We start from the raw sequence: 46,351 nt of genomic DNA on the forward strand, positions 1-46,351 counted from the left end.
TATAAAAGCTGGCAACCTGGGTTTAAGCTTCATACATAAGCTCACTATTACTCCAATTAATAATGGAACCCAGATTATCGGGTCTCCCAAAGTTATTGCCCCTATGCGTAAAGAAGCATGATCAAACGGATACAGTAAGGAAATTTCATGTCCCAAATAATCTAAGAATAAATGCCCTATCAACACAGCTAAAAAACAAGCTCCCCAAAGACGTTTGAAACTCACTTCTTTATATATACGCTTGGCAATGAAAGCAACACCTAGACATAGAAAGGGTAAAACGAGAATTGAATGTGACCACGGATTAGTCGCTCGCCCACCGAAAAGGTCTGGCAATATACCACAAAGAGCACCGAAACTTAATGTTGTAATTATTTCTTTCCATGTTTGTCTTGGGAGACAACACCATATGATAGACACTCCAAATATTACATGTGAAAATATATGAAAGAACAAGTACATATTAACATCCAAATTTGTTATTCCTTTCTGAGAAGGTCATGAAATGATCGAGCTTCTATGGTCATGAACTCTATGCCGATCTGTGCATCTTATGATAGACAGACCCTTGAGCAAGCTGTATTCCGAAGGCTCAATATTTCCATTTTATCCCTTGTATTTATATCTGGATGTACTTCCTCGCACACTAGCAGGGGAAAATCAAGACCACTATTCCCTTATTCGGGAGTCTCATGTTAAACAAATCTCGGAGCAAATCCTTATTACCTTTCCGAGGTGAAAGAAGGTTAATCGGTGCCAAATTCAAGTATGTCTTCACCCCTGCAGCCTGAGACGGATGAGCAGGCGGTTCCAGCGCATACGCTTCTGGAATTGCCCCTCTCCTATATCCGGTTTCTGATGGGGATGTTCATTTCCAGATTGGGGGATTCCCTGTTTTCTTTCGCCATTCCCTGGATCTCCTACAAATTAACCCAATCCAGTATCGTGATGGGGTCCATGTATGCGGTGAGCGTTCTGCCGATCGTCTTGTTCGGGCCGGTTGTGGGCAGTATGGTCGACCGGTGGGAACGAAAAAAGCTGATGATCTTTACCGATAGCTCCAGAGCGCTGCTCGTCGGGCTGATCCCTCTGCTGCATCTTGCTGGAGTTCTGCAGCTGTGGCATCTTTACGCGATTTCCTTCGTGCTCACCATACTTTCACTGATGTTCGACGTTTCCATAGTTGCCATTATCCCTTCGCTGGCACCCAAACAATTAACGCGGGCTAATGCCTCCTACCAGTTGAGCAATCAAATCGCGGACCTGGCTGGACCGCTGCTTGCTGGCGTGATTATCGTAGCCGTCGGGGGATTCAACACGCTGTGGATCGATGCCGTATCATTCTCGGGAACACTCGTCGTTTTGATGCTTATGCCAAGCTTCAGCAAGCCCAAGTCGATGGCCAGTCTGTCGCAGATTTTCAAAGACATCGGAGAAGGGTTCAAATGGCTCATCCGTTCCAAAATCAATCTCTCCTTCTCCTTCCAGGCGATGATTGGTAACTTCGGCTACAGCGCGGCTTTCGGCGTGTTGATGTTCTACCTGCTGAACACTCTCCATCTGAATACCTCGCAGAGCAGCATTAACTATACCCTGTTAGGATTTGGAGGCATCATCGGCAGCATTCTGGCCGTTCCGCTGGAGAGTCGGTTCCGCAGGGGCATATTGATCCCGGTGCTGCTGGGGATCGGAACGGTCGGTTTTCTTTTTGCTTCGGTCAGTCATTTCTGGCTTGCCCCAGGGATCGCATTTTTCGCGGTCACGGTCTGCAACGTCGCCTGGAATACGATTGTCACCTCCGTACGCCAAGAGACCATTCCATCCGATATGATCGGACGCGTGCTTGGCTTCTCCAGAATGCTGACCCGTTTGGCCATGCCCTTGGGAGCGATGTCCGGAGCTGCCCTGTCAGAATGGACCGATCCACGCGCGGTATTCGCTGTAGCAGCAGGCGCCAAAATCCTGGAGGTAGTCATCGCACTCATCACACCGATTCGAAAGCTTTGAGCATTTACCGTGCATCAAAAAGGCTCACCCGTTTCAACCACGGATGAGCCTGTCAATCAACTATATTAAGCCACGGCAGCAGTGACCTGCCTTTTTCAAACCTAACAACTACTGCAACCTTATAAATTTGCACCCAATCATCATTCTTCCTTGGCACTCTTCCCGCTAAGCTTATGACTTACTGAAATTAGCGCCGGAATAAATACGGGCAGCATAATAAGGCTGAGAATCAGCAGACCCAATATGACCGAGATAGCTACCTCAATCAGAGTCAGTACTCCTGACGGCATAAGTGCGGCGAACGTGCCGCTCAGAATAATTGCCGCCGAGATGACAACTCCCCCCATATGACGGGCAGCATCAACCAGCGCATTATTGGATGCTTCGCCATTCTCCCGGTAACGCATCATCAGGAAGATACTGTAGTCCACTCCAAGAGCAACAATCATAATAAAGCTGAAGAATGGAACATTCCATCCTAAGTTATCCACATCCAGAATCCTGGTTCCAATAAATTCACTGAGTCCAAGCGAAGTTCCGTAAGCAAGCAGAAGTGAGGCGACAATAAATACCGGCTGCCAAAATGACCGTGTGATCAGGATAAGCACAAGACCGATGCCAACCAGCATAATTACCGCTGTACGCGCAAAGTCACCGCTTGCCATGTCCTGCAGATCGGCATTCTGAGAGGATTTCCCGCCAATAGCAACCTTAGCGTCGCCAAGATCCGTGCCTTCCAGGGCTCCGCTCACTTGCTTGTTCAGATCCCCAACAATATCCATAGCCTCCTTGGTGTATGGATTCACCTTTAGGATGACCATTAACCGTGCCGTTGTTCGGTCATTGGACATGTACATATCTACGGATTTCTGGAAATCTTCCCCCTGCAAAACATCCTGCGGGATATAGAATTTCTTGGCTGCTTCTGAACCGCTTAGACTCGCAAGATACTCCTGTGCATCTGCAAGTCCACTGCTGACCTTATCAAGTCCAGAGGTGCTTTCACTAAGTCCGGACTTCAGCGTTGTCATTTTCCCTTCCAGATCAGTCAGGCCGTTAAGCAGCTGCTGCTGTCCATTATTTACGCTGGTTAGGCCAGTCTCTAGCTCTTTGGTTTTGCCTGCAATTTGTGCGGAACCAGCTGCCCCTTCCTTCAAACCGCTCTCCAGCTTGGTAGCTCCGCTGCCCAATTGGGCTATACCTTTCTCCAATTGACCTAACCCGCCTTGAACCTGCTGCAATGAGGTATTGGCTTGTTTGAAGGAAGACATGGCCGTTGTATACTGAGGAATCAGTTGATTTAATTTCGCTGACAGCTCCCCAAGCTGCGTCTTGCCGGATGCTGCAATGGCCAGGGTTGTCTGCACGTTCTGATCGCTGGCCATTTCCGGGTGTTCTTTGACAAAGCTGGACATGGTGGCCTCAATCTGCTCGTATCCAGCCTTAGCCCCTTCAATCGACTGCCCGATCGTTGTGAAATATTGGGTGAATGGACTTAAGCCAGATTCAAGCTGGTTATAGCCTTGTACCAAATGCCCTGTCGCTTTTGACAAGGTATCCAACTTAGTCTCCACCGTTGCCAGACCGGATTTCAGATTCTTGGCACCATCTGCACCGCTGTTGATTCCCTGCGTTACTTGATTCATCGCTGTTTGCAGCTCGGCCGCACCTTGCTTCATTGCGCTGGTCCCATCAATCAGCTTCTGTACATCCGCCAAGCTGCTGGAATCCGTACCGTTCAATTGTTCCTCCGCAGAGGACAGTCCCCCATTTATCTTGTCAATGCCTGTTGCCGCTTCATCCAGTCCACTGTTTAACTCGCCAGTCTGGTCGCTGATGTACAGCTCATCAATTTTCTTCCCCGTTGGCCGGGTTACCGTATACACGCTTGCTACTCCGTCCACCTTGGAAATTTTGTCAGCCAATTCATCCAGCGCCTGCAGACTTTCGCTGTTGTCCAGGGTGTGGTCTGATTTAACAACAACCGTTGCAGGGGAAGAGAATCCCGGGGAGAAATGATCCTCAATCACGTTGATGCCCTGCTTGGAGGCATAAGAATCGTCAACTTCAAGCAAATCATTATAGCTGAGAACATCACTGTACTTCATTACAAAAGGAACACAGAGCACAGCCACAATAACAAGGGCGGCGAAAGGGCGGCGCACAGCATGTTTGGCTAAGAGTCCCCACGTGCGGCTGTCGCCATGGCCTTCAAAGCGTTTGGACGGCCAGAACATTTTTTTGCCCAGCAATGCCATGAAAAAGGGATTCAACGTATTCAGTACCAGAATCAGAACCGCTACACCAATCGCGACAGCAGAGCTGGATCGATATATTTTGAATTCTGCCAGAATCAGAGCCATGAATCCGATAAACACAGCTAGTCCGCTATAGAGGACGGTTCGTCCGGCAGATTTATAAGTATCCTTGATTGCAGCATTTACATCACTCTGGCGGCTGAGCTCTTCCTTGAACCGGGTGAACAGCAGGATGTTGTAGTCGGTGCCGATTCCGAACAAGATCACGACCAGAAAGACCTGGGTGAAGTTAGAGAATGGATAATTAAAGTGGTCAACAAGCTGCGCTATAATTCCCATGGAAACAAGGTAGGAGACTCCGACTGTAGTCAGGGACACCAGCGGTACAATGGGAGAGCGGAAGACAAGGATTAGCACGACCAGAATAAATACGATGGCAATGACTTCCGTTTTCTTAATGCCCTCCTGCGTAGATTGCACAAAATCTTCAAGAACCAGATCGTTGCCAGTCAAATAAGATTTAACCCCTTCAATGTGGACAATCGGGTTCAGTTTGTCGGCAACTTCGGTGATGGTACCACTGGTTTTGTCTACAGAGATCTGCGTCAAGATCGTCGACTGATCTTCTGAGACCAATTGATCCTTTGTCTCTTCACTATCCAGATGGGAGACGATCTTCTGTATTCCGAGCTCTTTCTCCTTATTTTTAAGCTGCTCGACGACGGCATTGATCTGTTTTTCTTGATTTGCCGTTAATGGCTTGGCACTCCCGCTGTTAAATACGGCGATAATATCATATTTTTCAGTCCCGCTATCATCCATTTGATTGAGCATGGATTTAGCAATTTCACTTTGAGTAGTTGCTGGAACTGATGCCTGTCCTTTCTCCCGAACCAGGACATCCATGTCCGGCATAAGCAGCGTGATTACCACAGTAACTATTATCCATGCCAACAACCAAATGCTTCTTCCGTTTGCTAATTTCTTCATTTACAGGCCTCCAGGTTAGTTTGAAAAATGAATTGTCGTCCGGTATAGGAATGAAAATTCATTCCGATTAATCTGCAAGTATTTTTGGTTTCTGATATCAGCAGCCGCATTCTGCCATATTCAAGGCAGAATGCCGGCTCTTATACTATCCAGTGAATTCAAGCAGCCTTGCCTCTTCTCTTCAGCAGAAAAACGGCAATAGCAATAACTGCTAATACTCCTGCTGATGAAACCAATACGATGTTCTTGATATTTGGAGCGTAAAATTCAACTTGAATCGGCTCGGGGTTCAACAGGTTAAGGTTCCAGGTTAAGGTTTTTCCTTCTACCCGATCAGCATTCTGCATTCCAAAACTGTCCGTCGGCAAATTAAGAACCACATTTAAGGATAGCTGCTTTAACACTAGCTGCTTCAGTAGCGTTGGAAGCTCTACCGAACGAATTTTTTGCGTAAGCCCAGGATCGAATCCATCAAGATCAAGCTGCCCGGTAAAAGCATATTTTGTGTACCAGAAATGCTTCTGCTCCTCCAGCTTCAGCTTCATTCCATCCAATTGACCAACTTCTGATTTCATCGAATCGACCGACGTATAGGTTTTCTTCATTTCATACTTTACTGTTTGTCCCTCTTGCGTAGTGCTGTATTGAATGCCCAGCTCATCAAGTCTGGTCTCAAGCGCACTTCTCCAGTCTTCACCTATAAATGAGTCTAGTCGCTTATCCGCGCTCACAGTCATTTGAAAATCTATGCTCCCATCCTTATGGACCGTAGCCTGCAGCGTTCCTTTGGCACAACCGGAAAGCAGGAAGAACACTAGAAGCAATGGCATTAGCAAAAGTTTACTTCGTCTCTTTCTCAGCTAAATTCTCCTTTCACCACAATGGAATGATTATCTTAAATCAGCGGCTTCAATTTCCGGAATGAATTTTCATTCCTAATTATACTCATCTCTTCCCACTTTACAAGTATGAAAATACTAAGCTCGATCCATCCCACAGCTCCATCATATGACTCTAATGGCATTCCAGCAGCTTTCTTCAAGCCCTTGAAGAAGCTCGGGAGTTTCCGTTAATACTCCGTCTTTAATCAACTTGAACGTCAGTACAAAGGCTCCATATACAATTGCAATCAATGCATCTGTTATAAAATCTTTAATGACTCCCGCCTGTTTGCCGTTCTCCAGGACTTGGCGAACTGTACCGAGCAGCTCTTCAAACATTTTCTTGCTCTTGTCGTCCAAATAATAAGCACTGCTATGGGATTCAATAAAAAGCAGCGCATTCACATCATAATCCGCATACTGAATCAGACGCTGAAAAACATAGTGGAATTGCTCACGAATATCTGGCGTGGAATGAATCGCCTCAAATTTCAAGGTCTCCGTAAATTCCTCCACACAATGCTGAAATAAACCATTTACCAGCGATTCTTTATTCTCAAAATAGCGGTAGATCGTACCTGCACCTACCTCCGCGCTTTCTGCAATCATCGGTACGGTTGTTCCGTCATATCCTCTTTCAGCGAATAGCACTAATGCTGCCTTCATAATATCTTCTCGTTTATTCGAGGCCACTTTAATCACCTTTACTATTAATTAGTTTAAATGAAGTGAATCATATCATTCTTAATTGGAATGAATTTNTTTATATCCATTTCACAAATGGTTTCAAGTCCAATGCTTACCGTATTCAATCACAAAAATAATAAAAGGCTCACCCGTTTCAACCGCGGATGAGCCTGGCGACCAACTGTATTAAACCCTGATACAAGTCCCGTTCTTATTGACTGCGCTTTTTATATCTGCCATAGGTTATAATGGTCAGCACCATACCCACAAGCCCCATACCAGTTAAAATCCCTTGCGAGAAATCCATCAGATTACTTCCGTTTGAATGGATAATTCGACTTGCTGTTAGCGAAAGAAAAGAGGATACAAAGAGTATTCCTAAACTCTGTTGTTGTTTTTCATCCATTATTCCCACTCCTTAAATTTTATAAGCCTTCATCGCCTTACGCAGCTCCTTGATGCTTGGGCGCTTCCCGTACATCAGGACGCCTGTGCGGTAGATCTTGGCGGCAAGCCAGCCCATTCCGAAGCAGGTGACCAGCAGGATCAGCAGCGACACGGCGATTTCCCAGAAGGCGACGTCGCCGACGCCGATGCGCAGCAGCATGCTGAGCGGAGAAGTGAACGGCACATAGCTCGCAACTTTGACGAGCATCGTGTTAGGGGCCGAAATGCTGAACAGCGGCACATAGAAGTTCACGAAGCCGAGCATCATGATTGGCATAACCGCCTGGCCGAGATCCTCGGTGCGGCTCACGATCGAGCCAACGGCGGCATACATCAGCGCGTACAGGAAGTAGCCGAGAATATACAGGATCAGACCGTATACGAGCAAGCTGACGCTGAGTTGGCCGAGGTCGAGATTGAAATCCTTCAGCACATCCGCGTTATGAGGCAGCAGCAGGTTGGCAGCCACAGCCGCTGCTATGATCACGATCTGTATAAGGCCGACCAGGAAAATACCGATCACCTTGCCGAACATCTGCGCCAGCGGAGCGGCGCTCGTAATCAGAATCTCCATGATCCGGGAGCTCTTCTCCGAAGTGACTTCGGCCGAAATCATATTGCCGGTCATCATGATCGACATGAAGAAGAGAATCAGCAGACAGTACACGAGCACATAGTTGATGATCGGATGCGACCCATCGGCCGCTTCCCCTCCGTTGGCATTAATCTTCTCCATGCCGAGGCTGATTGGAGCGTTCATCGCGGCGATCTGCTCCGCCGTCAGCTTGTCTCCGGCGATGAGCTGCGCGTTGATCTGCTGGAGAGCGGTCTGCAGGAAGCTCTGCGCCTTGGAGCCGCTGCCCGAGGAATGATAGACAGGCGACGAGAGTCCGGCTCCACCCTGCTCCGTGAAGGTCAGATAGCCGTCCGTCTGTCCGTCCTGCATCGCCTTCTTCAGACCGGCGTCGTCAGCGCTCGGATACACCGTGATCTTCGCGCCTGTATCCGATTGCTGCGCATAAGTCTGAAGCAGTTGGACCGCGTGGCTTCCATTCTCCGCTACGACGCCGATGGACAAGCCCGAGCCGTTCGAATCGTCACCCTGAAACACTTTGATCAGATAGGGGATGTTCATCCCGATGCTTAGCAGTATAACAAGAATCAGCGTTGTTATCAGAAAAGATTTCGTTCTAACCTTATTCTTGAACGTGAACCCGATAATCGTCCCCATTTTATTCATGAGATTCACCCACCGCCTTGATAAAGATTTGGTTAAGCGTCGGCTCCTTGATTTCGAAATGCTCGACCTCGCCCTGCTCCAGCGCCTTCCGCAGCACAAGCTGGGCCGCCGAGACATCGGCGATTCGCACCGTATATCCGCTCTCCTTCCGCTCCACGGCGGTTACGCCGGGGATGCCGCCGAGATCGGCCACTTCTCCCGAAGTCCGCAGGAATACCTCTTCTCTCGGATAGCCTTTCTTGATATCGCGGATATCGCCCTGCACGACCGTGTTCGACCGGTCCAGAATGGTGATATGCCGGCACAGCTCCTCCACATGCTCCATCCGGTGGGTGGAGAACAGAATGCTCGTTCCCTGATCGCGCAGCTCCTTGACCGTATCCTTAAGCAGCTCGACATTGACGGGGTCAAGACCGCTAAAGGCTTCATCCAGAATCAGAATTTGCGGCTTGTGGACCACAGCGGCGATAAAGCCCATTTTCTGCTGATTGCCCTTGGACAGTTCCTCGATCTTCTTGTTGTAGTACTCGGGCACTTCAAAGCGGTCCAGCCAGTAGCGCAGGCTCTGGTCGGCATCGGCCGCGGACATGCCGCGCAGGCGGGCCAGATAGACGATCTGTTCGCTGACCTTCACCTTCGGATACAGCCCTCTCTCCTCGGGCAGATAACCCATAATCGACTGAAGCTCGCTGCTGAACGGTTTGCCGTTATAACGGATCGAGCCTCCATCGGGATAAATCAGGCCAAGCACCATTCGCATTGTCGTCGTCTTGCCCGCGCCGTTGGCCCCGAGCAGTCCGTAAATCTCACCCTGCTCCACGCCAAGGCTGATTCCGTTCACCGCCGTTTTGTCGCCGTACTGCTTCACAACACCTTCCAGTTTCAATGCTTCCATCGTCCTTGTCTCCTCTCCTTACGCGTCCATGTCCTTCGGGGTGTATCCCTTGATCCAAAGCTCCAAGCTTTCTTCCAAATCCAGACTGCGGCTTCTGATTACCTTTACGTTCAAGTCGGCCAGGCGTTTCTCCAAATCCGGAAGCCGGGACGTCAAAAGAGAAGCGGTACCCGGAGCCCCCATGACGGGCCGGAAGGCATCCGGCAGCTCGGCAGCGATTCCCTGGAGTTCCTCCTCGTCATGGGCGGAGATCCAGACCTCGGTCCACGCCCCAAGGAGAGCGTCCTTCTCCATGATCCCGAGCAGCCTGCCCTGATGCAGCAGGGCGATATAATCGGCCAGCCGCCGCACCTCCTCCACAATATGGGTGGAGATCAGAATCGCGGCCTGCCTTTCGTTCATGTAGCTCTGCAGAATCTCGATCATCGCTTTCCAGGCGAAGGGATCGAGGCCGGAGGAAGGCTCGTCGAGGAGCAGGAGCTTCGGGCCTGCGGCAAGGGCGGCGGCGATTTCGAACTTGCGGCGCTCGCCCTTGGACATCTTCCCAAGCTTCTGTCCTCTCGGCACCTCGAACGTATGCATCAGCTTCTCGAAATAGCCTTGGTCCCACTGCGGATACCATCGGCTCCGGAACCAGGCGGCCTCTTCCGGCCCCCAGTAGTCCTCCTGCCGGATCGGATGCTCCGCCACATAAGCGATCGTCTGCCGGACCGACAGCGGCAGCTCGCCTTCGAAGCTCTGGCCGAACCAACGGATCTCGCCTTCGTCCGGATGCGTCAGCTTCAACAGCATCTGCAGAAGCGTGCTTTTGCCGGAGCCGTTCTGTCCCACCAGCGCGGTAATATAGCCCTCCTGCACCTCCAGATGAAGCGGGCCTACCGTCTTGGTTCGCCGCTTCTTGGTTACGTTCCTTAGCTCCGCCGCCATCTGCGCCATCAGCTCTCACCCTCCGATTTCCGTCCTCCGTATTTGCGCTTCACAATATCCCGAAAGAGCGCGACCAGTTCGGCCTCATTGTACTGCACCGACCATCCGGTCTCCGCCGCCGCTTCCAGCGCTTTCTGTACCGTCTCCAGCTTGAATCCCTCCCTTGCCCCGTCTCCGACATGGGAGACGAACGTTCCGGTGCCTTGCCGGGTCCGAAGCAGCCCCTCGTTCTCCAGGTCCTGATAGACCCGGCGAACTGTAATGACGCTGCACTTCAGATCCCCCGCGAACTCCCGGATGGACGGAAGCAGCGTACCCTCCGCGATGTTCCCGCTGATGATGAGGGACCTCAGCTGCGTCTCAATCTGGTGATACAGCGGCTCCGCGCTGCTCTCATCGATCTGAACCGGTATTCGCATTTTTCCGTTCACCGCCTTCCCTATATCCGCGAAAATCATACGAGGTCTCGGCTCTTGAGCCGGTAGACCGTCAGCCTGGAGAACAGCCACAGGGAGAGGCCTCCGCCGAGCAGAGCGCCCCACATCAGAGGCGACAGGAAGCCATGCGATTTTGCATTCGATACCGTGTACAGCAGCAGGTTGCCCCCGGCCAGACGGATCAACAGCGCAACGCCGAGCGCCGCCATCATCATCAGCAGCACGAGCCAGAAATAGGCCTTGCCGCTGACGGCATACTCGAAATAAAGGTAGAGCCCGGTCAGCACGATTCCGTACCCTGTCCAGGTCAGAGCGAAGACGAGATACGAAGGAAGGGATAGCGCCTCGCGCAAGTGAACACCGACACCGTACAAAATACCGAAGAACAGCAGACCGTTGAAGAAGAAAGTGAGCAGCGCCTGCAGCCTTCTTTTGCAGAGAATCACGCGGACCGGGATCGGCAGGCTGGTCAGGTAGGCCAACAGCTTCGTATACGAATTCGTGCTCCAATACTTCAACGTATTGCGGCAGTAGGTGAACCCGATGGCCGGAGTCAGCGCAAGCAGCAGATAATCGGTAATCACCATCCGTTCGCCCGCCTTGAGGGAGTCATTGATGGTCATTGCGGCGAACGCTCCGAGATATCCCATGAAGATAATGGAGAAGACCAGCTGGAACAGGAGCATCATTTTGTTGCCTCTGTAATCTCCCCGCAGCATAAACCAGGAGTCTTTCAACGTCTGCATTGGCGATCCATCCTTTGGCACAGATTCGAAATCCGAATGTGCTGTGCTTACTGTTTATATTTATATACACAGTGTATAGAGCTGCCTCCTTATTGTCAATCCCTTCCTTGGAAAAAAATCTTATTTCCTCCACTTGCCCTCAGGAACGGTCCGCCTGCATAATAAACAAAGTGAAATCCAATATCTGTAAAGGGGAAAAGATTCATGTTCAATCGCTATCCTCATTTCCTTCTCTGCGCGGTGCTTCTGTTTGTCCTCCTGCCGCTTCTCGCCTCCTGTTCCAGTGAAACGGGGCCGAAGCTCGATTGGAAGTCCGATCTGGAGCTTGTCCGGCGGGAGTTCCCGGAGAAGGAAATTACACTGAAGCAGAATCCCCGGCTGGCTGAAGATTTCAAGGAGCGGATTACGGCGATCATCGGCAAGCTTCCCAAGTACCGGAACGACGATGAAGTGAAGCTGGAGCTGTCGGGAGCGCTGGCTTCATTGGGACAGGTTCATACCTTTCTCGCTTTTACTCGGGAGCCGCTTCTTCCGTTCAATTTATACATCCAGGAGGGTAAAGTGTATGTGTTAGGCACCGTGGCAGGGTACCGGGATACCCTGTACAGCGAATTAACCGCCATTGAAGGGGTTCCGGTGGAGCAAATTCTGGAGAAGCTGAAGAAGGATATTTCGCGGGATAACGAGGTTGGTCTTTGGGCGAGAGCTCCGATGTATCTCCGGATGCCTTCCGTGCTGAAGGGACTTCGCGTTATAGAGGACACTGAGAAAGTGGAGCTGACCTTCAAGAAAGAGGATGGACAGATTATTTCAATTAATGCCGAAACGCTGACCGAAGCCAATCACTCAAAGCCCGAATTTGCAGAATACATGCCCGCGCAGCAGTTCATGCAGAATTTCAAACATGCCGATTCCAACTATCAGTACGAATATATGGCCTCGGCAAAAGCGATGTACATCGCCTACAATTCCTGCGAGCAGGACAAGAACCTCTCCATGCTTCAGTTCACGGGAGGGCTGCTGCACGCTGCCCGGCAACAGCCGATAGACCGGCTGATTATTGACTTGAGAAATAACTCCGGCGGCGATTCATCCGTCATTCAGCCGCTGCTGGACACCTTGTCGCAGAATCCGGAGCTGGCCCGCCATATGCTCGTACTGACCAGCCGTACTACGGCTTCATCGGCCATGGACACCGCTATGGTGCTGCGCTCGGCATTTCAAGCCATCTTGATCGGTGAACCGACCAACGGGGACCCGAACAAGCCGGGAAACATCCTTCCGCTGAAGCTTCCGGCGACCGGATTGACGGCTTACTACTGCACAACCGAGTATCATAATCCGTTGTATTTGGGACAGGATGCAGTCCCTCCCGACCTCCCTGTACCCACCACCATCGAAGATTTTAGAGCAGGCGTCGATCCCGTCATGCAGGCCGCGCTGGATTATAAATTCCAATAAAGAGCATACCTTCTGCAATAAAAAAGGGCGCTCTTAAGCGCCCAAAATGACTTCCCACACCGGCTTCGTATGACCGCCCGGATACATCAGATACAGCAGAATATATACCGCGGTGCCCGTTATGGCGGTGATGAACCAGATGACCGAAGTCACCCGCCCCCATTTGCGATGCTTGGCATACTTGGCCTTGAAGCCGAGCGTCAGCGTCGTGATGCCGAATACGGCAGCCACCGTTGCGAGAACGATGTGAAAGATCAGGAACACATGATACAGGGCTGACAGGTCGTCCGGCCCTCCCCAGGAGGTGTTCCCTACAAAGACGGTTCTTGATGCGTACACGAGAAAAAACAGCACGGCAAATATCGCGGCAGCGATCATCATCTTCTTGTGCGCCTCGCGCTTGCCCTGAATGATCAGTCTCCAGCCAATGGCCACCAGCACGGCGCTAATGACGATAAACCCAGTACTGATCGTCGGAAATACTGTGAAAATATCCATGTTCGTCCTCCTAAAGTCACCGGCAGTTGCACAAGTCGGCAGCGCGATTTTGACACCGGAATACTCTCCGGAGGTCTCCCGCGGCGACTTGCCCGTACTCTTTTTTATACCAGTGATGACAGACAGAAGCAAGCGCGCAGGCCAAAATCCGCCCCTGAACGAACATCACTATGTAATATTGCGCAGTTCACACTGCTTACCGAATCACGGGACCCAGCACCGTCTTGACGCCAAAAAAATAATATGCGAATTGAGGCAAAGTCTTGATGAATAAGCAATTGCAATCGTTTACAGAAAGCGTTATCATATATACGTAGTGCTAATGAAGCATTTTTCAACTCAAAGACTCCATCCTTCACCTATCGACTGCACAAAAAAACCGTTCTTCGCGGCTCCCCGCAAATCACGGTTTATAATATATTCATCTCATTTACAATTCATTTGCGAAAGACAGATTGGCTAGGACACGGATGAATTCATCCGGACCAGTTCGTGCTCGACGACCATGGTGAGTTCTTCCTCGTATCCTCCCGTTATCCGGTACTTGCGCACATACTCTCTGACAAATTTCTTGGGATCCTTGGGCTGGAAAATACGTGTCATTTCCCGCAGACTTTCCTTGACTTCATTGTGACCTTTACTTGCCATGATCAGTTCCCTCCCAAAACATTGAAAATGAATGCTCCGTTGTAGAGAATGCATGATGAAAAGTCTGTTGTTGCTTCGAAATGCAGGACGGTAAGTTCCGGGGAGTATGTCCCGAAAGACCTGCATATTCTCCTTCTGAGACCACTACCGGAAAAGCACGGCCGGCTCAGTCGACTCTGAAGTCGGTGAAGAAGGTTCGTCTCGATTTGGGCTGAGAGCTTCAGACGGTGAAAAACCGCCTTGACACTGTTATTACCCGAAAAGCCAAGTAGCTGAATCACTCCTTTGGGGCTTTATCGTTTTATTGTATCATATTCCAGTCCAACTGACACCTTTCCTGTTAAATGCCCGGATGGATTTTTTTATGATAGCAATAACCGAACATACGTTTCATTATAGCATGAATGGAGAAACATTCACGCTTTTTTTGTGAGGACTTTGGTAAATTCCAGGTTAATCCATCGAAAAACACCAGCCCGAAAGCCGAAGTAGCGAAGGTCCGCTCATACTTTGTCCCGCCGGCTCATATGGTTATAGAGAGCAGCAGCGGAGCGCCCGCCGGGCGCTCCGCTGCTTGTGTTCCCGAGACAGGAGAGTGAAGCTGATGTCCCCTTTCCGTTCTTCCGTCGGCCTCCCGGATTATATCGCCGCCGCGCTGTGCTATCTGTTCCCTTTTGCAGGCGGAATTATCTTCCTTGCGCTGGAGAAGCGCAGCCGGTTCGTACTGTTCCATTCCCTACAGTCCCTCCTCGCTTACGGCGCGCTCATGGTCGGCCATGTACTGGCCGGACTGCTGCCGTTCATCGGGGCTCTTGTGGCGGCTCTATGCTTCCTGCTCGGCTTCGCGGTATGGCTGGTCATGACCTACCACGCGCTGCAGGGGCACTGGCAGAAGCTGCCGTGGGCCGGAGATATCGCCGAGCGCCAGCTGCGTCGGCTATAGTGCTGTAACCGAATCAAATCACGGGATAAGCCCCTGCTCTTAAGCGGAATCAGGAATAGAAAAGAATTTCCCTATTCCCGTTCCGTCTTAGGTACAATGGAACAAGAATGGCATCTGAAGATTATGGACCTGGGGGAACGTGAGTGTATTTGTTCGTCATCAATCCCCGCTCTGGCGGGGGAATGGGTGCGCGGGCCTGGCGGCGCGCCGAGGAATATCTTAGGGAGCGGCAAGTGAAGTACGAGGCGCTCTTCACGGGAAGTCCCGGGGGAGCCGGGCGGGAAGTGGAGCTGGCGCTAAGCCGCCCCGAGAGCTGGACCGCCTGCGTCGTCGTTGGCGGCGACGGCACGATTCACAGCGTCCTCCCGGCGCTGCGGGCCAAGGGCGTGCCGCTCGGCATCATTCCGGCCGGCTCCGGCAATGACACGGCGCGCGGCTTCGGCGTGCCGATACAGACCGAAGCCGCCCTGGATGTCATCCTGGGCGGCTCGAAGACCGGCGCCGATCTGCTGGTCGGCGCCGGCCCTGAAGAGGGCGAGGCCGCCACGCTGACCTCGGTTGCCTGCGGCTTCGATGCCCAGGTGGCGGTCAATGTCAACGCAGGCTGGTACAAGCCTCTATGCAACGCCCTGCATGCCGGGCGGCTTGCTTATCTCATCGGCATCCTGCACACCTTGATAACGTACAAGCCTGGACGCGCGGCCATCGTCTGCGACGGGAGGGAGCGCGCCTTCGAGAACGTCTGGCTGGCCTCGGTCTGCAACCTGCCGAGCTATGGAGGCGGCCTGCGTATCGCGCCGCAGGCCAAGTCCGACGACGGCCTGCTCGATGTCTGCGTCGTCCACGGGTGCAGCCGCCTCCAGGTGCTGCGGCTGTTCCCGACGCTGCTGAAGGGCAGCCATGTATCGCTGCCCTTCGTCACCATGCTGCGCGGCGCACGCGCAGCCGTCTCCTTCGACGGGAGCCGGCCAGCCATCGCCGACGGCGAAGACCTCGGCGGCGCATCGCCCAATGTCAGATGCGAGCCCGGAGCGCTGACCGTGCTGGTGCCGCACCCGGCTGGAACCTAGCCTTCCAGCTTCCGGCCTGAACCGGACAAGCCGCCTTAGGGCAGCCGTGACATGAACACATCCACATCGTCCTCGCTGTAGGCCCGGAAGCCGAAGCGCTCATACAGCCGCCGTGCCGGGCTTCCTTGCAGAACATTAAGCCGGACCACGGCGCCTCTGGCCTCATCCTTCTCCAGCACAGCCCCCAGAACCCGGCTGCCGATCCCCCGGTTCTGATACGCAGGATCGATATAGAAATGCTCCAGCACCCGGCCTCCGGCTTCCGCCCGAAGCGCGATGCAGCCGATGAGGGCGGAAGCCGGGCCTGTGATAACCCATGTAGACCCGGGCTCAAAAGCCCGCCGGAACCGCTCGCGGACTCGCTCCTCGTCAAATCTGCCCAACCGGGTCAGATCGTCCTTCAGCACCTCTGCCCGAAGCTCGGCCAACCTCTCCCGGTCTTCAGGACGCGCAGGCTGCAGTGTGAACTCTGCGGCCTGCTTCCTCACGGCGTATCTTCGACGAACGCAACCTGCCCGTCATCCAGCGATGCGATGCGAACCAGCGACTCCAGCCGGTAACCGGCTTCCAGCAGCAGCCCACGGCCGGGCTGGAATGATTTTTCAATAACGATTCCAATCCCCGCCACCGAAGCGCCGGCCTGCTCTACGATGCGCGCCAGCCCGAAGGCGGCCTCTCCGTTGGCCAGAAAGTCGTCGATAATCAGCACCCGCTCGCCGGGAGCGATGAATTTTTTGGATACGGTGATCTCATTGGTTTCTCTCTTGGTGAACGAATACACCTTTTCCACGAAGATGTCTTCAGTCAGGGTCAACGATTTCTGCTTGCGGGCGAAGATCAGCGGAACCTCCAGCTCAAGCGCCGTCATGATCCCGGGAGCAATGCCCGATGATTCGATGGTCAGTACTTTGGTGATCGTTTCGTCCGCGAACCGGTTCTTGAATTCCCGTCCAATTTCGCGCATCAGGAACGGGTCCATCTGATGGTTCAGAAAGGAGTCCACCTTGAGAACGCCCTTGGCGAGCACCAACCCTTCGCTCTTCACCTTATCCTTCAACAATTTCATAGCCGTTTCTCCCTCTCCCTGTATAGATATGCGGCTTGCAGCAAAGGCCCATTCTCCCTCAAATGTCTCTGAGCGGAAAACGGGCCTTTCAAGAAGAGCCGGTGCTAGAGCCCGGTCGTCTTTCGCGGCAGCAGATTGCCCACGATGGACTTCAGATCATGATCCTCCCCGGATTTTCCGTTACCTTCATCATACCCGGTAATCCGGATCTCGGAGAAGACGCTCGCCGGATTGACCGGCTTGAAGATCAGCTTCTCGCGGTCGTCCAGCCTGACATCGAAACCCATATCCTTGAACATGCCGATCAGCTGGCTCTCATCCGGAACCGCCCCATCGTCAATGAACAGCAGCCCCCGCAGCGATTTCGGCCCGCCGGGATGCACAACCTCAAAATGAACGATGCACTCCACCCCTTGCTTCACCTCCCTCGCTTGGTTATACGGATCTGACGGCTAGTTGGGCTCACTCTCCTCCAGCTATCCCTTCGACCGGCGTATTCTCCTCCGCTGCAGACTCCTCTCCGTCGCCACTGATATATCTTTGGTAAATATCACTGTATCTGTGCCCATAGCGGCGTTCCAGCTCCGGCCCCATATCCTGCTCCAGTTCGAACAGCACCATCTCCTGGGTAAAATGCGCCAGCAGCAGCTCCACCAGCACCCGATGCTCCGTTACGACAGCCTGGGCTCCATCCTCTCCCCGCATGCCGAGCATGCACCATTTGCGGTCGATAACGAAGGAGAATTTCCTTCCCTCCGGCTCCGCATTTCCGGCAAGCGGCTGCCAGGGAAGATAGGGGCTTGCGGCATTCCCGCCGTCAAACGCCCAGAGCAGCCTCACGCCTCTCCGTTCGGCCTCCTCAAGCTCGCTGCGCAGCAGCGATGCCTCCTCCCGCCACACGTCGACGACAATCTCATGCTCGGCGGCGTGAAGCTGCCGGCTCAGCGCGTCCATTACATTCCGCTCCCCTTCCACATTGTAGAAGGTGGCGCTGACCAAGCCGCCCCGAGGCATTTCCTTCTCCACGAAGGCCAGCGACGCCTCGACCCGGCCGGAAATCATCTTCGCCAGCTCTTCCGGCGCCAGTACGCTATATCTGGCGGGTTCGCCGTCGCCGCAGCGGACATAGCCCTGCTGGGTCAGACGCTGAAGCGCGGCATAGACGTTGGAGCGGGAAACGCCGAGACGTTTGGCTACCTCGTAACCGGACGATTGCCCGATGCTCGCCAGCTCCACCATGATTTTGGACTCCATTTCCGTAAAGCCCAGACTGCGAAGATGTACCAGAAGCTGTTCCATTTGCATCGCCCCTCCCTAAGTCATGCTGCCTTGCCGGTATTAAATCTGCTCCGATCCGCAGCGCGGGCACCACATGGAGCCCTTCGGCAGCTCCGCGCGGCAGATCTGGCATTTCACCATCTCGCGTGTCCCTTCCGTTTCTCCAGGCTCATGTCCGCCCCGTGCCTGCCAGTCCCGGATGCGCCGGTCCAGCTCCAGCTGCCTTTCCCGTTCACGCTCAAGCTCATCGGCCATCCGCCGGTCGAATTCCCCCGGCTCTTCCCCGTCTTCGTAATCGTCAAGCGGCGGCGGAAGATGCTCATCCTCGTCATCTGCGGTCTGTATGTAACTGTACGGCTCACGGGACCCGGACTCGTAGTCCTCCTCCGTTTCCGGCTCCTCATACTGCGCCGGATGCTCCGTCTGGGGCGCGGGCTTCGGCTTCTCCTGATAGACTGCCGACACCGCGCCGCCTATCTGCTCCAGCTTGCGCCCGCAGTTGGGGCAGAAATTCGCACCCAATGCGACAACCGCGCCGCATTTGCAGAGCTTCTCGTTCTTGAGCTCGGCGATTCTGGCCCGCAGCTCGTCAATTTTATCCTGAAGTCGAAGACAGGTGCGGGAATGCTCGGTCATCATCCCTTCGGCCAGCGACAAATCCCTGGAACGATACCCTTCGTAGAAGAGTCTGCCCATCTTCGTAAATTCAATTTCCATCTCATGTTCAATGTCGGAAATTTGGCTGTTCAGCTTCCCGATTTCCACGGAGTTCTGCGCCTTCTCGCTTACCCGGTTGGCTCCGTCTTTAATTCGCTGCAGCAAATTCATCGATAGTTCCTCCTTCTCATGGATGAGCCATGATCCTGCGCCAAGTACGCGTTCGAATATGCCTCTATCATACCAAATACGGGGCAGAGATTCATTATCTGTCGCATTGTGTATATTATGCCGGAGAATGAAGCGGTGATGAGCGATTTCGCGTTGCATATCCATCATGATAAGCCTGGTGCGGAATTCGCCGGAACGAAGAAGATAACACAGAAAGATCACAGGGGCATAAAGGGTTGGAGAAAGCGGGGTATAGGGGCTGGCATAGCAAAGGCCGGTGTCCAATTTTTGCTCATGCTCTCCCTTTCGGTTAAAATGAAGGTGGTTCCAAATTCGAACAACCGGGAGAGAGTCCGTGAAAGAACAAGATAATCAATCGATTACGCTGGAGCAGCTGCAAGTGCGCGTTCAGGATATTGGCTTGGGCAAACTGAATGGGGACGTAGCCAAACAGCTGGAGGAGTTCAAGAAGATGCCCGCCTTGTACCGACTGGCCCTGAATGAGCTGGAGAACAAGATCGAAACGCTTAAGACCGAATGGAAGATGACCAACGGGTACAGCCCGATCGAACATATCAAGTGCCGGATCAAAGAACCGGCAAGCATACTGGAGAAAATGAAGCGCAAGGGACATGAATTCAGCTACGAGAACATGGAGAATTACATTCATGACATCGCCGGCATGCGGATTGTCTGCGCCTTCGTCAAGGATATTTACCAGCTTGCCGATCATTTTGCCGGGCGGGAGGATATCCGGGTGATCGAGGTCAAGGACTATATTGCCCATCCGAAGCCGAACGGCTACCAGAGTCTGCATCTGATCGTGGCGGTGCCGCTCATCCTGCTCGAAGGCACGCGCTGGGTGAAGGCCGAGATTCAGCTGCGCACACTGGCCATGGACTTCTGGGCGAGCATGGAGCATATCCTCTACTACAAGTACGACCGCCAACTGCCCTCGCATGTCGCCGAAGAGCTGAAGAGCGCAGCCCGGGCCGCCGACGATCTCGATCAAAAAATGCTGCGCCTGCGTAAGGAGATTCTGGAGCTTACGGCATCCGGCGAGGATCTGCCGGTCAAGCAGCAATAAGCACCGGAGGCCGGTCAAACGGCAGCGCCGGAGCACCCAAGCACTAATAAGCCCCTCGCTTCCCGGTTCGGGAGTCGAGGGGCTGTTTGGTCAGCGGGGCTAACCTGACCGCTGCCGCTCTATGCGCTCTATAGCTCGGTCCAGCTCTTGCCGCCGTCTGAAGTGGCCCAGAGAAAGCCCGGTCCGGCGATCCAGCCTCTATCGGCCGAAGCGAACCGGATCAGCGTCCCTTCCGCAAAGTGCTGCGCCCTGGACACGCGGCTCCAGGTCCGGCCGCCGTCGGCGGTTCGCGCCAGCACGCCGTCCTGCCGCATGGACCAGCCCTCTCTTGCGTTCAGCCAGAAGAATCGGCCTTGCTGGATCTCAGGATGGAACGGCCCTGCCTTCCATGACGCCCCGCCGTCTGCGGTGGTGTAGAACACCATCCCGCGTTCCTCCCCGTTCACGACCTCGATGGGGAGGACCCCTGTCTTCATCCCCTGTCCGGAGAACACCGGGGGATAGCTGTTCGTGTACCCGCCCGGCTTCAATCCCGGAGGCGCCGGCAGCTTCTGCTTCGTCCACGTCCGTCCACCGTCGCCGGTCCGGAAGGTCAGGATGTACTCCTGGCCGTGGTAGGAGGAGGTGATCCATCCGTTCGTTCCATTGCGGAAGGTCATGCCGGTCGGATATGACGCTATGCTGTCTGTTATTTTCCCGACCCGTGACCAGCTCGCCCCGCCGTCGGTCGTACGAAACAGCGATTTCTCCATGAATCCCAGACTGGGATCGGATATCTTCAGGGCATAGCCGTGAAGACCGTCCGCGAAGGAAATAAAACCGCCGGAACCTTTCTCCCATTCCTCGGATGCAGGCAGGCGCGCCGCTTTCCAGGACCGTCCTCCATCTGAGGTGCGGAAGATGAGGGTCGGCTGATGATCGCCGTATGCCGTCAGCACCCAGCCCTGTTGATTGTCCTTAAAAGTATAAGCCGCCGGCATTACAGCCGCATCCGGGTCCGGCGGGACGATGTTGGCCGCAGGATGCCGCCATGTCTTCCCGCCATCTTCCGTCTTCCATACACCGGAAGCATCCACACCCCAGCCGGAGGCGACGCCGGTCATGACGAAATCAGCCGGATGCGTCGAGGCTGGCTTGGAGACGGCAATATTGAAGGCGGCAAGCTGCACCTTAAGGGCTGAGGCGGCCGCAGTCCCGGCCGCCGCCGCTGCCATCGGGACCTCGGCAGCCATTCCTCCCGGCGGCGGAATCAGAACGGCTCCCAGCAAGAGCAGGGCCGCCGCAGCTCCACCCGCCAGCAGGCGCCATGCGCCTGTCGTTCGTATGATCATGAGGTTTCCCTCCTTCACAAGATTACGAACAGCATAGCTTATCCTGCTCTTTCAATGGTTACGGCCAAGCCCCGATTTCATGAAAATCCTGTTACTTCATCAATTCCCCGGCGCGCTTGGCCGCCTCTTCCGCCGCGCGACGGCGGATCAGCGCCAGTCCCTGAGCTGCTCCCGGAACGCCCGGCAGCAGCTCAGTCCAGATCTCTTCACCGGCATCCTCCGGGATCTCCGGCGAGCCCGGAACCTTCCGGTCCCTGACCTCCAGAAACGAAGGCCCCGGCTGATGGAGAGAGCCCTCGGCCGCCGCCTCGGCCAGCCACTCGCCGGCCGACACCGCTGCGCCCTTCTTCTCCAGCTTCGCCAGCTCGGCGGCAAGCTGTCCGGTCTCGGCTGTGCCGCCCGGTTCCCGGAAGCGCTCCTGCTCCGCCCAGAGCGCGAAGACCGCGCCCGACAGCTCCTCCTTCGGGAGCCCCCGGAGCGCGAGGGCGGTCAGCGGCTCCTGCTCCAGCCGCGCCCTCACCCTGGACATGGCCTCCGCATCGCCGGCGTCCTCCTGGCCGGCCAGCTCCGCGCCGTCCGGCCAGAGCCCGAGCGCCGCCAGCCAGTCCGGCAGCCGGCCCTTCAAGAGGCTGTACAGCTCCAGCGGGCTGTCCGCCAGACGCTCCACAACCTCCCGGCGCACGGCTGCCGGCCATTGGTCCAGCTTCAGTACCTGTCTGGACCGGGCAGTCCGCGAGGCCTCCGCAGAGCCACCCCCGGTCTCCCCGGCTCCGGTTCCCGCGCCGGGCGTCCATAGCGCGGTCAGTCTTCCCGGCGCGGCTTCCAGTTGCATATTCATCGTGTCAGTCATAGCTACCTCCGCCTCCGCCACTTTTTTTCTTCATCATCCGCTCTTCCGCTTCTTCATCTATTCCATCCATTCCTGATTCTGCAGGACGATGAGTTCTTTGAGCTCCTGGTCAGACATTTCCGTGAGCCAGTTCTCTCCGGAACCCACAACCTGCTCGGAGAGACTCTTCTTCCGTTCGATCAGCTCGTCGATCCGCTCCTCCAGCGTCCCCTGGCAGATCAGCTTATGCACCTGCACATTCTTATGCTGGCCGATGCGGAACGCACGGTCGGTCGCCTGATTCTCCACCGCCGGATTCCACCAGCGGTCATAGTGCACGACATGGTTGGCCCGGGTCAGATTCAAGCCGACGCCTCCCGCCTTGAGCGACAGCACGAAGAACGCCGAGCCCTCGCCTTCCTGAAACGACCGCACCATGTCGTCGCGGTTGCGCTTGGACACGCCACCGTGGAGGAACAGCGGGGTGCGGCCGTATCTTTTGGCCAGCCGGTTCACCAGCAGTTCGCCCATCGCCACATATTGCGTAAAGATCAGCGCCGATTCTCCAAGCTCCACGATGCTGTCGAGCACCTCGTACATCGTCTCAAGCTTGCCTGACGTCTCGCTGCGTCCCTGACGGCCCTCGTCTTTGCGGTACAGCTGGGGATGGTCGCAAATCTGCTTCAGCTTCGTCAGCGAAGACAGCACCAATCCCCGCCGGGCCATTCCCGTGCTGCCGCCGATCGTATCCAGCATCTCGTTCACGACGCTCTGGTACTGCGCCGCCTGCTGCTCAGTCAGCGGACAGTAGGATTTGATCTCCAGCTTCTCCGGTAGATCCTTCGAGATGTCAGGGTCGCTCTTCAGCCTGCGCAGCAGAAAAGGCGATACAAGCCGGTGCAGCTCTCTCAGCCGCTCCGTGCCCTCCCCGGCTCCGTAACGCTCGCGAAAGGAATGAAACGTCCCCAGATAGCCGGGATTGAGAAAATGAAAGATCGACCACAGCTCACCGAGCCGGTTCTCCACCGGCGTACCGGTCATCGCGATCCGGTGAGGACTGGATAGCCGCATGACGCTCTGCGCCTGCTTCGTCCGGTAATTCTTGATGTACTGGGCTTCGTCCAGAACGACCGTCGACCATGTGACGGAGGCGAGGTCTTCACTGTCCCTGCCGGCCAGATGGTACGTGGTCAGCACGATATCATGCACTTCGGCCTGCCTGCGGAAATCCTCCCCCCGCAGCCGCCGGATGCCGTGATGAATATAGACATCCAGTGTCGGAGCGAATCGCTGCAGCTCCCGCTGCCAGTTGCCGAGCAGGGAGGTCGGACACAGAATCAGCACCGGCTCCTTGCCGGCGGATCGGTCTTGGCTCTTCTCCCTGCGCAGCAGGCAGGCGATCACCTGGATCGTCTTCCCGAGACCCATATCATCGGCGAGACAGACGCCGAAGCCCAGCTCGCCCATGGCGCTTAGCCATTGGTAGCCCCGTTCCTGATAAGGCCGCAGCGTTCCCTGCAGCTCTGTCGGCACGGACTGCTGGGGCAGATGCCTGGCGGCATCTCCCCGGATCAGCGAGGCCAGGAGACCGACGGTCTCCATCCCTGTAACCGGCATCCCCTTCCACAGCCGGTCCTCTTCCAATTCGGCCTCAAGGCGCATCCACTCTGAAGCGGACATCTCTCCACTCTCATGGCGCTTCATATAGCGCAGCACCTGGCGAATCTCCTTCGGATCGACCTCGATCCATTCTCCGCGGAACTGGACATACGGCACTCCCGCCGCCAAGAGGGCGTTGAGTTCCTCTACGCTGACCTCGCTGCTTCCCAGCGAGGCTTCGATCTTGAATGATACGAGGGCCTCCATGCCGAGCGTCATCGGCTGCGCCTTGTCCGGCGTATCCGGCAGGCGCATCTTCAGGCGCATTCCGATCTTCCTGCGCCCCTCCCGGCTCCAGCGGGAGGGCAGCTGTACCGTAATGCCCCGGGTGGTCAGACGCTGCACCGTCTCCTTCAAGAACCGGTACAGCTGCTCCGGCTCCAGGTCCACTCCCGAGGGAGCCGGCTCCGCTAGGGCGCGCGCAATATCTTCGGACTGCTCCGCAGCGCGTCCCAGCGCCGTCAGCAGCTGCTCCTGGATTCGCATGTAGCGCTTGCCCCACAGAGTGAACTCCCGTTCCGGGCTGCTCCACACGGCTGACGCCGGGAGCCAGAATCCGCTCTCTTCCCTTCCTTCCGCCCAGAAGGAGAGACGCCATGCTTCGCCTTCCTCCTTGGGAGGCTCCAGACGCAGACCAAGCCCGAGCTGGCCGCTCTGTTCCTCCGCTCCGGCACAGGGAATACCGGCATCCGCCGCTCCTCCTACAGTCGCCAGCAGCTCCGCCACCTCCGCGGGAGTACCCTGCACGGGAATGTCCCGGGTTCCGGTAAGCAGGCTGTTCCACCACAGCTCGGTCAGCGGAGATCGGCCTCTGCGGTAGCTGGATTTATAGGATGCCAGCTGCGGCTCCATTCCCGCCACAACCCGCTTCACCTCGGCGCTTACCATGGCCTGAAGGAATGAGAACAGCACAATCGCGCCCGCCTCCTCCCGGGAAGAAGCTTCCACACCCTGCAGATGCAGATGGGATGAGCCCAGCGCGAGCACCGGCATGGATGCGGCAAAATGCAGAAAGGCTTCCTGCTGCTCCGGCGTCCCCAGAACCGGCATCCACCGGGTTTCGGCGGCTTGTTCGCCGCCCCTCCGGCGCGCCCCGACGGTCTTCGGGGAAGCCGCTCCCGGCGAGATGCCGCCGGTCACGATCAGCTCCAGCGCAAAACGCGCGGCCGCAGCCCAGTAGCTCATCTCGCCTCCAGGCTCGATCCCCTGCTGCCGGCACAGCTCCTCGTCCCATCCCAGCAGCAGCTCGAACGCATCCCTCGGCGCGAGGGCAAGCCCCTCGAGCATCCGCCCGGCAAGCGGCCGGCGCCCGCTCTTGCCCTCGATCCTGGCCGCGGGATACTTCACCTCCGCCAAACGGAGGGCAGCACCTGCGAACGGCCTCCGGCCTCCCTGAATCTCAAGGCGTCTGACCACGCCGGTCCAGGCATCCACTTTGGGTTCTGAAGTCTCTCCGGAGAAGCAAAACAGCACGTCCCCCAGCCACATTGCATACAGATGCTTAGTCATCGTGATCTCCTGTCGTATTCCCGAAATCCGCAGCCCGTGAAGGCTGCGAAGCTTCAGGCGAGCTTGTGCGCAAAAAAAGGTTTTATCTTCATCTTAAACGAAACAGCCCGGATTTAAAAACATTTCCACAGATTTTCCCTATAACAGTAGAAAAAGCACCGAGCCGTCTCCGGCCTTACGGATTGCAGGACCTCGTGTCAGGCTCCGGGGTGATTGTCGTCAATATTTCCACGCCACCCTTGTGCAGCCAGGTTGTTCCCGGTTTTCGATGCCGAATCGCTCTTTAGCGATCGTTATCTGCGATATCAGGGAGCCGAATCTTTGAAGTTTATACTTTCCAATATCATAAAAAATCCTTTCCCCTCAGCGCGCCCGGAAGGCGGCAAGATGGAAAGGATTTTATAGATGCGGGCCGTTATGTACGCCCTTGCCAGCCGTTATTTGCGGCGTGCCACAACTTCGATCTCGACCAGTCCGTCCTTCGGCAGGCTTGCAACCTCTACCGCGCTCCGCGCCGGGTAAGGCTCCTTGAAGAATGTGCTGTATACCTCGTTCACTGCCGCGAAATCATTCATGTCCTTCAGAAATACGGTCGTCTTCACAACCTGATCCAGTGAAACGCCCGCTTCCTCCAGAATCGCCTGCACATTGGTCAGCGACTGTTGTGCCTGTGCCTGAACGCCTTCTGCAAGCTCGCCTGTTGACGGGTCCAATCCGAGCTGACCGGAGGTGTACACCCAGTTGCCGGCGATAATCGCCTGGCTGTAAGGTCCGATGGCGCCCGGCGCTTTGTCCGTGGATACCTGCTTTTTGCTCATGATAACAATCTCCTCTCAACCGATATCATTTCTGCTCCCATTGTACGCCGCGCCATTCGGTTATTGCAAACCAAGAGCCCGGATAACGTCATTGGGGTAAACATGTATGCCCGGAAGCGAGGCATCAGCAATATGGACCATCGCCCGGGCCACCGCACTTCCTTTCACCGCCCGGTATTTGGCGACTCTTCCGACCATCAGGAATTCCAGCCGGGTCATCAGAAAGGCGGCGGCCCTTTCGCCGCGCCTGAACTCGTCCCGCTCGCCCAGCAGCAGCGACGGCCGGAACAAATGGACTCCGGGTATGCCTGATTGGCTTAGTCCCTCCTCCATCCTTCCTTTCGTCCGGGAATAGAACTGGCGGGAACGCGGATTCGCTCCCATTGCTGAAACCACCAGCAACTGCTTCACCCCGGCCCTATGCGCAAGCTTCGCCGCTTTCAGGGGATATTCCAGATCGACCCGCTCGAAGTTTGCCTGTGATCCCGCTTGCTTGATTGTCGTTCCCAGACAGCAGAACAGAGCGTCAACACCCTCAAACAGCCCGCCGTACTCGTCCAGCCGCTCCCAGTCAATGAGGTGCTGGCTCAGCCTCCCATTCTCCACATCCAGCGGCCTTCGCGTCAGCGTTCGCACTTCCCTCCAGCCACCGCGCAGCAGCTCGCCTGTCACCTCCCTGCCGACAAGCCCTGTTGCGCCAAGCACCATTGCCGTTCTGTCCATTGTCGTCCCCCCTTTCGAATCTGAAGACAGGTTTTCGTCTATCTTCAATAATCACGCAGTACGCGGCGTCCGATCAGGACGATCAGCACCAGCATCAGTCCGCCGACGATCAGCTGCAATCCGTACACTTGAATCCAATGAGACCAGCCGGCAATCCATTCGTATATTTTCCCGCCGAGAAGAGGACCGAAGAACGCAGCCACTCCGGTAAGCGCGGCGTAGGTCGCCATGTACATCGGCCGTTCTTTTTTGGGCGTGTCGCCGATAATGAAATTGAACGCCAGTTGGTTGAAACCTCCCACACCTACTCCGAAGACAATATGCGCCGCCAGCAGAACCGCAAGCGTCGGCAGAACCGACAGCAGTCCCCAGATCAGCGAGGATGCGGCGATAATGGGAAGCGTCCAGAACAGAAGCCGTTTGTTGCTGTACCGGGCGTTCAAGTTGCCCCAGAAATAAAAGCTCGCCATCATGAACACAGTCTGCGTCACATTCAGCAGCGAGAGTGTACGGTAATTAATATCCATCAGCTGAAGCATGACGTAGGAATAGAGCGGGACGGTCACATTCTGCAGCAGGAGCCACAGTGACAGAAACAGCGTTGATTTGATGAATACGCTGTCCTTCAGCGGCTTTTTCAGCATGGGCAGAAACTTGCTCTCGGCGGATTTCTCGAAATGCACATCCGGATAGAAGCAGAATACGACTATGTTAAGCGTCGCAAAAATCCAGACCACAATGTATATGATAAGGAAGCCCTTTCCTCCCGGGTACATATCGAGCACGACGCCTCCGCCGTATACGACAATACTGCCCAGCGCGTTCAGCATCGTATTCCGGATTCCGAAATATCTTCCCCGCACCCGGGGCGGCACCAGGTCGCTAATGACTGAACTCCACAGCATGCCTCCGGCAGTATTGACGATGAAGGCAAGGGCGTAGAGCCCAATGAAAGCGGTAACCCAATAAGGTTTAGGAAAAAGGAACGGGACCAGTCCCGTCGAAACCCATAAAATCCGCTGCAGGCCGATAAACAGGACGAGCGCCCATTTGCGGCTCTCCAGCTTCTGTATGAAGAAGGCGACGGCGATCTGTCCGACGTTAACCAGAGTCGTCAGTGCCAACACCAGTCCAATCTCACCCGAAGTCGCGCCGAGATACAGGAGAAACCCGGTCAGGAATTGCCCCTGCAGCAGCACCTGAAAGATCGTTGACGGAACGCCTTCCCAGGTGGCAATGTGCAGATTTTTACGCTGTGTGGTCCATTTGCGTTTTCGTCTTGGGCGCCGGCCCTCCGTGCGGTTGTTTATGACGATTCCCATTATAATGTATACACTCCCTCGACGCGGCTTTTGCTTCATTCTACTCACCATTGAGCATGCGTCAATAAGGGATAGTTACAAATAAAATTGGAGGTTCACCGCCCTGTTCTACTGACCTGCCGCCGGAAGGTGCAGCGCAAAAATACTGCCCTGTCCTTCCTGGCTCTCCAGGGAAATAAAACCTCCTAACAGCCGCGCCAAATTCATGCTGATCGACAGGCCAAGCCCGGTGCCACCGTACTGTCTGCTGATCGTCCCGTCCGCCTGTTGAAAGGCCTCAAAAATGCTCATATGCTTGTCCTTCGGAATACCGATCCCGGTGTCCCGCACCTCCCAGACCATCCATAAAGTCTCGCGCGATCCTTGCAGCCGCTTCTCCCCCCGGATAATCAGAGACACGCCTCCCTGATGGGTGAATTTGAAAGCGTTGGAGAGCAGATTCCGCAATATTTGCTGGATGCGCTGGGAATCGGAATAGATCGTATCGGGAAGTCCCTCCTCCATATCCACATGGAAATCAAGGCCCTTCTGCCGGGCGATCAGCTCGAACTGGCCGGACAGCAGCACCGGAATCTCGGTGACGTTCACCGCCTCATGCAGCACCTCAAGCTTCCCTGCCTCCACCTTGGACAAATCCAGAATATCGCTTATCAGCATCAGCAGCTCTCCGCCGGAACGGCGGATCATGGCTCCGTACGAGCGCAGATCCTCCGGATCGGAGGAGTAATCGCTCTCGGCGATCAGCTCGGACAGGCTGATAATCCCGTTCAGGGGCGTCCGCAGCTCATGCGACATGTTGGCGAGAAATTCCGATTTGTACTGGGAGGCCAGCATAAGCTGCTTCGCCCGTTCCTCCAGCACGATCTTGTTCTTATGCAGCTCTTCCGTCTGCTTCGACAGCAGCGCGTTGGCCTGCTCGATCTGCTTCATGCGCCAGTGCTCCAGATGGAAATCGCGGGCGATCAGGCAGAACAGGATGCTGAGAATCGTCCCTGCCGGAAGCGTGTACGGCACAATCTCCGTCATATACTTATAAGCAGGGATAACACCGAATATACTAATATTGATTATATTTAGGACATTGACGCCCAGAATAACGATCAAGCCTTTTATCATCACGGGAGCGGAGGAGCGGCGGAACCATGGGGAAGCGGCGGCGCAGGCAAAACCAAGAATGGATAAATTGATAACGCCGGCTACAGCCGCCGGGGATACTCCGAACGTCAGCCGCATTAAGCCGATGCCTACACCGACAATAATCAGAATCATCGGCTGCGGAAAGGCGAGGGTCGTGATAATCAAGGGGACAAAGCGCAGATCGAAAATGACATGGTCTGTCAGGCTATAGCCGAAAAAGGAGCTCAGCCAGCCGGCAAAAATCGCCACAACTACCCAAATCCAGTGATTGGCTCTCGGTGGGATTCGGAATGCGATATGCTTATATGCCAGATTGGCAAGATAGGCCAATGTTATGAGCAGTGCCGTGTTAACGAAGAAAATCTTTATGTATTCCATGAATTCACTCCTGCTCGCGACAGATCGTATTTCACATCATTATACTATCATATAAACCAGAAAATATTAACTCTATTGGTTGTGATAGCCTGAGTGGGCGAGGCTCAAGACTGCGTAAGATCGCGTGAGACCGCGTGTAAGCGAAGAGCGCAAATCAGATTCGATTTGCGCTCTTCTTCATCGGGAACAGCCGAAGCCTTCCCAGATTCCATTTATTCCGCCCCTCGGATAAGCGGTGGAGAGCAACCTGCGACTTCTCTGCAGTCGCATCCGGAACTTCGGCTTCAATACTTGATTCTTCTGTCCATATCTCTTCATCCGGCAGCATGTAATACCTGGAGTGATAACTTGATATCATGTCGCCCTGCTCTGCCAGCACACGATCATTGCGGATCTCGATAATTCTTCCGACTATTACATAGGAATTGTACATAGACATCGCCTTCCTTATTAATAGTAAAGAATGGTAAAGATCGGTTGCCGCCTATTGCTTCCGGATGCGTCCTCAAGTCCGTCTCGCTGCTTTATGGCTTCGTTTATGTTGACATCCATTTTACTTCCAGCAGGAAGCGATACTATGAGTGTTCAGTGTAAATTACCCAATCGAATCAGAGCTGAATCGTTCTCATTTTATAGCGCTAATCGAATAGCGTCGGATTTTGTCACATAATAATCCAAAAATATAACTATTATTTACTACCCATTCATAGAAAAAATCGATATACTTATAAATAAGTAATGAACATAAAAGTGANTTTATTACATAAATTAAATTTTAAATATTCAATTCTCACGATTCACTTCTTCCCGCCCTCTGCCGATAGTAAATGAGAGGGTATTTAGAACTAGATGACTGTGAGTTCCTTCACAATAAAAGTGATATTTGTCACATCACAAGGCTATTAAAATGTTTTACATTTTAATATATAGATTTTTAAATTTTTCTTCGGAGGTCATTATTCATGAAAAAGGCAACAGCAATCGCATCCAGCGCTATTCTTCTCGGCCTGCTCGCCGCAGGCTGCGGCAATAACAACAACGCCGACGCTCCAGCAGCATCCGCATCCGTATCCGCCGCTCCTTCCGCTGCGGCATCCGCAGCTCCTGCTTCCGCAGCACCGGCTGCTGAAGCCCAGTACAAAGACGGCACATATACCGCTGAAGGCGAAATGGACGCTGAAAGCGGCTGGGCATCCAAAGTTGAAGTAACCGTGACTGGCGGCGTCGTATCTGCCGTGAAGTTCACCGGTGTTGACAAGGACGGCAACGACAAGCAGGAATACTCCAAAGCCGGCAAATACGGCATGAAAGAGAAGAACCCTAAGGCTCAGGGCGAATGGCATGAGGAAATCGCCAAAGCCGAGGAATATTACATGGCTAACCAAGGCGCCGCTCCAACCTTTGATGCAGAAGGCAAAACCGATGCCATTTCCGGTGTATCCATCCACGTTGGCGAATACTGGACTTTGGTACAAAAAGCGCTTGAGGGAGCAAAATAAGATATAGCAGTTCCCTGTAGTTAATCAGACGAATGAGGTGAATAACTCTTGAAGAGAATCGTTGTTCTCGGCGGAGGTTACGGTGGCGTACTTACCGCCAAGAAGCTCGCCAAGAAACTAAAAAACAACAAGGATGTCGAAATCAAGCTGATCGACCGGAATCCTTACCACACGCTCCTGACCGAGCTGCATGAGGTTTCCGCCAGCCGCGCACCGGAAGACTCGATCAAGATCGATCTCAAGAAGATCTTTGCCGGGCTGAAGGTAGACGTGGTGCTTGACGAAATCAGTAATATTGATTTCAAAGGCAAGAAACTGTCATCCGAAAAAGCCGTATATGAATATGATTACCTTGTAATCGGCACGGGCAGCAAGCCAACCTTCTTCGGCATCCCGGGAGCCGAGGAGAATACGTTCTCCTTCTGGTCCTACGACGACGCGGTGGCGCTGAAACGCCAAATCCGCGACATGTTCACGCAGGGCGCCAAGGAGAAGAACCCGGCAGTTCGCCGTTCCATGCTGACTTTCGTCATTGTCGGCGCAGGCTTCACAGGCGTCGAGCTGGTAGGCGAATTGGCCGAGTACCGCGACGAGCTGTGTAAGGAATTCTATATCGATCCGAAGGAAGTCCGGCTGATTGTCGCCGATATGGCGCCGAAGATTCTGCCTATCCTGCCGGATAAGCTGATCCGCAAAGCCGAAGCCCATCTTCGCAAGCTGAACGTGGAAATCGTGACCAGCGCCAAGATTACCGAAGTTGGCAAAGGCAGCGTCGCTCTCGGCGAGAAGAACGTTGTGGAAGCCCAGACCATCGTCTGGACGGCCGGCGTCGAAGGCTCCGAACTTGTAGGCACTATGGATGTCCAGCAGCAGGGCCGCAAGCGGATCGTGACCAACGGACATCTGGAAAGCGTCGACCACAAGAATGTCTATGTTGTCGGCGACAACATTTTCTATATCGCGGAAGGCGAGGAGCGTCCTGTTCCCCAGATGGTAGAGAACGCCGAGTTGGCCGCTCCAGTGATCGCGGGCAACATCGTAGCCGATATCAACGGTACCGCAAAGAAAACTTACAAACCGGCATTCCACGGAACGATGGTTTCGATCGGCAGCCGCTACGGCGTAGCCAACGTGGGTCTTCCGAACAAAATGTTCATGCTCACCGGCTTCATGGCAATGTTCGCCAAGCATATGATCAACATTTACTACCTGTCCGGCGTTGTTGGTTTCAACAAAGTTTGGACCTACATGATGCACGAGTTCTTCCATGTGGAGAACCGCAGAAGCTTCGTCGGCGGCTACTTCTCCAAGCGTTCGCCCAACTTCTGGCTCGTTCCGCTTCGCATCCTTCTCGGCGGCATGTGGCTGTATGAAGGTATAGACAAGCTGAACAAGATAATTGATCAGGGCTGGACGAAGATCTTCCTGATTCCGGCGGCTCCTTATCTTCAGGATGCCACTTCGGCAGCCAGTGAAGCGGTAAGCAACGTCAAGGATACGGTTGACGCCCAATCGGCGGCATCGGCGGTTGAATCGGCTTCGGAAGCCGTCTCCGCGCTTCCCGTTCCGAAATTTATCTACAACATCACCAATTGGTTCATGGACCTGCTGTTCTATCAGCCGGACGGCCACTTCACGTTCCTGGCCAAATGGTTCCAGCTCGGCATGGTATGCGCCGAAATCATCTTTGGCGTCATGCTGATCGTCGGCCTGTTCACCGCTATCGCCTCTCTGGGAACGATCGCGATGGCCGTCATGATCTGGACGACCAAGATGGCATCCACGGAAATGCTGTGGTATGTAGGTGCGGCAATCGCATGCGTCGGCGGAGCCGGCAGCGTGTTCAGCCTTGACTACTATGTCCTGCCTTGGCTCAAGAAGCAGTGGAAGAAAATTCCGCTCGTAAGGCGCTGGTATCTGTTCACTGACTGATCCGTCAGCGTTAGCAAACCGATAATTCAAGCATATATTTAAAATATGTAGTTTTGATGTGGTTGGCAAAGCTTAATAGCCGTTCTCTTGGAGTAATGTGTCTCTTAGGCACATTACTCTCCTTATTTAAAGGGTTTTGTAGGGATGACCCATTTCCACCGAGCAGCCCCCGGCAAAACCGACAAGAAGGAGTGATTCTCATGAACAGACATCTCACTCAAGATGCTCTGCTGCTGCTCCAGGCCGAATTGTCGCCTATTGCCGGAATACAGCTTTCTTTCGAAGCAGAAGAAGGCGACAGGCTGCTCGCCATTCTGGACGGCTTCGAGATGGATGCCCGGCGCCGCATCTGTCTTGCCGGTCTCTATATCATTCTGACCGAGGCTGCCCGAAGCCATATGAAATGCAACCGCGATGATCAGGATCTGGTCCGGAATGTCCTGGACGGCGATTATCTGTACAGCTTCTATCTCCAGTTCGCCATTCAGCACCGGGAGCTTGATCTCGTCGCGTTCCTGGCGCCATACGTCAAACGCCAGCAGATTGCCCGCTCCTGCGGACAGGATGGGGAGACAGACTATGCCGGATTAATCGGGCAGTATCTGGTGAAGGAATTTAAAAAAAGCGGCCGTCCGGCCAAAGCGATAGAACAGGTGGGATAGGCCCGACATGAAACTGCACGAAGCCTTGCATATCGAGATCAGTGAAGTCAACCGCGAAATCGAGCGGCTGGTGACGAGCGACCGGGATGTGCCAGCGGATTCGCCGCTGCATTCCGGCATTCTGGAGCTAATCGGTTCAGGCGGCAAGCGCCTCCGTCCGCTTATGGTTATCGTGGGCGGCCGCTTCGGCAAGAAGAAACCCGGGCGGCGCACCTTCCAGTTGGCGGCCACGGCGGAGTTCATTCATGCCGCTTCCCTCATTCACGACGATATTATCGACGGGGCCGAGCTCCGGCGGGGGCAGCCCGCCCTGCATACCCGGACAGGCATCCTTCCCGCCATCCATATCGGCAACTATATGTCGTCCCGGGTCATCGAGCTGCTGAGCCAGCATACCGGAGACAAGAACCGCTATGTTCACGATCTCTCGGCTGTCGCCACCGCCCAGCTGTGCATCGGTGAATATCAGCAGATGGAGCACGCCTATGATTACGGACTTACTCTGGAGCAATACGTGGAGAAGTCCCTGAACAAGACGGCGCTGCTGATGGCAACCTGCCTGCGGGTTGGCGCGCTGTCTACGGAAGGCGCTCAGGAGACGGCCGACGCCCTGTATGCCTTCGGCGAAGCGCTCGGAATCGCCTTTCAGATTCAGGATGACCTGCTGGACTTCACCCAATCGTCCGAAGCGCTGGGCAAGCCGGCAGGAAGCGATCTCCGGAACGGGCAGGTTACGCTGCCGGTTATGTACGCGCTGCAGAACCCGGAGCTCGCGCCTGTTATCCGGCGTGTAGGCCCCGATTCCTCCGAGGGAGAAATCGGGGAGGCGCTCGCCGCCATTGCCGGCAGCGGCGCGCTGGAACGCACTGAAGAGACCTGCCGGCGCTATCTGGAGCAGGCAGCCGGCATCGCGCAGCTGCGGCTCCGGCAATTCCCGGCCTATGCCGATCTGGAGACGCTGCTTCACTATTTCTCGGGCCGGGATAATTGAAGCCGGACTGCGCTCTAGCTTCTGTCGTCATCGTTCCCGCCCTGTCACGCATTGGCAATGATTTGCTCTTATTTTTTAAAGCATCAAACAGCCGCTTCCTCAGGGAAAGCGGCTGTTCTTTGTATCCTGATACAATCCCATAGCTCGTACCCCAACCCCTTTCTTGCTCCCCACCGATGTACATCAGCAATGAAGGCGTCAAACCAAACACTAGCATGACCAGATTTTTGGAGCAGACTCCGTTCAGATCTGAAGCATGCAAGCAGCGGCGTGAATATCCTCCAGCTCGCCTTCAAACATCCCTAAAAAAATAGTCTTTTAGAATATTACGTGAAGTAAAGTGAAAATTATTGATTTTATTCTAAAAAAATGCAATTATACAAATTAATTTAATATAAAAAAGGGGGGGTTGAGTAGTGTTCAAAGCGGGAAGAAAAAGTTCATTAATTGCATTTGCAATTGTCCTTACTAGTATTGGCATTTACTCGAGTATTTCAAATGGGATAAATCTGGCAATCTTGTCTTCATTAGTTATAATATATGCTGCCTCTGTAATTCTTCTAAAAAAAAGATAAACTACAGAATTGCTGTGTAGTTTATCCGATCATAGCAGTTAAATTGAATAAAGAACCAGGAGATGTCATCTAATCACTATCTAGAGATGTAGAAGTAATCAACCAGTGTACAGGTCAGAATGACCATGCTGATTACCTGGTTCAGGTTGTAGGAGGCGATCTTCATCAGCTGCCGGTTGGACGGCTTGATGATTTGATGCTCTGTCATGAGCAGCACGGTCGCGATGCCGATTCCGACGAGATATATCCAGCCCAGCCCGCGCCATACGTACAGGAACAGCAGAAGCAGAATCATGATGAAGTGCAGGGCTTTGGCAATGCGCAGTGCATTCTCCAGCCCGAAATAGCTGGGAATCGACCACAACCCGGCGCGGCGGTCAAAATCGATATCCTGGGTGCCGTATATAATATCGAAGCCGGCGATCCACAGCATAACGACCGTGCCGATCACGAAGGGAGTGAAGGCAATATTCCCGGTTACCGCGAACCAGGCGCCAATCGGTGCGGATGCGATGACGAAGCCCAGATACAGATGGCTGAGATAGGTGAAGCGCTTCGTGTAGGAATAGGTGGAGATCAGAAAGATGGCCACCGGCGACAGAACCAGACAGAGCAGGTTCAGCATGCCGGATGCGAATATAAAGATCAAATAGTTCACGATTACGAAGATCGCGACTTCCTTCTCGGCGAGCAGCCGCTGCGGCAGATGCCGGTGCGCCGTCCGGGGATTCTGGCCGTCGAAGACGCGGTCAGCCAGCCGGTTGAAGGCGTTGGCGCCGTTGCGTGCCCCGATGAGCGCGATCAATCCCCAGAGCATAATACGCCCCGAGGGCCAGCCCCCCGCCGCCCATACCATCGAAATAACGGCAAAGGGCAGCGAGAACAGCGTATGCGAGAACATGACGAGCTCGCTGAACATCTTAAGCTTGTGCCCCGCAAATTTAAAAGCATTTAGTATAACCATGGCAATTCTCCATTTCCGTTCATGCTGAGCCGTTCTCCATGCAGGACATTCTCCGCCAATTAGCCGGGACCGGGATGCCCGTTCGTCTTCCCTTTCAGGAAGAACAGAGCGAGCATCCAGGGCCAGGCTAAGAGGTCAGAGGATTACACCTGCGCTCCAAGCCGCGCCAACGTGCTGTCCAGCGCCGCAAGGAGACCGTCGATATCTTCTTCCATAATAACAAGAGGCGGCTGGAAGGCCAACACATTTCGGCCCACGCCGTTCTTACCGACCAAGTAGCCCTGGTTCTTCAGATCTTCCAGTACATCGTCCGTCAGCGCCGCGCTCTCTGCGGAGCCTGCCCCGCGAAGCTCCATGCCCAGCATCAGGCCCGCTCCTCGCACATCGGCGACAAGCGCCGGATAGCGGCCCTGCAGCTCCCGGAGCCCTGCCTTCAGCCGGGCTCCCAGCCGGACGGCGCGCTCAGGCAGCCGCTCGGCCTCGATATAATCGAGCACAGCGAGCGCCGTCGCCGCGGAGACCGGATTGCCGCCGAACGTGGAGGCGGACGGCGTATTCAGCGAGGCGGCGATCTCGTCGCCCGCCGCGAAGGCGGCAACCGGCACGCCGTTGCCGAGCGCCTTGGCCATGGTGACGATATCCGGCACGACGCCGAAATGCTCCATGGCGAACATGACTCCCGTCCGTCCGAAGCCGGTCTGGATCTCGTCGGCGATCAGCAGGATTCCGTACGGCTCCAGCAGCTCCTTCACGGCGCGGAAATAACCAGGCTCCGGCATGATCATGCCGCCATTGCCCTGGATCGGCTCCGCGATCAGGGCGGCGATGGTATCGCCTTTGACCGCAAGAACAGCCTTCAGGTCGGCAAGCGAAATCTCCGCCGCTTCCGCCAAAGTCAGCTCCGGATCGAACGGACGCCGGATGAACGCGACATCCTCGTCCAGATATTTGTCAGTCCGCCACATGGACAATCCGGTTACGCTCATCGTCAGATTCGTCCGGCCGTGCAGCCCGCTCTCCAGCGCGATGAAGCCCTTGCGGCCGGTATGCAGCCGGGCCAGCAGCAGCGCCCCTTCATTCGCCTCCGAGCCGCTGTTCACGAAGAACGTGCGTCTCAGGTTCCCCGGCAGCACAGACGCCAGCCGCTCCGCCAGCAGCACGCTCGGCTCCGTCAAATATACCGTTGTCGTATGCTGCAGCTGCCGCAGCTGGTCGATCGTCCGCTCCGTGATAGCCGGGTTGCAGTGGCCGCAGGCCACCACCGATACCCCGGCGAAGAAATCGGTGTACTTCTTCCCGTTCTCATCATACACATGCTGCATGCTGCCGCGGACCAGCTGCGGCGCATCCCGGTAAAAATGCTGTGTACAAGGGTAGAAATACTGTTTACGCTTGGCCGCAACCGCCTCTCTGCCAATAAACTGGCTGTCCATCTGGTTTCCCCCTTTTCTTGTGAAAAAAGTAACTTCCGATCGTCCAAGCGATCCCGTTTTATGGTTCGGCGGACTTATAAATTTTAATTAAATTGCAGCGAACCCAGCGTGTATCCTGCATAAGCCGGCGCCAGGCTGCCCACAAGCTCTTGTTCCGCTGTTTCCTCAGCCGCCCCACTGCCGCTCAGCGCGTCCCGGTAAGCCCTGATAACCTCACGAAACCGCTCCGGCGTATAGGTCTGGCCTTCAATCCGGAAGCTTGAGATTCCCGCTCCAGCCAGCTCACGCACCATCGGCAGGTAACACAGCTCCTTGGCGAACAGCAGATGACTCCGCCCATGCTGGTCGCGGTATACCGGATTCTCGCCTTTGTCGGTCATCAGCACCAGCACCTCGTTGCTCACATACCGGTTATCTTCCTCGCCGACAGGCTCCATCACCTCGGTATTCTCATGCAGGTCATGCTCCATATACATCAGCGCCGGCGTTCCGTGAACCACCATTTCCACCGGAAGATCGCTGCTTGAGGCGAAGCCGGCAAAATGCTCCAGCGTCATCTCGGACGATACCGTCAACCGCTTCAGACCCATCCTCGCGTAAGTCTTGGCGGCCAGTGTATTGTAGATGTTGAGGCTCGTATCGCCAATCAGCTCATAAACGGTGCCGCTGTATCGCCGCACAGCACCCAGATTCGTGACAAGCAGACCGTCGATCGGCAGCCGTTCGCCGTGAATCAGCAGCTGGTCGTACTGGTCGAAATGCAGCTCCGTCATCATGCGCGGTAGCGCCAGGATCAGCTTCGTCTCTCCCTTGATCCGGGCCAGCTCCAGGATGTCACGCTTCGTGAACGGACGATCCGGCTCGTAGACGTCACCGGACAAATACAGATACTCTACCCGCTCTTCAAGCGCGGCTCTGGCCTGAGCCATGTTATTGACGCGAACCGCAATCCCTGCGGCAACAGGCAAGCGCTCCGGGCGAACCTCCGCCGTCAGCCGTTCCTTCAGCTTAAGAACACGGTCTTCCGAGAGCTCCCGCTCAGCCGTCGGCGTGCTGAACACCTTGCCCGTGCTGTAAAATTTGCCGGTGCCTTCGTAACGCCGGTTGATGTTGCTCAGCCCCGGCTTGCCGAACGCATAAGCGGTGGAGAAATCGCGCTTGCGGTTCTTATACAGCAGCTTGGTGTCCGCCTCCCGCTCAAAGCCGACCGGATCGTCGATATAACGGTCCAATGCGTCGCCGTAGCTGTTCACGATCATCGTGATGAAATCCTTGTCGCGCATCCGGCCCTCGATTTTGAATGAGGTAATGCCTGATTCAATCAATTCCGGCAGATGCTCATACATGTACATGTCCTTGACCGCCAGCGGATATTCCGCCGGATAGATGTAACCGTCCTTCTTGATCCGGTAATCCCAGCGGCAGGGCTTCATGCATTTGCCCCGGTTGCTGCTCATGCCGAACACCTGGGAGCTGAAGTAACAGTTCGCCCCGTGAACGGAGCACATGTCGCCGTGAACGAAATATTCCAGCTCCATGCCGGTCTCCCGCCCCAAATGCTTCGCGGTCTGCAGATCCATCTCGCGGGAGGTGACAACACGGCTTACGCCGAGATCCCCGAGCGCATGGACCATTTCGAGATTATGCGCGTTCATCATGACCGATGCATGCAGATGCAGGCCAAGCCCCATTTCCTGGACCAGCGCCGGCACCGCCATATCCTGCACAATCAGCGCATCTGGACGAATTTCATCCAGGAAGCCGAGGTAATCACGCGCCTCCTCAAGCTCCTGCTCGCTGAGAAGATTGTTGACCGTCACATACAGCTTCTTGTCCAGCGAACGGGCAATCCGGATCGCCTCCACCAACTCCTCGCGCGACAGATTATAGCCCTTGCGCATCATTCTCATATTCAGTACAGGCCCGCCCAAATACACCGCATCGCAGCCGGACTGCACCACTTCCTTAAAAATCTCGAACGTTCCGGCCGGAGCCAGCAGTTCAACTTCCTTACCGTTAAAATAACGCGTCATTCTTGCTTCCCCCTAAATGTAACTCTTCTCCCCGGTCCCGCTAATGCTACAGAACGGCCGAGGCCGCTGCCAGCAGAACAAACAGAGCGATAAAACAAGTATCGGTAGCCCCCCACCTCAAGCGGTGATACCGGGTACGCGGAGCATCCATCCGGAAGCCGCGGGCTTCCATGGAGTAGACCAGATCCTGCGCCCGCCGGAACGCCCCTACGATAACGGGAACGAGCAGGGTTACCAGCATGCGGCCTTTCTCCTTCAGCGGCAGCTCACTGATATCGGCTCCCCGCGAAGCCTGGGCTTTCAGCACAATCTGGGCCTCGTCCAGAATCGTCGGGATGAAGCGAAGCGCCAGGCTGATCATTAGCGTAAAACGCCCCGGCGACAGCCCGACCCGCTTCAGCGGCGACAGAATGCCTTCCAGCCCCTGGTTCAGCCTCGCGGGAGTGGTTGTGAACGTGAGCATAGCGGTAAAAGAGACGAGCAGGAACGTGCGGATCACCGCGAACGCCCCGAGCCGGAGGCCGACTTCATACAGCGAGAAGGAGCCAAGACTGAGCCAGACGCGTCCTCCTTTGACCGACAGCAGCTGCACGATAAAAATAAACAGCATCAAATACCGCAGCGACTTGGCTGCTCTAAGGTAATATTTCAGCGGAATCCGGGTAGACACCGCGATCAGCAGCGAAAAAACCGCCAGCACGGCCATCGCTCCCCAGGATCTCGCCAGCAAAATGGCGGCTGCATAGAGCAGCATCCCGATCAGCTTCGACCTCGGGTCCAGGCGGTGCACCCAGGAGCCGGTCTCGATCGTTCTTCCCAGCAGCAGGCGTTCATTCATGGCCGGCCTCCTTCCCGCGGCCTTCCAGACCGCCGCGTTCCTGAATGAAGGCGGCCAATTCGCCGGCCGTCAGCCTCGGCTCTTCGTCGTCCCCCAGGCCGAGCCTGTCGGCCACCGCCCGCCAATAGCGCAGGGAGTCCGGCACAGCCAACCCGCAATCCGCCAAAAGGCCGGGATTCCGCGCCAGCTCCCGAACGCCGCCTTGAAACACGGCGCGGCCCTGGTTCAGCACGAGCCAGCGGTCTGCGCATGGCAGAAGCTCGTCCATGCGGTGCGTGACGACGATGACAGTCCGGCCGCGTTCCCGGCACAGCCGGTTCAGGAGGCCGATCAGCTCCCGGCGGCTGACCGGATCAAGCGAAGCCGTCGGCTCGTCCAGAACGAGAATCTCCGGGTCTGCCGCCAGCACCGAAGCGATGGCCGCCTTGCGCATCTGCCCGCCGCTTAACCGGAACGGGTTGCGCTTCAGCAGCTCCAGATCGAGCCCCATATCCTCCATCGCCTTGCAGGCCCGCTCCCGCGCTTCCTCCGGACTCATGCCGAAGTTAAGCGGTCCGAACATCAAATCCTTCTCCAGCGTCTCGGCGAACATCTGCTGCTCCGGGAACTGGAAGACGAGCCCGACTCTCCGCCTGAGCGGGAGCAGCCGCGGCGGCTTCTCTCCGGGACGGAAGGTGACATCCAGAACGGATACCGTTCCTTGCGTGGGCCGGAGCAGCCCGTTGAACAGCTGCAGCAGGGTCGACTTGCCGGAGCCCGTCGCCCCGGCGATTCCCACAACCTGGCCCGCCGGAGCATCAAAATCAATCTCGCGCAGCACCGTCTGCCTCCACAGGCTGCGCTCCGAGTAGGTATAGCTTACTTGCCGAAGTTCAATGGCCATAACGTGTTCACAAGCTCCTTTTCGCTGGAGGGAATGCCGACCGGAAGCCCCCTGGCCGCAAGCTCACGCCCGAGCTCCCAGGCATAGGGGGCGCGCAGCCGGCACTTCTCCAGCAGCGCCTCGTTCCGGAACAGCTCGTCCGGCGTCATATCCAGGACCAGCTTTCCATCGCTGAGGGCCAGCACCCGCTCCGATGCAAGTATTTCATCGGCGTCATGCGTAATCATCAGGATCGTATAGGAGCCCTCAGCGTGCATGTCCCGCAGAATGTCCAGCAGTCCGTTCCGGCTCTCCTCGTCCAACATGGAAGAGGCCTCGTCAAAGATGACGACGCCTGGCTCCATTGCCAGAATGGATGTGATGGCGACCCGCTGCTTCTGCCCTCCGGACAGCTCGCCCGGATGCTTCCGCAAGAAGCCGGTGACGCCGAGCTTCTCGGCATACCAATGAAGACGGCGCTCCATCTCCTCACGCGGCAGGCAGAGTCCCTCCAGGCCGAACAGAATGTCGTCCTCCACCGTCTCTCCGACGAACTGATTGTCGGGGTTCTGGAAGACCATGCCGATATTCCGGCGGATCTCCGTAACATTTTCATCATTCAATGCCATACCGCTGACCGTGATTTCGCCTGTACTTTTAATAATCAGCGCATTCAGAAGCTTCACCAACGTCGACTTGCCCGAACCGCTGGGGCCAACGAGACTGACCCACTGTCCCTGCGGGATGCCGAGCGTGATACTCTGCAGGATGGGGTGCTCCGGCTCATAGCCGAAGGATACGCCCTCAATCGTCAGGGCATCTACGCCCCGGTCCGCCGTACGCCGCTGTTCGTCTTTCCCGTTCATGCTGTCTCACCTCCTGCGGCCATTTGCCTTCCGCTTATCGTAAAAAATCCTCAAAGATCGATATTTTGGTCAGCGCGTTTACCAAATACCGCACCGAGTAGCCGACGGCGATACCGGTCACAATGCCTGTCACCAGAAGGATCGGCAGATAATACATAATGCTGGTCGTTCCCATGACGATGGAAGCCGCGACCAGTTGTCCGAAGTTATGGGCGATGCTGCCTGCGATACTGACCCCAATCAGACTCAGGCGGTTCTTTCCGCCCTTCATTAGAAGGAACATGACCGCGAAGCTGAACAGTGAGCCGAACAGGCTGAACAGCAGGCTGGAGAACGTGCCGAGAATGAACGCCGTCAGTATGGTCTTCAGGATGACCAGCACGAAGGCGTCCCGTCCCCTGAGAAAGTAAATGCATGTCAAAATCATGATATTGGCGAACCCGAGCTTGGCCCCGGGCATAAGTCCCATCGCCGACAAGGGAAGCTGGGCTTCCAAAATCCCGAGCACTACCGCCACGGCCGAGAAAATCGCGACGATTACCGTTCGCTTCAGCGCCCGGGACGACTCGCTACTGGACAACCCCATCGATCTCATCCTCCCCTGTCGAACTTGCAATCTCTACCAGAACCCGATGCGGCAGGCAGACGATGGTCTGCTTGGGCCGGGTAATGAAGCCGAAACCCAGACAGACCTGATCAGGACAGTCCGCCTCATACATTTCGATGCCGTAATTGTGAACCTTCAATATGTTATAGCCCTTCTCTGTCCGGATATCGATGGTTTGCTCTTCTTTTGTCAGCTTGACTGTACGGTAGTGCTTGCCGTCAACCGTGATATTGGCCACCAGGTTCTTTCCCGCTCCCTCTCCGGCATCCTTCCCGAAATAACGCGGAGCCAGAAAAGCGAGCGCGGCGATCAGCACTACGGCAATCAGCAGCATATCTGCGCGTTTCATAAAATTCTCCCTTATTTTTTAAATTAAATGATGACCAGACTTAATAATTATACTGGTCCGTTTCTGATCCTTCAATGAATGCATAGGCATTATAGCCGATTTCACGCTACTTTCACAAAATGTATTTATGATTAGAAAAAAAAGGATTACCCGTTTTGATCGGGATAATCCTTGGAGGCGTATTCACCGCGTGGGGCAAAAGAGGATAAGAAAAGCACCGCGAACTCGGATGTGAACAGACTGTCCAGCAATATTACATTTGAAATTTCTGTCTGCTTGTGCTATAGTATAATAATATTTGATTTTTCCATTCAATCGGGATTATCTAAGAGTTTATTCGTTGCAGGATAACCCGGGACTGTTGTACTAAGTATATCGGTATTCTTTTTGGAATTGATTACATGTACTTATAGACCTTTATATGCCTTAAATTTCCAAAGAACTCACCGGGTGCCCGGGGCTTGACCGGCCCTTTCACCGTAGCACCGCAGGTTCTTCTGGTAAGATGATATTGATGCTGTAGATTTTCCGATTCACACTGGAGCGGTCATTGGAGCCGCAAGGATAGAAGAGAGGCAGGGCTTTTATCGTTTTGGATGCAGAACTGTTATCGCCATACGGCTGCTGGAAATGAATGAGGAATATAGAGACCGCCATTTAGGCAGGCGGTAGGGAAAGATTGAATATACACGGAAGCTCTTCTCGGTTGCTTGAGAGCAGAGATTTCCGCCACATATAAGCGCCCGGCATTCGCATAAGCGAGAGCCGGGCGCTGTCCATTTTTACGGAGATTGCTTCGTGTACCGGGCGACAAACTCCCCCACCTGGCCAATATATCCCGCCTTATCCGTACCATAGGCCAACCCGTGACCGGCCCCGCGCACCGCCATCCGCTCCTTCGGTCCTCTGCTTGCTTCATACAGCTGATCCAGCATGAAGTAAGGGACGAACGTATCCGCATCTCCATGAATGAACAGAATCGGCACTTTGGACCGGCGCACCTGTCTCAGCGCAGAGGCCTCACGGAAGGAATAGCCAGCCTTTATGCGCGAGACCAGACTTGCGGCCTGAAGAAAAGGAAAGGCAGGCAGCCGGTACATCCGCTTCAGCTGATAGGATAGCTCGGCGGCGACGGAGGTATATGCGCAGTCGGAGACGATCGCTTTAACCTGTGGGGGCAGCTCTTCGCCTGATGTCATCAGCACGGTTGCTCCGCCCATCGATACACCGTGCAGCACAATCTGTGCATCATCGCCTGTCTCCTCGACCACGCGCCGAATCCATTTTACATAATCCAGACGCTCGTGCCAGCCGAAACCGATGTAGCTCCCTTCCGATTGGCCGTGTCCCCGGGCGTCGGGCAGCAGCACATTGAAGCCAAGCTTGTCATGATACAGCTTCGCGTATGCCCCCATGTCCTTGGCTTTGCCCGAATAGCCATGCGCGATAATCGCGGTCCGTCCTCCGGCCCGTTCCGAAGGAATCCAATAGCCGCGCAGCTTCAGGCCGTCATCCGAGGTCAGCTCAAGCTCCCGAATCTGCTGGGCGGCGATCCACTGCTGTCCTTCTCCCCAGGATGCACCCGCCGTAGGCGGTTCTTCCTTCATTTTCACCTTGGCCTTCGGCGTGCTTGCAATGAACATTTTGGGAGCCCTGAATATAGCGACTTTGTAAAAATAGAGACCGGCATACGTAACGCCGCCTGCGCAAACCGCAACGGCCAGCACCGCAATGATCATCCACAACAAGTCCGCCACCTCGCCTTCTTCTGAAAATGCATCAAAAGATAACATCCAGTATATCAGATTGGATGGTACGGATAAAAACCGCAAAGCTTCAGCCTGATCCATTTACTATCACTAATAAAAATGCACCCGTTGGAATTCCACCGGAAACCCAGGGGGTTCCAATGCCTCTTCCAAGGGGTGCATCTCAAATGAATGAATGCCCTAGTAGGTACTGCAGATTATTCGAATTTGCGTCTTCCCTTTAATCTCAACAGCAAGCCAATAGCCAAGATTGCAGCGCCGCCTGCGTAGTACGGCATGTGGCTCTCTTCCCCGGTCTTAGGCAGCTTGCCGACAGGCGCAGGAACTCCTTGAGGCACAGGGTCATCGCCGAGTTCCAGCTCTTCAGGCTTCGGCGTTACCAATGGAGCGGGAGACGCTGAAGGCGTCGCTGTTGGTGTCGCTGTTGGTGTCGCTGTTGGTGTCGTTGTTGGTGTCGCCGTAGGCACGCCTAACGGAAGAGGATTATCGTCAATGGTAACCTCATCACCCGAAGGTGTGGCAGAAGGCGTCGGCGCCGGTGATGGCGTCGGTGACGGAGCCGCCGATGCTTCTGGCGAATTTACCGGTCCAATAGGAACGGGGTCATCGTTAATGACTGTTGTCGATTCGGACGTCGGCGTTGGCGTCGGGCTCTCGCTCGGCGTTACCTCTGGCGTCGGACTTGCGGTTTCGCTTGGCGTTACTGTTGTTGGCGTTGGCGGCTCGCTCGGCGTCACTGGTGTCGGTGTTGGCGGCTCGCTCGGCGTCACTGGTGTCGGCGTTGGCGCCTCGCTTGGCGTCACTGGTGTCGGTGTTGGCGGCTCGCTCGGCGTCACTGCTGTCGGCGTTGGCGGCTCGCTCGGCGTCACTG

The 46,351-nt window shown here is 55.1% G+C and carries 45 protein-coding genes and 1 pseudogene; 11 read left to right on the forward strand and 35 right to left on the reverse strand.

Features of this window, described 5'->3' with window-relative positions; translation table 11 throughout:
* On the reverse strand, nucleotides 1-462 hold a 462-nt coding region (locus KIH86_RS30090), incomplete at its 3' end, for a metal-dependent hydrolase (protein ID WP_407672261.1).
* Between the two features lie 291 nt (nucleotides 463-753).
* Here KIH86_RS30090 and KIH86_RS10165 point away from each other — a divergent pair.
* Entirely contained in the window at nucleotides 754-2,007 is a 1,254-nt protein-coding gene (locus tag KIH86_RS10165) for an MFS transporter (protein WP_235775341.1), read from the forward strand.
* A gap of 140 nt (nucleotides 2,008-2,147) precedes the next feature.
* Here KIH86_RS10165 and KIH86_RS10170 read toward each other — a convergent pair whose 3' ends face one another.
* From KIH86_RS10170 to KIH86_RS10210, 9 genes are all read right to left on the reverse strand, one after another.
* Nucleotides 2,148-5,255, reverse strand: a complete 3,108-nt coding sequence (locus KIH86_RS10170; RefSeq protein ID WP_223084316.1) for an MMPL family transporter — start codon at nucleotides 5,253-5,255, stop codon at nucleotides 2,148-2,150.
* A gap of 158 nt (nucleotides 5,256-5,413) precedes the next feature.
* Nucleotides 5,414-6,085, reverse strand: a complete 672-nt coding sequence (locus KIH86_RS10175) for a hypothetical protein (protein WP_223110423.1) — start codon at nucleotides 6,083-6,085, stop codon at nucleotides 5,414-5,416.
* A 174-nt stretch (nucleotides 6,086-6,259) separates the two neighbouring features.
* Nucleotides 6,260-6,802, reverse strand: a complete 543-nt coding sequence (locus KIH86_RS10180; protein WP_223084318.1) for a TetR/AcrR family transcriptional regulator — start codon at nucleotides 6,800-6,802, stop codon at nucleotides 6,260-6,262.
* Nucleotides 6,803-7,034: 232 nt separating this feature from the next.
* The gene (locus tag KIH86_RS10185) at nucleotides 7,035-7,229 is read right to left on the reverse strand and encodes a hypothetical protein (RefSeq protein WP_223084319.1); all 195 of its coding nucleotides are present in this window, start codon (nucleotides 7,227-7,229) and stop codon (nucleotides 7,035-7,037) included.
* 12 nt (nucleotides 7,230-7,241) lie between these two features.
* Nucleotides 7,242-8,510, reverse strand: coding sequence for an ABC transporter permease (locus KIH86_RS10190; protein ID WP_223084320.1), 1,269 nt, complete (start codon nucleotides 8,508-8,510; stop codon nucleotides 7,242-7,244).
* Nucleotides 8,503-9,405: an ABC transporter ATP-binding protein gene (locus tag KIH86_RS10195; protein WP_223084321.1), complete on the reverse strand. Its 903-nt coding sequence runs from the start codon at nucleotides 9,403-9,405 to the stop codon at nucleotides 8,503-8,505. Before KIH86_RS10195 ends, KIH86_RS10190 begins: the two co-directional genes overlap by 8 nt.
* Nucleotides 9,406-9,423: 18 nt before the next feature.
* The gene (locus KIH86_RS10200) at nucleotides 9,424-10,341 is read right to left on the reverse strand and encodes an ABC transporter ATP-binding protein (protein WP_223084322.1); all 918 of its coding nucleotides are present in this window, start codon (nucleotides 10,339-10,341) and stop codon (nucleotides 9,424-9,426) included.
* Nucleotides 10,341-10,751 (reverse strand): GntR family transcriptional regulator, encoded by a 411-nt coding sequence (locus KIH86_RS10205; RefSeq protein ID WP_223084323.1) that lies wholly within the window; start codon nucleotides 10,749-10,751, stop codon nucleotides 10,341-10,343. The genes KIH86_RS10200 and KIH86_RS10205 overlap by 1 nt, the downstream gene beginning before the upstream one ends.
* 35 nt (nucleotides 10,752-10,786) lie before the next feature.
* On the reverse strand, nucleotides 10,787-11,515 hold the full coding sequence (locus tag KIH86_RS10210) for a hypothetical protein (protein ID WP_223084324.1): 729 nt from the start codon (nucleotides 11,513-11,515) through the stop codon (nucleotides 10,787-10,789).
* A 204-nt stretch (nucleotides 11,516-11,719) separates the two neighbouring features.
* On the opposite strand from KIH86_RS10210, the gene KIH86_RS10215 reads away from it, so the two are divergent.
* A complete protein-coding gene (locus KIH86_RS10215) occupies nucleotides 11,720-12,976 on the forward strand; it encodes a S41 family peptidase (protein WP_223084325.1) in 1,257 nt (418 codons plus the stop codon).
* A 33-nt stretch (nucleotides 12,977-13,009) separates the two neighbouring features.
* On the opposite strand, the gene KIH86_RS10220 is transcribed toward KIH86_RS10215, so the two are convergent.
* On the reverse strand, nucleotides 13,010-13,474 hold the full coding sequence (locus KIH86_RS10220) for a DUF420 domain-containing protein (protein WP_223084326.1): 465 nt from the start codon (nucleotides 13,472-13,474) through the stop codon (nucleotides 13,010-13,012).
* A 459-nt stretch (nucleotides 13,475-13,933) separates the two neighbouring features.
* Entirely contained in the window at nucleotides 13,934-14,122 is a 189-nt protein-coding gene (locus tag KIH86_RS10225) for a hypothetical protein (protein WP_038693335.1), read from the reverse strand.
* Between the two features lie 604 nt (nucleotides 14,123-14,726).
* On the opposite strand from KIH86_RS10225, the gene KIH86_RS10230 reads away from it, so the two are divergent.
* Both KIH86_RS10230 and KIH86_RS10235 read left to right on the forward strand, forming a co-directional pair.
* Complete coding sequence (locus KIH86_RS10230; protein ID WP_223084327.1) at nucleotides 14,727-15,065, forward strand: DUF4870 domain-containing protein; 339 nt, start codon at nucleotides 14,727-14,729, stop codon at nucleotides 15,063-15,065.
* A 143-nt stretch (nucleotides 15,066-15,208) separates the two neighbouring features.
* Entirely contained in the window at nucleotides 15,209-16,135 is a 927-nt protein-coding gene (locus KIH86_RS10235) for a diacylglycerol/lipid kinase family protein (protein ID WP_223084328.1), read from the forward strand.
* A gap of 35 nt (nucleotides 16,136-16,170) precedes the next feature.
* On the opposite strand, the gene KIH86_RS10240 is transcribed toward KIH86_RS10235, so the two are convergent.
* From KIH86_RS10240 to KIH86_RS10260, 5 genes are all read right to left on the reverse strand, one after another.
* Nucleotides 16,171-16,623, reverse strand: coding sequence for a GNAT family N-acetyltransferase (locus KIH86_RS10240; RefSeq protein ID WP_223084329.1), 453 nt, complete (start codon nucleotides 16,621-16,623; stop codon nucleotides 16,171-16,173).
* A complete protein-coding gene (locus KIH86_RS10245) occupies nucleotides 16,620-17,201 on the reverse strand; it encodes a xanthine phosphoribosyltransferase (protein ID WP_223084330.1) in 582 nt (193 codons plus the stop codon). The genes KIH86_RS10240 and KIH86_RS10245 overlap by 4 nt, the downstream gene beginning before the upstream one ends.
* A 104-nt stretch (nucleotides 17,202-17,305) precedes the next feature.
* Entirely contained in the window at nucleotides 17,306-17,611 is a 306-nt protein-coding gene (locus KIH86_RS10250; protein WP_223084331.1) for a hypothetical protein, read from the reverse strand.
* Between the two features lie 52 nt (nucleotides 17,612-17,663).
* Entirely contained in the window at nucleotides 17,664-18,500 is an 837-nt protein-coding gene (locus tag KIH86_RS10255; RefSeq protein WP_223084332.1) for a TrmB family transcriptional regulator, read from the reverse strand.
* 39 nt (nucleotides 18,501-18,539) lie between these two features.
* The gene (locus tag KIH86_RS10260) at nucleotides 18,540-19,307 is read right to left on the reverse strand and encodes a zinc ribbon domain-containing protein (protein ID WP_223084333.1); all 768 of its coding nucleotides are present in this window, start codon (nucleotides 19,305-19,307) and stop codon (nucleotides 18,540-18,542) included.
* Between the two features lie 138 nt (nucleotides 19,308-19,445).
* Here KIH86_RS10260 and KIH86_RS10265 point away from each other — a divergent pair, with 138 nt between their 5' ends.
* Complete coding sequence (locus KIH86_RS10265) at nucleotides 19,446-19,679, forward strand: hypothetical protein (protein ID WP_223084334.1); 234 nt, start codon at nucleotides 19,446-19,448, stop codon at nucleotides 19,677-19,679.
* A 100-nt stretch (nucleotides 19,680-19,779) separates the two neighbouring features.
* Nucleotides 19,780-20,394, forward strand: a complete 615-nt coding sequence (locus KIH86_RS10270; protein ID WP_223084554.1) for a GTP pyrophosphokinase — start codon at nucleotides 19,780-19,782, stop codon at nucleotides 20,392-20,394.
* A gap of 128 nt (nucleotides 20,395-20,522) precedes the next feature.
* On the opposite strand, the gene KIH86_RS10275 is transcribed toward KIH86_RS10270, so the two are convergent.
* The 8 genes from KIH86_RS10275 to KIH86_RS10310 all read right to left on the reverse strand — a co-directional run bounded on the left by KIH86_RS10275 (nucleotide 20,523) and on the right by KIH86_RS10310 (nucleotide 30,533).
* A complete protein-coding gene (locus tag KIH86_RS10275; protein ID WP_223084335.1) occupies nucleotides 20,523-21,725 on the reverse strand; it encodes a WD40/YVTN/BNR-like repeat-containing protein in 1,203 nt (400 codons plus the stop codon).
* A 91-nt stretch (nucleotides 21,726-21,816) separates the two neighbouring features.
* Nucleotides 21,817-22,575, reverse strand: a complete 759-nt coding sequence (locus KIH86_RS10280) for a hypothetical protein (protein WP_223084336.1) — start codon at nucleotides 22,573-22,575, stop codon at nucleotides 21,817-21,819.
* A gap of 57 nt (nucleotides 22,576-22,632) precedes the next feature.
* Nucleotides 22,633-25,722: a DEAD/DEAH box helicase gene (locus KIH86_RS10285; protein WP_223084337.1), complete on the reverse strand. Its 3,090-nt coding sequence runs from the start codon at nucleotides 25,720-25,722 to the stop codon at nucleotides 22,633-22,635.
* A 437-nt stretch (nucleotides 25,723-26,159) separates the two neighbouring features.
* Nucleotides 26,160-26,540, reverse strand: coding sequence for a RidA family protein (locus KIH86_RS10290; RefSeq protein WP_223084338.1), 381 nt, complete (start codon nucleotides 26,538-26,540; stop codon nucleotides 26,160-26,162).
* A gap of 60 nt (nucleotides 26,541-26,600) precedes the next feature.
* Nucleotides 26,601-27,263, reverse strand: a complete 663-nt coding sequence (locus KIH86_RS10295) for an NAD(P)H-binding protein (protein WP_223084339.1) — start codon at nucleotides 27,261-27,263, stop codon at nucleotides 26,601-26,603.
* A gap of 44 nt (nucleotides 27,264-27,307) precedes the next feature.
* Complete coding sequence (locus tag KIH86_RS10300; RefSeq protein WP_223084340.1) at nucleotides 27,308-28,585, reverse strand: MFS transporter; 1,278 nt, start codon at nucleotides 28,583-28,585, stop codon at nucleotides 27,308-27,310.
* Between the two features lie 108 nt (nucleotides 28,586-28,693).
* The gene (locus KIH86_RS10305) at nucleotides 28,694-30,100 is read right to left on the reverse strand and encodes a sensor histidine kinase (RefSeq protein ID WP_223084341.1); all 1,407 of its coding nucleotides are present in this window, start codon (nucleotides 30,098-30,100) and stop codon (nucleotides 28,694-28,696) included.
* A 154-nt stretch (nucleotides 30,101-30,254) separates the two neighbouring features.
* Complete coding sequence (locus KIH86_RS10310) at nucleotides 30,255-30,533, reverse strand: hypothetical protein (protein ID WP_223084342.1); 279 nt, start codon at nucleotides 30,531-30,533, stop codon at nucleotides 30,255-30,257.
* Nucleotides 30,534-31,062: 529 nt separating this feature from the next.
* Here KIH86_RS10310 and KIH86_RS10315 point away from each other — a divergent pair.
* The 4 genes from KIH86_RS10315 to KIH86_RS10330 all read left to right on the forward strand — a co-directional run bounded on the left by KIH86_RS10315 (nucleotide 31,063) and on the right by KIH86_RS10330 (nucleotide 35,184).
* A complete protein-coding gene (locus KIH86_RS10315) occupies nucleotides 31,063-31,599 on the forward strand; it encodes an FMN-binding protein (protein WP_223084343.1) in 537 nt (178 codons plus the stop codon).
* A 48-nt stretch (nucleotides 31,600-31,647) separates the two neighbouring features.
* Nucleotides 31,648-33,531: an FAD-dependent oxidoreductase gene (locus KIH86_RS10320; protein ID WP_223084344.1), complete on the forward strand. Its 1,884-nt coding sequence runs from the start codon at nucleotides 31,648-31,650 to the stop codon at nucleotides 33,529-33,531.
* Nucleotides 33,532-33,731: 200 nt separating this feature from the next.
* Nucleotides 33,732-34,193, forward strand: a complete 462-nt coding sequence (locus tag KIH86_RS10325; protein ID WP_223084345.1) for a hypothetical protein — start codon at nucleotides 33,732-33,734, stop codon at nucleotides 34,191-34,193.
* A gap of 7 nt (nucleotides 34,194-34,200) precedes the next feature.
* Complete coding sequence (locus tag KIH86_RS10330; RefSeq protein WP_223084346.1) at nucleotides 34,201-35,184, forward strand: polyprenyl synthetase family protein; 984 nt, start codon at nucleotides 34,201-34,203, stop codon at nucleotides 35,182-35,184.
* 651 nt (nucleotides 35,185-35,835) lie between these two features.
* Here the strand turns inward: KIH86_RS10330 and KIH86_RS10335 are convergent.
* From KIH86_RS10335 to KIH86_RS10380, 10 genes are all read right to left on the reverse strand, one after another.
* On the reverse strand, nucleotides 35,836-36,723 hold the full coding sequence (locus tag KIH86_RS10335) for a UbiA-like polyprenyltransferase (protein WP_223084347.1): 888 nt from the start codon (nucleotides 36,721-36,723) through the stop codon (nucleotides 35,836-35,838).
* Nucleotides 36,724-36,866: 143 nt separating this feature from the next.
* The gene (locus tag KIH86_RS10340) at nucleotides 36,867-38,156 is read right to left on the reverse strand and encodes an aspartate aminotransferase family protein (protein ID WP_223084348.1); all 1,290 of its coding nucleotides are present in this window, start codon (nucleotides 38,154-38,156) and stop codon (nucleotides 36,867-36,869) included.
* Nucleotides 38,157-38,239: 83 nt separating this feature from the next.
* A complete protein-coding gene (locus tag KIH86_RS10345) occupies nucleotides 38,240-40,189 on the reverse strand; it encodes a peptidase U32 family protein (RefSeq protein WP_223084349.1) in 1,950 nt (649 codons plus the stop codon).
* A 46-nt stretch (nucleotides 40,190-40,235) separates the two neighbouring features.
* Nucleotides 40,236-41,027, reverse strand: coding sequence for an energy-coupling factor transporter transmembrane component T family protein (locus KIH86_RS10350; RefSeq protein ID WP_223084350.1), 792 nt, complete (start codon nucleotides 41,025-41,027; stop codon nucleotides 40,236-40,238).
* Nucleotides 41,020-41,910 (reverse strand): ATP-binding cassette domain-containing protein, encoded by an 891-nt coding sequence (locus KIH86_RS10355; protein WP_223084351.1) that lies wholly within the window; start codon nucleotides 41,908-41,910, stop codon nucleotides 41,020-41,022. Before KIH86_RS10355 ends, KIH86_RS10350 begins: the two co-directional genes overlap by 8 nt.
* Nucleotides 41,886-42,755, reverse strand: a complete 870-nt coding sequence (locus tag KIH86_RS10360; protein ID WP_223084352.1) for an ATP-binding cassette domain-containing protein — start codon at nucleotides 42,753-42,755, stop codon at nucleotides 41,886-41,888. The genes KIH86_RS10355 and KIH86_RS10360 overlap by 25 nt, the downstream gene beginning before the upstream one ends.
* A 34-nt stretch (nucleotides 42,756-42,789) precedes the next feature.
* Nucleotides 42,790-43,341, reverse strand: coding sequence for a Gx transporter family protein (locus KIH86_RS10365; protein WP_038693302.1), 552 nt, complete (start codon nucleotides 43,339-43,341; stop codon nucleotides 42,790-42,792).
* Nucleotides 43,325-43,711 (reverse strand): NusG domain II-containing protein, encoded by a 387-nt coding sequence (locus KIH86_RS10370; protein WP_223084353.1) that lies wholly within the window; start codon nucleotides 43,709-43,711, stop codon nucleotides 43,325-43,327. The genes KIH86_RS10365 and KIH86_RS10370 overlap by 17 nt, the downstream gene beginning before the upstream one ends.
* 782 nt (nucleotides 43,712-44,493) lie before the next feature.
* Nucleotides 44,494-45,504 carry an alpha/beta hydrolase gene (locus KIH86_RS10375; RefSeq protein WP_235775342.1) on the reverse strand — a complete coding sequence of 337 codons (1,011 nt, stop codon included), beginning with the start codon at nucleotides 45,502-45,504 and terminating at the stop codon, nucleotides 44,494-44,496.
* Between the two features lie 173 nt (nucleotides 45,505-45,677).
* Nucleotides 45,678-45,947: an LPXTG cell wall anchor domain-containing protein gene (locus KIH86_RS10380; RefSeq protein WP_223110426.1), complete on the reverse strand. Its 270-nt coding sequence runs from the start codon at nucleotides 45,945-45,947 to the stop codon at nucleotides 45,678-45,680.
* A gap of 25 nt (nucleotides 45,948-45,972) precedes the next feature.
* On the opposite strand from KIH86_RS10380, the pseudogene KIH86_RS10385 reads away from it, so the two are divergent.
* Nucleotides 45,973-46,351 (forward strand): annotated as a pseudogene (locus tag KIH86_RS10385) (hypothetical protein); the annotation flags it as partial.

It is taken from the genome of Paenibacillus sinensis (assembly GCF_019904155.1).
Lineage (GTDB): Bacteria > Bacillota > Bacilli > Paenibacillales > Paenibacillaceae > Paenibacillus_AQ > Paenibacillus_AQ sinensis.

What these genes read in the sequence shown, in the direction of transcription:
- KIH86_RS10170 (WP_223084316.1), bottom strand. Translation starts at nt 5,255, where the DNA reads ATGAAGAAATTAGCAAACGGAAGAAGCATTTGGTTGTTGGCATGGATA.
- KIH86_RS10175 (WP_223110423.1), bottom strand. Translation starts at nt 6,085, where the DNA reads ATGCCATTGCTTCTAGTGTTCTTCCTGCTTTCCGGTTGTGCCAAAGGA.
- KIH86_RS10180 (WP_223084318.1), bottom strand. Translation starts at nt 6,802, where the DNA reads ATGAAGGCAGCATTAGTGCTATTCGCTGAAAGAGGATATGACGGAACA.
- KIH86_RS10185 (WP_223084319.1), bottom strand. Translation starts at nt 7,229, where the DNA reads ATGGATGAAAAACAACAACAGAGTTTAGGAATACTCTTTGTATCCTCT.
- KIH86_RS10190 (WP_223084320.1), bottom strand. Translation starts at nt 8,510, where the DNA reads ATGAATAAAATGGGGACGATTATCGGGTTCACGTTCAAGAATAAGGTT.
- KIH86_RS10195 (WP_223084321.1), bottom strand. Translation starts at nt 9,405, where the DNA reads ATGGAAGCATTGAAACTGGAAGGTGTTGTGAAGCAGTACGGCGACAAA.
- KIH86_RS10200 (WP_223084322.1), bottom strand. Translation starts at nt 10,341, where the DNA reads ATGGCGCAGATGGCGGCGGAGCTAAGGAACGTAACCAAGAAGCGGCGA.
- KIH86_RS10205 (WP_223084323.1), bottom strand. Translation starts at nt 10,751, where the DNA reads ATGCGAATACCGGTTCAGATCGATGAGAGCAGCGCGGAGCCGCTGTAT.
- KIH86_RS10210 (WP_223084324.1), bottom strand. Translation starts at nt 11,515, where the DNA reads ATGCAGACGTTGAAAGACTCCTGGTTTATGCTGCGGGGAGATTACAGA.
- KIH86_RS10215 (WP_223084325.1), top strand. Translation starts at nt 11,720, where the DNA reads ATGTTCAATCGCTATCCTCATTTCCTTCTCTGCGCGGTGCTTCTGTTT.
- KIH86_RS10220 (WP_223084326.1), bottom strand. Translation starts at nt 13,474, where the DNA reads ATGGATATTTTCACAGTATTTCCGACGATCAGTACTGGGTTTATCGTC.
- KIH86_RS10225 (WP_038693335.1), bottom strand. Translation starts at nt 14,122, where the DNA reads ATGGCAAGTAAAGGTCACAATGAAGTCAAGGAAAGTCTGCGGGAAATG.
- KIH86_RS10230 (WP_223084327.1), top strand. Translation starts at nt 14,727, where the DNA reads ATGTCCCCTTTCCGTTCTTCCGTCGGCCTCCCGGATTATATCGCCGCC.
- KIH86_RS10245 (WP_223084330.1), bottom strand. Translation starts at nt 17,201, where the DNA reads ATGAAATTGTTGAAGGATAAGGTGAAGAGCGAAGGGTTGGTGCTCGCC.
- KIH86_RS10255 (WP_223084332.1), bottom strand. Translation starts at nt 18,500, where the DNA reads ATGGAACAGCTTCTGGTACATCTTCGCAGTCTGGGCTTTACGGAAATG.
- KIH86_RS10260 (WP_223084333.1), bottom strand. Translation starts at nt 19,307, where the DNA reads ATGAATTTGCTGCAGCGAATTAAAGACGGAGCCAACCGGGTAAGCGAG.
- KIH86_RS10265 (WP_223084334.1), top strand. Translation starts at nt 19,446, where the DNA reads ATGAGCGATTTCGCGTTGCATATCCATCATGATAAGCCTGGTGCGGAA.
- KIH86_RS10270 (WP_223084554.1), top strand. Translation starts at nt 19,780, where the DNA reads ATGCCCGCCTTGTACCGACTGGCCCTGAATGAGCTGGAGAACAAGATC.
- KIH86_RS10275 (WP_223084335.1), bottom strand. Translation starts at nt 21,725, where the DNA reads ATGATCATACGAACGACAGGCGCATGGCGCCTGCTGGCGGGTGGAGCT.
- KIH86_RS10280 (WP_223084336.1), bottom strand. Translation starts at nt 22,575, where the DNA reads ATGACTGACACGATGAATATGCAACTGGAAGCCGCGCCGGGAAGACTG.
- KIH86_RS10285 (WP_223084337.1), bottom strand. Translation starts at nt 25,722, where the DNA reads ATGACTAAGCATCTGTATGCAATGTGGCTGGGGGACGTGCTGTTTTGC.
- KIH86_RS10290 (WP_223084338.1), bottom strand. Translation starts at nt 26,540, where the DNA reads ATGAGCAAAAAGCAGGTATCCACGGACAAAGCGCCGGGCGCCATCGGA.
- KIH86_RS10295 (WP_223084339.1), bottom strand. Translation starts at nt 27,263, where the DNA reads ATGGACAGAACGGCAATGGTGCTTGGCGCAACAGGGCTTGTCGGCAGG.
- KIH86_RS10300 (WP_223084340.1), bottom strand. Translation starts at nt 28,585, where the DNA reads ATGGGAATCGTCATAAACAACCGCACGGAGGGCCGGCGCCCAAGACGA.
- KIH86_RS10305 (WP_223084341.1), bottom strand. Translation starts at nt 30,100, where the DNA reads ATGGAATACATAAAGATTTTCTTCGTTAACACGGCACTGCTCATAACA.
- KIH86_RS10310 (WP_223084342.1), bottom strand. Translation starts at nt 30,533, where the DNA reads ATGTACAATTCCTATGTAATAGTCGGAAGAATTATCGAGATCCGCAAT.
- KIH86_RS10315 (WP_223084343.1), top strand. Translation starts at nt 31,063, where the DNA reads ATGAAAAAGGCAACAGCAATCGCATCCAGCGCTATTCTTCTCGGCCTG.
- KIH86_RS10325 (WP_223084345.1), top strand. Translation starts at nt 33,732, where the DNA reads ATGAACAGACATCTCACTCAAGATGCTCTGCTGCTGCTCCAGGCCGAA.
- KIH86_RS10330 (WP_223084346.1), top strand. Translation starts at nt 34,201, where the DNA reads ATGAAACTGCACGAAGCCTTGCATATCGAGATCAGTGAAGTCAACCGC.
- KIH86_RS10335 (WP_223084347.1), bottom strand. Translation starts at nt 36,723, where the DNA reads ATGGTTATACTAAATGCTTTTAAATTTGCGGGGCACAAGCTTAAGATG.
- KIH86_RS10340 (WP_223084348.1), bottom strand. Translation starts at nt 38,156, where the DNA reads ATGGACAGCCAGTTTATTGGCAGAGAGGCGGTTGCGGCCAAGCGTAAA.
- KIH86_RS10345 (WP_223084349.1), bottom strand. Translation starts at nt 40,189, where the DNA reads ATGACGCGTTATTTTAACGGTAAGGAAGTTGAACTGCTGGCTCCGGCC.
- KIH86_RS10350 (WP_223084350.1), bottom strand. Translation starts at nt 41,027, where the DNA reads ATGAATGAACGCCTGCTGCTGGGAAGAACGATCGAGACCGGCTCCTGG.
- KIH86_RS10355 (WP_223084351.1), bottom strand. Translation starts at nt 41,910, where the DNA reads ATGGCCATTGAACTTCGGCAAGTAAGCTATACCTACTCGGAGCGCAGC.
- KIH86_RS10360 (WP_223084352.1), bottom strand. Translation starts at nt 42,755, where the DNA reads ATGAACGGGAAAGACGAACAGCGGCGTACGGCGGACCGGGGCGTAGAT.
- KIH86_RS10365 (WP_038693302.1), bottom strand. Translation starts at nt 43,341, where the DNA reads ATGGGGTTGTCCAGTAGCGAGTCGTCCCGGGCGCTGAAGCGAACGGTA.
- KIH86_RS10370 (WP_223084353.1), bottom strand. Translation starts at nt 43,711, where the DNA reads ATGAAACGCGCAGATATGCTGCTGATTGCCGTAGTGCTGATCGCCGCG.
- KIH86_RS10375 (WP_235775342.1), bottom strand. Translation starts at nt 45,504, where the DNA reads ATGTTATCTTTTGATGCATTTTCAGAAGAAGGCGAGGTGGCGGACTTG.